This window comes from Leptospira congkakensis (assembly GCF_004770265.1).
Lineage (GTDB): Bacteria > Spirochaetota > Leptospiria > Leptospirales > Leptospiraceae > Leptospira_A > Leptospira_A congkakensis.
The window spans coordinates 862,539-920,209 of the sequence record NZ_RQGQ01000004.1; the positions used below are offsets into that span (position 1 = coordinate 862,539).

The following is a 57,671-nucleotide window of genomic DNA, read 5'->3' on the forward strand; positions in this document are numbered from 1 at the left end:
GAATTTACCATCAATCTTCCCAAAGAAAACACAAGACTCATCCAATCCATGTCCTTCCCTATTTCCTTTGCCTCATTTCGATTGAAAAGTTTGGCTTCACAAAAGAAAGGAGAGTTTCATTTATACTTTGACAATTTAAGTTTTGTCATAGATAAAAGAACTTTCATCTACCCGGGTTCAGAAGTGAACGACACTTGGGGTAACAAACGTTAAATGGTATATTTTTTTTACAACATTCTAGTATTTTTCATCAGCTCAGTTTTAAAAATCTTATCCTTATTGGTAAAAAAAATAAGAGAAGAATTAGAAAAAAGAAAAAGATCCCTAAATCAAATTTTTTCAAAATCTGCTGAAGGCAAATTGGTAGTTTGGCTTCACGCCGCAAGTGTGGGGGAACTGGACCAAGCGCGTGCCCTAACAGAAACCATTCGAAAAAAAAATAAAAATGTTTTTATCATCCAATCTGTTTTTTCTTCTTCTGTAAAAGAATCTTCATTTGCCGATCCACTAGCAGATGTATATTTTTATCTCCCTTTGGATACTGCTAATGCTTACGACAAAATTTTTTCCCATTTCAAACCCCAAGTTTTATTCATCATGGCCTGGGATACTTGGCCCAATCTTTTAAAAGTTGCAAATCGTAACGGAACCAAAACTTATCTGGCCTGCGCTAGTTTGTCATCCCAGTCTTCCCGAAAAAATTCACTTGTAAGGTCTTTAACCAAAGCTTCCTTTCGTTACCTGACAGGAATATACCCAAGCCATGAACTCATGGCAAAAGAATTTACGGATTTGGTATCACAAAAAACCGACTTCGCTGTGTTAGGAGATACTCGATTTGAATCGGTTCTTGGAAAATTAGAAACCAAATCTCCAAACCCAGCCTTCGTTCGTTTTGTTTCTGAACAAAAAAGTTTTTTAACCCAAAACAAACCAGTCATCCTTGGTTCCACATACGGAATCTGCGAAGAACGATTTACCAAGTATTTAAAAGAAAATTCGGATGATGTCTATTATTGGATTTTTCCTCATAAATGGGAAGAAAACCGAATGCAAGATTGGATTCCTAGTTTAGAAAAATACGGCAGCGTTGGAGTGTTTTCAAAGTTAAAGCCAGGGGAACCATTACCCAAATTCCTACTTTTTGATCTTATGGGAATCCTAGCATTTGCCTACCAATACGGAAGTTTTGCTTATGTGGGTGGGGCCTGGTTGCACCGTGTGCACAATACCATTGAACCGGCAGCTCTCGGACTTCCTGTCATTACAGGGCCCAAAATTTCCAATGCTCCCGAAGCCATCGTTATGCAAGAATTAGGTGGTCTTTTCAAAACAGAATCCGAATCTGAATTTGTAGAAAAATTTGCCTTACTCGTGAAAGACAAATCTTTAAGAGAAAAGATGGGAAATGGAAATCGAAACTTTGTTGTAGAAAATAGAGGTGCATCGGATAAGATTTATAACCGAGTTTTCTCCAATGCCCAAAATTAAAATTGCCGCAGTTACACTCAATACAACTCCCCTAGATTTTTTGGGGAATTATGAATCCATCCTCCAGGCAATCAAAAGTCCAGAAACAAACGAAGCGGATTGTATTCTTTTTCCTGAACTTTGTATTTCGGGATACGGATGTGAGGACGCATTTTACAAACCTTATGTTTGGACTCGTTCCGAAGAAATCATCAAAGAACTAAAAACGGTTTCCAAAAATCAAATTTTGATTCTGGGCCTTCCCGTATTCGTTGGATCTTTCTTATACAACTGTATGGCTGTGCTCTATGGCGGAAAGGTGATAGCCCTTGTTCCTAAATTAAATTTAGCAAACACTGGCGTACACTATGAACGCCGATGGTTCCATTCTGAATCCGATTTTTTAAACAGAACCATTTCCTTTGCGGGGGACACGGTTCCCTTTGGGCATTTTATCTTCCAAACAGATACTTGGAACTTTGGAGTGGAGATTTGTGAAGACAGTTGGTCTGTACAAAAACCAGCCTCCTTCTATTCCCTACAAGGAACTGATGTTTTGTTTTCCCCTGGTGCCTCTCATTTTGCCATGGGCAAACAAAAGATACGAAGACAAATTTTTACAGAGTCTAGCAGAAACCAGTGTAACCTCCAAGTGTTCACCAATCTTGTCGGAAACGAATCCGGACGAATCATCTTTGAAGGCGGAGCCCTATTTGCTTCCACAGGCAATTTAGTTAAAGAAGGACCAAGATTATCTTTTTCTCCCTTCCAAGTGACTTCCCATATTTTTGATCCATTGGAAATTCGTGCGGCCAAAGCCAGATCTTTCCGTGATTCCAAACCCAATTCCTATAGGACAGAGATTCCAAAAATCCAACTAGAACTTTTAAATGACAAAAAAGAGGAACACAGTTTGGGATTTTCTGTTTTAGACAAAAGAAGAGATTCCGAACCGGAAACAAGTTCCAGTTCCGTTAGTTTCAGCGTTTATGAAGAATTCACAAAGGCCGTTTCTCTTGGCCTTTATGATTATTTAAGAAAATCCAAAACCAAAGGATATACACTTTCTCTTTCTGGGGGGGCCGACAGTGCCACCTGCGCCCTACTTGTGAATACCATGAAAGAAGTCACAAAAAGGGAGAATGGTGATTTGATCTTTTCTTCTCTCGGAATCCAAGAAAAAGAACTTTTAGTCACCATTTATCAAAAAACAGAAAACAATTCCTCTCTCACAGAGGAAATTGCAAAAACATTAAGCGAAGAACTAGGTTACCCTTTTTATTCCATACCCATAGATGGGGCAGTAGATACTTCTGTAAAACTCATCGAGTCTGTCCTTGGAAAAACTTTGAACTGGAAAGAACATGATTTACCTTTACAAAATATCCAAGCCAGGGTTCGTTCCCCTCTTGTTTGGTTACTTGCCAATCTAAACGGACATTTACTTTTATCTACGGGAAACCGTAGCGAAGCTGCTGTTGGTTACACAACGATGGATGGAGATTCCTCGGGGTCACTCGCACCACTAGCAGGTGTTAGCAAGGAGTTTTTACTCGATTGGTTGGATGATATCCAAAAAGAAAACAATCGTTTTATTTCTCCCAAAGAATCCATTCGTATTTTACGAAATACAAAACCAACTGCCGAACTAAAACCTCTTTCCGAACACCAAGAAGATGAAAAAGATTTGATGCCTTATCCTATCTTACAATCGATCGAAAGGAAACTTGTGTATTTAGCAGTGAGGGACGAGGATTGTTTGGAAACTCTAAAACAAGAATTCCCTTGGGAAACTTTAGAAATACTTTCCGGCTATATCAAAAAGTTTAAAAAACTATTTATGATTTCACAATGGAAAAGAGAGAGGCTTCCTCCCTCCTTCCATCTGGATGAGTACGGCCTGGATCCAAAATCCAGTTACCGTTATCCCATCCTATCAGGTGAAACTTAAATTAAGGAGAAGAAATCCCTGCCTTTTGGAAGGCATTGGTTGCTTCTTTTTCCACCTGTTCATTTTGGTATTGGATATTTTTTAAAATCTCTTGGAACTTCTTATCCATCTCAGGATCATCACCGCCTTGGGATTCAATCAAATAGTTGATGATTTCCAAACGATCTTTTCCTTGTTTACGGACATGGTTATAATACAAAGTAATGTCCGTCGCATTCGCAGATCCACCAAACACTGAGTTTGTGGCTCTTGATAACTTTTGATTGAGCTCTGACTGCTTTTGTTTGTCTTCGGGAGTCAATCGTTTTGGGATCAAATCGTTATCCGGAAATTGTTCCCGAAGTTCTTCGAAGGCTTGCATGGCTTCTGGAGGATAAGGTTTTCCAGTTTGTGGATTGATGGGGACTTCACCCGCTTCCGATCCTGCAAGGTTTCCATCTTCTTCGTATCGCATCCCACCAGCATTGTAATAGTCGGAATCAAAGATGGAACCTGCATCTTCCCCACGCACCCCTAGACGGTTGGTTCCCTTAGGGTTGGCAGATCCTCCCCCAAATAGGGCTAGGGCTTGTGAACCTTTTTCTTTTTTACGGCGAGCCTCTTCTTCATCCTCACCACCCATAACGAGTAGGATGAGAAAAAAAAGCCCAATTAGAGAAATGGAGACAAAGAGTAATTTTTTTTGGATTCCCATAGATTGAATTCCTGAAAACTTGGAAGGGAAACTAGAAATAGAATGCGTTTTCCCTCGTTACATCCACTTTACTTTATCTGCATTTCTTTTCTCTCTTTTTTTGGGTGCGGAGTCAATACGGACACACCTGTCGCTCCCTTCGTTTTTTTGGTTCCACCCAATGTGCCGCAGATCCTATCTGTAGTTGCCGTCAATAGCAACATTACCAATGACTACCAAACGGATTTTTTCAATTTTACCGCAGACCCAAGACCAGAATTCATCCTTCGTTATTACGTGACCAATAGAGAACCCCAATTTTTGGGTTACAATCTCTATGTGACCACAGCTTTTCCAGGGATCATCCAAACCATTCAGGGAGAATGGTTGGAAGATGGGGTACAACCAAGTTTCCCCCACCTTCCTTATGAAGCTTCTACAGAATCCTCTAAAATTGTTACCAAACGGATTCGTTTTGCCGTTCCTCCTCCGGGAGCCGAGTTTTTCCAAAAATGCCAAATCTATAACTTTACCTTACGTTCCATGTTAACTGGTGGACTCATCTCCAATCCTTCCACTACGTCAAGTACCTGTGCGATTCCCAATCGGGTGAACGATATCCAAACCCTTTGTGCTGTGGGCACTGGTTGTAATACCTCCATTTGCGCCAATGCCGCTTGTGGCACTCCCTCAGCTTGTGCATTAGGAACCGCATGTAACCCCTGTACGAAGGGGAATAATGACGTTGGTTGCGCTTGTCCTGCTGGACAGTCTCCTCCAGGATGCCAATTCGTTGGCCCATAAACGCGAGAAAGGTTCTCTTTATGTAGTGGCAACCCCAATTGGAAATTTGGGAGACATTACCTTACGGGCCTTAGAAATTTTTAAAGAGGTAGATCTTGTCCTCTGTGAGTCAGCAAAGGAAACTCGTTCCCTTTTTTCAAAGTTGGAAATTGTGACTCCCGTTCTTGCCCTTTATAAAGATAGCTCTGAAACCCCTTATGCCAATGTCCTCGAACAATTGATGAGTGGAAAATCGATGGCTTTGGTATCCGATGCAGGAACCCCAGGTGTTTCCGATCCAGGGAGCCAAATGGTTCGCACGGCTCGCGAAAAAGGAATTCGAATTGTTCCTGTGCCCGGTGCTTCTGCCCTAACCGCATTACTTTCTGTTTCTGGATTTCAGGTCAATCCCACTTATTTTTTGGGATTCCTCTCTGAAAAACCGAGTAAAAAACGCCGAGAATTAGAAAGAGCATCGGAGATTGATGGACTCGTTGTTTTTTATGAATCTGTCCACAAACTTCCAAGGCTCTATCCCATGCTCGAAGAACTCTTTCCGGAGACGGAAGTTCTTGTGGGAAGGGAGTTGACAAAGACCTTTGAAGAGGTACTTTACTATGCAAATCCTAGGGAATTGGTGAAAAATCCACCAAACGCCAAGGGAGAGTTTGTTTTTCTCTTAAATCATCGAAAAAAAACACTTAAGGGAATTTCGGATTCCTCCGATATGTGATGTAGGAAGAGGACTAAATATATGAACGTCGACAAAGTAGGACGAGTTGGTGGTTACGGGTACGAACCAAAAAAACCACAAGGCCCAAGAGAAACGGAAGCACAAGCTCCGGTAGATACTATTTCTATCTCTGATGCTGCCAAAAAAATTGCATCGGAAGCAAAGCTTCAAGCTGAAGTAAAACAAATCGCTAAACAAATCGTACAAGCTCCTCCAGAAGAGGATCGTACGGAAAAAATCAAAGCGATCAAAGAACGATTGAAAAACGGCGACTACGACAACCTCTCTACTGAGATGTTGGATAAAATCTCCGACCAAATCGCGTCAACTTTCCTCGGACAACAGTAAAAAGGACGGGTGGTGAGGGATCCTTTTTTATTGTCCTCTCCGAGGATTTCTCTAACTCCGCCGAATCATAATTAGGGGATCGTATGCCAGTACTCCCCGAATGGATCAATTTTCAATTCCCACCAAAAATTCACTTCGAAATCGATTGTGGATACAAACTTGGATCATTTGTTAAAAACATTGGATCTCGTGTTGTTCTCATCACTACACAAAAAGAATTAGAAAACGCCGAAGAACTTTCTATTATCAAAACCAGTCTCGAAAAACACGCAGAAGGTGTGATCATTTATGATGACATTGTTGACCGAGTTCATTTTAAAGATTTAGATTCCTGTGCTCACTTCCTTAGAATTTCCAATGCAGATTGTGTGGTGGCTTATGGTTCTTTTGAATCAGTAAATGCAGGTAAGGCAGCATCATTACTAGCAACCAATGATTTATTTGCAGAAGAACTACTCATCGGTAAAAAACAACCTAAGAAAAAAGGCCTTCCTTTAATCGTTGTTCCCACAAAACCCCTACTCGGAAATGAATGTTCTCCTTTCTTTTCGATTGTGGATGATAAAGATAAAAATAGAAAATACTTTGCTCACGAATGGGCCTTCCCGGAACTGATTGTGTCTGATCCCAAAATCGGTGCTGGTATGTCCAGTTCTGAAACTGCTAAAACTGGAATCTCCATTTTATCAGCGGCAGTCGATAGTATCCTTTCTAAGTATGCCAATGAGATTACTTCCTCCACTGCACTTCGTTCCATAGAACTTATCTCCAAAAATATTGTACCGGCCATTCGTGAACCAAGAAACTTGGGACCAAAAAACTCCATTTATGCAGCAAGTCTACTTGCAGGAATTGCTCAGTCCACAAGTAGTCTTGGGCTCTGTTATGCACTGTCACTTGCGGTAACAACTGTTACGAACTTAGATATTTTTCAAAGTATGTCGATCCTTCTCCCACATGTTATGGAATACAACCTGACATCTTCCGCGGGTAAGTATGTAATGATTGCGAGAGCCTTGGATGAAGATGTTACCAATATCTCCGTGATTGAAGCTGCCATCAAAGCGGTAGAAGGGATTCGTAAAATTTATTTGGAACTTCGCATTCCCCAAAGGTTGTCCGAATACGAAGTGAAAAAAATCGATCTACCAGGAATTGCTACCCTTGCGGCAACTTACTCGTTTCTTGATTGTCTTCCTAGAGAACTTCCCAAAAATGAAATCGAAACCATCCTTGTGGCTGCGTTTTAGGTTCTCTTGATCCAACTTACGGAATTCGAAAAAAAACTTTTAGAAACCTTTTCCCTCAGTGATCGCGATGCGAGACGACTACTTCGAGTCATCCAAGACCTATCGATTGTAGTGGGAATGGACCACGAAGAGATTTATGACTTCATGCGTTATGGAGTCGAAAATGAGTTGGAAATTTTAAAAACAGATTATAATTGGGAGCACTTTAGAATCAGAATTCAGAAAAAACTGAAAAAATCACCTCCCCTTTGATTTACCGACAAGGAAACAATTACCATTTCTTTTTAGCCACAGCGGACTCTATTGCAAGGTTCCAAACTTCCGTTCATCCCTTCTATCCGGTTCCCAAGAAAAAAATTCCAGAATTACCTTCTGTCACTCCAGACCCAATTCTTTTTCCTCAGTTTTTATACGAGTTACAATACAACAGACAATCCTTTGTATCCAAACCTGTTTTTACACCCACTTACATGGGTACAACGAAGATCCAAAAGGATCAGGAAACCAAACCAATCCCTGGATTTTTTCCCTTAACCACCACAATCGGTGGGATACGAAATGCACCATCCTTTCTTTACCGAGGAAAACGCGACAAGTTCCAATCGGCAAAGTATTTGTCGCTCCGAGATATCATCCATCCAGAATTATCGGAAGTTTTGGTGCGGGAAAAAATTGAGTCTTTGTATTTTGATATAAGAAGTAAAACCTATCTTTTTCGTTTGGTATCCATTCTTTTTTCAGGAACCCCAAAGGAAGAAGAAACAATTGTTTCTAATTTATTTCGCTATGAACCAGAATTTGCCAAATTCTTAAACAAACAGATGTTTACTGTAGAGATGATTCCCATGATCCATGGAAATTTTTTACAAGAAATTCTCCGTGACCACGATGAAAGGTATATCAAATACATTCTTCCTAGTCTTTCCAAACCGGCAATGGAAGTTGTTCGAACTTCTATCTCTAAAAACAAAATGAAACAAATTTTAGATGGGCCCGCAAAAAAACCGCAAGAAGGAGAGGATTTGGTTTCTATTATTGAAACAGAACTTTTCAAACGATTTGCTAGAAATATTTATTACGAAGAAGGATCCATCTTTACCTACCGGGAAAACGGCGAAGAGGAACGAAAAGAAGAAGTTCCCTTTGTGAATGCTGAGAAGTTTAATTTTTTTATTTTTGGTAACTCTCTCCAATTTTATGGAAGAACCACTACCAAACTATTTTTTAAAACCAATGATTGGATTGATGTCCTCCGATTTGATTTCTTTCTGTCTCGGAAAGAAATTGAAACCACAGAATTTCATAGATTACCTCCCGACTTACTAATCGAGATTCCCTATTACCAGACGGGAATTTTTCTTGTTGGTGGTGGAATTACGAAGGAAAGAAAACCCTTTGAATTTTCCCTCCTTTGGTTTGATTACTAATGAGGAAAACTTTTACCTTGGAATTTTAAGGTTTGGCTTGTTGCATTTTTTTCTATTTTTATATAATTATAAACATGATCATCAATGGCGACAGATTTGTAATAGGTTCTTTTTCCAATCCAATCGGAATCCATTAAAATAGGATCCGTAATTTCCAAAGTAACCATTTCAAATTCGCAACCACCGTTCCAAACCAATTTATTTTTTACATAAAATTGATCGATCACTCGATGAAAATTTATCAATTCTTCTGTGATTTCTACATGAATGACAAGGGAATTTTCACCAAAATGAATGGTTTCCGTATAATACCCTGGTTTAAATTTACAATTGAGATTTGGTTTCACCTTTGGGAAGTTAATCGAATCAAGTGAATTAATTGTAAAAAAAAGTAACAATGTGATTAGGTGTATCTTTATTTTCATTTGACTTATCATTTTGTTAATATTTAAGAACTACACCTAACAACCATTCTTACTCACACAAAGATAACAAACTAGTTTCCGGTTTTAACGCGAGAAATCGCCCAGTTCCATTTATTAATTTCTTCCTTTCTTTCACTTTCCTTCATCTTAGGTTGGAACTCAGAAGTTTTTGCATCTTTTCTAAGACTTGCCACTGATTTAAAAAACCCTCGTTCGAGACCTGCAAGATAAGCAGCACCAAGTACCGTTGTATCTACGTTCTGAGGTCTGATGACTTTGGTTCCAAGAATATCTGCTTGGAATTGCATAAGCCAGGCATTGGAAGTGGCTCCCCCATCAACACGTAAAAACTTCAAAGGTTTTCCTGTTTCTTTTTCCATCGCATTGGCGAGTTCATAGGATTGTAAAGCAATGGCTTTGAGGGCGGCTCTTGTGATCTGTGCAGGACTTGTGTCGCGAGAGAGTCCAAAGATCGCACCACGTGCTTCTTGGTCCCAATGAGGTGCACCAAGACCTGCAAAGGCAGGAACAAAAACTAAATCATCTTTTGTTTTGATGGCCTTCACTAATTTTTCAGAATCCTTAGAGTATTTAAAAAATTCTAAATTGTCACGGAGAAACTGCACTACCGCTCCACCAATAAATACAGAACCTTCCAAACAATAGACCGTTTTTCCTTCTGGACCGAGTGCAAGGGTTGTGATGAGACCTTGGTTGGAGATTCTAAATTCATCCCCTACATTGAAGAGTAAAAAACATCCCGTGCCATAAGTGTTTTTGGCTTCTCCAGGTTCCGTACAAAGTTGTCCAAAAAGAGCACCTTGTTGGTCACCTACAAGAGAAGAAATGGGAATGCCATCAGGAAGAGATTTTACATTTGAAGTGAATCCAAATAGATTTTTTGAATTGAATGCTTTTGGTAACATGGACATAGGAACTCTTAAAATTTCACAGAGTTCCTCATCCCATTCTTTGGTTTGGATATTAAAAAGAAGGGTTCTGGATGCATTTGTATGATCGGTTTTGTGTTCTTTGTGTCCGGTCAGTTTGTACAAAAGCCAAGTGTCGATGGTTCCAAATAACAAATCACCTTTTTCTGCTTTGGCGCGAGCACCCTTTACGTTATCAAGGATCCACTGAATTTTGGTTCCCGAAAAATATGCATCTAAAACAAGTCCTGTTTTGTTTCGGAAGTTGGAATCTAGACTTTGTTTTTTTAATTCCTTACAAATATCAGAAGTTCTTCTGCATTGCCATACAATGGCGTTGTACACTGGTTTGCCGGTCTTTTTATCCCAAACTACAGAAGTTTCTCTTTGGTTAGTGATCCCAATGGCAACTGCATCTTTTGGGTTTAGCTTTCCATTCCTGATAGCAGTACCAATGAGTTTTTGCGTTTTGACCCAGATCTCTTCTGGATCATGTTCCACCCAACCTGGTTTGGGATAGTATTGTTTGAATTCTTGGTAAGCAGATGAGATTACTTTTCCTTTATCGTCAAAACAAAATGTTCGAATTCCCGTAGTCCCTGCATCAATCCCAATGATATAATTCTTTTTTGCCATCTTAAACCTCTATTTCCAAACCTTCGTGCGCCATTATGATTTCTAATTTTCCATGCGGATCAAACATCTCTTTGTATTTGAGAGCTCGCAAATATACTAAGTCTAATTTTTCGTCATCATAAGAAGGATCATGATGAAACATTACCAATTTTTTTACCTTAGCTCGCAGGGCAATGTCTGTTGCAATGGATGCAGAACTATGACCCCAGTCAATTTTTTGTAAGGATTCTTCAAATGTATATTGTGTATCAAAAACCAAAACATCGGCATCCCTGAAATAATCGATATAGGTATCAATGTTTTCCATCTCTTCCAAATTGAATTCTGCATCGGATGCAAAAATAATTGCCTTTCCATCTTCCATAAACCGGTAAGAAAAACTTCCTCCTGGATGACGAACCGCTTTGCTAAAGGCCTGAATGTTTGGGCCGAGAGAAATGGTTTCCCCTTCTTCTAAATACTGAAAGGTTTTGTTGGCAGCATAATGATCAAAGGAAACAGGAAAATGTGTGAATACAAATTGATGTTCTAATCTTTTTTCGGCATCATTCATACATGAAATAAATTCAAAGTGATTCCCTGGCAAAAAGAGAGGTACAAAAAAAGGAATTCCTTGGATATGATCCCAATGTGTATGGGTTAAAATCCAATAGGCATGTCCTGCTCCCTTTCCAAACTCGGAATTCATAATTTGATTCCCAAGTTCCCGAAGCCCGGTGCCCCCATCAATAATGATCAGGTTATTTTCCTTGTCGCGGATTTCCACACAAGTCGTATTACCACCGTAAGTTGATGAAGAAGAATAACTTAATGAATTCAGAAAACTACGAATACTTTGTTCGTTTTGAATGTCCGTAGGACTTGCCAAAGTGAGAATTTTTTCGATTTTATGTTTTACGTTTTCAGGACGAATGGGTGAACCAATGGAACCGCGGACACCCCAAAACTTAATTTTCATTGCTCTTTTTCTAGAGTCCTTTTTTGAAAAATCAAACGTTTTTTGATTGTATTTGGTTCTTTCAGATGTTGTCTTAACTGAAGTTATGTTTCAGTATGAAATCAAACGAGAAAATGAAAAGGCCAATGTCCTTCTGGAAGGATCCTTATCCCTCCGAGACACACCTAAACTAAAAGCAGATATCAAAATCTTAATTGATACACCGGAAATAAAGGAACTCGTTTTCGATTTTAAAAATTTGAGTTACCTGGATTCTTCAGGGATTGGAATCCTTCTTCATACCTATAGTTGGACCAAAGAAAAAAACAAATTGGTTCGAATCATCCATCTTTCCGACGAAGTCCGAACCATATTTACCGTTGCCAACCTACTGGATATTTTCCAACTGAAAGAAGAAACTTAAACTCGATAGTCCTGGATGGTCTGGATGAGAAAGGAAACAATTCCAGAAAATACATAAAATCCCACAGCACCATACATCACATAAGGCCATCTGTAAAATCCAATGGCGAGTAACAAAAGTCCAAGCCCGATGATACTGATCCCTAATTTTTTCCAAGAGAAGAGTCCTCGGATTGCCACTTGTGGTTTGCTATAACGAAGAGTCGAAACCATAAGAAGAGCAGTGATCACAAAAAATAAAACCGCTGTCCAAACAGGAACTTGTGATACAGAAAACACCAAAGGAAAAATTCCAATCACAACCCCAGCCACAGGAGATGGAAGTCCGTTAAAAGATTTTGGATCATGTGCTACATTGAAACGAGCCAACCTGTAAGCTGCACAAATTGGGTAAAGAGCTGCAATGAACATCCCTAAAGGAAAATAATCAGGTTTGTCAAAGATATCTAGTTTGATATCATAAAAGAACATTTTGTATGATAAAAAACCTGGGGCAATTCCAAAGGTCGTAAGGTCAGCAAGACTGTCCAAGTCCGCACCAAGTTCACTTGTACAGTTGAGAGCACGCGCCGCCATTCCATCAAAACCATCGAATAACGCGGCTAAGATGATAAATACTCCCGCTAACGAGTAAAGTTCATGGGAGTTGGTTTGTGTTGGATTGGTTTCTGCTACAAGAAGCATCGAAACAAACCCTAAAGTTAAATTTCCAAGAGTGAGAGTATTCGGAATCCAGGTCAGTTTTAGTTTCATATTATTTGTTCAAAGTTTCGTTTGGGACTTACCTTAAAGTCGAGCCCCACAAAAAATTTTTGTTTCCAAAGATGGTATCCAAGACATGCCACCATCGCTCCGTTATCTGTGCAGTAAATTTTTTTGCCAGGATAAAATAGATCGAACCCTGACCTTTCCTTTTCTTTTTCCAAACTCTCCCGAAGAGTCCCATTGGCAAGGACTCCCCCCGCAGCCACAACCGTTCGAATTCCGGTTTTCTTTATCGCCTTCACAAGATTGCGGGTCACGAGTTCAAAGGCTGTCTTTTGAAAAAAATAAGAAATCTTTTCCACTGGCGGGTTTTCCGAATTTGCTTTCAGGTAATAGAGAACTGCCGTTTTTAACCCACTATAGGAAAACCGGATCAAATCCTCGCCATCTTCTTTGAGAAGTTTCGGAAAGGGATTTCCTTCTCCCTTGGTGGGAAGATAAGAATTTGCTTTTGCTTCTAAATAAGGCCCCCCCGGATAGGGAAGGTTTAAAACCGCACTGACCTTATCAAAGGCTTCCCCTAAGGAATCGTCCCTTGTGTCGGCAAGGATCTCTAAATCACCAAAATCTTTGTAAAGGTAAATGGACGAATTTCCTCCACTCAAAAGAACCCCAAGCCAAGGAAAAGGAGGTAGATCCAGTTCCAGACCAATCACAGCCAAATGTGCCTCTAAATGATTGACAGCCACAATCGGAATTCCATAGACCAGGGAAATACAACGAGCAAGCTGCGCTCCTATCATTAGAGAACCAACTAACCCTGGATAACTGGTAACTGCTACGTACTCCAAATCAGAATATTCGATCCCAGACTCTTCCATCGCAACGGCGAGTAGAGAATTGATTTTTTCTAAATGAGCTCTGGAAGCAATTTCAGGAACCACTCCCCGGTAAGGAGAATGGGAATCGATTTGGCTATAAATTTTTAAGGAAAGAAGATCCTTACCATCACGAACGATGGCAATGGAGGTTTCATCACAACTGGATTCAATTCCTAACCCGTAGGTCATTATTTCAAAATACGAATGGCTTCCGCAAGTTGGGTATCTAAATCCAACCGAGGTTTGGAATTGGAAGAGCCGGCTCTCATTTCATTGAATAAAAAAATGCGAGTCACTGAATCGGAAATGGTTAGATTTTCTTTTTTGAGGATAGCCGCAAAATCATTCAGAGCCGCTTCGTTGTATTCTGGATGTGTTTCTAAAAATGGTCGGATCAAATTCTTTTTAAAAAGTTTTTCCAAAGCATATTTCTCATCTTCGCTCGCAGCAATGGGATTTATAATATGATCAGGAGTGATTCCTTTTCCATGAATGGAAACTCCAGATGGAGTGTAGTATTTTTGGATGGTGATGGCAACACCTGTCCCACCAGATAAAGGGAAAATGGACTGAACACTTCCCTTTCCAAAACTTTGGGTTCCCACAACAATCGCACGTTTGTTGTCTTTTAACGCACCAGCTAAAATTTCAGAAGCACTAGCAGATCCTCCGTTTACCAAAATCGCAATCGGAATCTCTAAAAACTTTTTATCTTTTTTACCAGCTTTATAACTTTTTACAAGAACACCACCACGTCCTTTGACGGACACAATGTCCGCCTCTGGTGGTAAAAACAAATCGGCAAGATCAATGGCTAAATCCAAAAGTCCACCGGGATTCATTCGCAAATCGATGATTAGTTTTTTTGCCCCTGCTTCTTTCATGGCAGATACAGCCGAAGCAAATTCTTTTGCGGTGGTTTCTTTCCCCATAAACTGAACCAGTTTGATATAACCGGTTTCTGTTTCAGGAAGGTAATGCGATCTTACATATCGAATTTGGATGAGTTCCCTAACCAAATTCACAACAAAAGGATCTTTGATTCCTTTCCTTTCTATTTTCATAGAAATAGAGGAACCCACTTCTCCACGCATCATTCCAATTGATTCTGAGAGAGAAACAGACTTTGTACTTCTGCCATTGATTTCGATGATTTTGTCTTGGGGTTGGAGACCAGCCTTCCAAGCTGGTGTTCCTTCAATAGGAGCCACAATGATAAATGCATTTTCTTGGAAACTAATCTCTACGCCGATCCCACCAAAACTTCCTTTGGTTTCATTTTGTAATTCACCAAATTCGTCTGTGTCTAAAAACCTTGTGTGTGGATCACCTAGACTTTGTAAGGCGCCAAGAATGGCACCAGTATAGATTTTTTTCTCTTCTTGTGGATCCACATAATCATTTTCAATATAGGAAACCACTTCATGTAAAATCTGTAAGTATTTTTCCCCATCGGCGGAGATTGCTTTTACTTTCTCTGAACTAACAAAAAAAATAACGGTCGCCAAACAAACGGTAATACTACCCCAAACTAGACGTTCGGATACTTTAATTTTATTCATTTCCATAAATTGACTCGTATAGGGCTTTGTTTTCTTTTTTTAACATTTCTTTTGCTTCAGGAATTGAAAGTCGGTAGACCTCGCAAGCTTCTTCAAAGAGAGCACTGTCTGTGGGTGTCGGTCTTTTGGTATCTGCCATAAGACCTGTTTGGATTCGATTTTGTGCAAATCTCTCCAAGACACGTTTGAGATCATAAGCGTCGATTTCTTGTTTTTTGGGAGCGCAAGAGAGGAGAAGTGAAAGTAATAAAAATGTTGGGAGAAAGAAGAGATGTTTCGACATCCCTTCTAAACTCACTCTGAACGGGGCTTTGGTCAATCAGTAAATGCGGTAGAGACCGATTAGTTTCCCGATTATGGTAGCCTTTTTGGTACGGATGGGTTTTAATTTTGCATTTCTTGGTTCCAAACGGATCATATCTGCTTCCTTGTAAAAAACCTTGAGAGTGGCTTCGTTTTCAATCATCGCCACGACAATTTCCCCATTCCTTGCTGTATCCTTTTTTTGGATGATGGCAATGTCTCCATCGCTAATTCCCGCTTCCACCATCGAGTCCCCTTTGATTCGGAGAGCAAAGGTTCCTGGTTTGGCGGCCATTCCATCAGGAACAGCAATGTATTCTTCTATGTTTTCTTCTGCTAAAATAGGAGAACCGGCAGCCACTTGGCCAAGCAAAGGAATTCCCGAAGCCCGAACCAGGAGCGCTTCTTCGGCATTTCCTTTTAAAAGTTCTATGGCTCGGCTTTGGTTTTTCGAAGTACGAATATAACCTTTTTTTTCAATGGCCTTTAGATGGTCGTAAGCACCTTTGGCTGTGATTCCAAACTGGTCTCCCATTTCACGGATGGTGGGTGGAAACCCCTTCTCGCGCACTGTGTCCGTTATGTATTGCAGGACAGATTCTTGTTTCTCCGTGAGGTCTTTCATACTAAACAGATAACTAGGAAATAGGCGTTATGTCAACAAAAAACTAGGAGTTATAATTTTAAATACTCACTTTTTAAAACAAAACTTCCTTCTTCGACAATGGCTTCCCCAGATTCTACACCAGTGGTAACCTCAACCCAGTGGTCGTAAGTTTTTCCTACACCCACTTTTTTAGCAGAAAAAGATCCATCAGTGTTACGAACAAAGATAAAATTTTCACCTTCTATTTTATGGATACAATCAGCAGGTATCACCTTTGCTTTGTTTACTGATGATTCCACCATCGCACCAACAACGGTTGCTGTTACACTTTGACCGGGACGAAGCCTACCTTTTGAGTTTCTAACTTCTAAACGAATCTCTGCTGTTTTTTTAATCGGATCTATCACATCACCCACATGAGAGACCACTGCCTTTAATGAATCATCTTTTGATCCAATTGGGATTACCTTCGCTTCGTTCCCCACTCGAATGGATGCTAAATCTTTTTCATAAACTTCTAAATTAATCCACAATACACTCAAATCAGCTACGGTAAAAAGATTATCACGTGCATTCACGGCTTGACCAATGATGGCTTCTCTTTCAGTTACGGTTCCAGAAATTGGTGTTCGGATGTATAGGTTTTTAGAATTGTATTTACCCGCTTCTAAGTTTGCAATTTCCGATTCGTTTAATCCAAGATTTTCCAATGCGTTACGAGATGTTTCCATTTCTGCTTTTACAGATTTATAATCCATTAGAGACATTTCATATTCTTTAGCAGAGGTTACTTTTCTTTCATAAAGATCTTTTGCTCTGTCGGCTTGGACTTTTAATGCTTCGAGTCTTGCCCTAGCTTTTAGATAATTGGCTTCTGTGGTTCCGAGTTCTACCGATTGGATGGATGCAAGTGCTGTACTTTTTTTGACATGTTCCCCTTCCTTTACATACACCTGTACAATTCGTCCGCTCACACGAGAACCAACCTTTGCCACACTGTTCATGTCATAAGATACAGTTCCAGGAAGTTGGAGTTCTTCCTCTAAAGCTTTTTCCTCCAAATACACCAGAGAAAATGGATGGTTCTTTTGGATTTCTTGAGAAATAATAAATTTGGATTTATCATCCGTCAAAGCTTCCGTTTTTTTACCAGCCCCAAAAAATTTGGAATAACCAAAATAAGCTAAACTTCCCACGAGCACGAGAATACTGAGAGATCTAATATTCTTAAAATTGAAATTTGTTTTCATATAAATTTAAAACTCCGAGCTATCCATCTTTCCGATAGAAGCTTTGTATCCTTCCAAAGCATTATAATAGAGATAAATGATTTCATAATAACTACGAAGAACACTGAGATAGTTTTTCTCCGCCTCTAAAAAAGTTACTAAGTTAGAAGCCCCACGAATGTATGCAAGCCTCGACTTCTCTTGGACTTCTTTGTTTTTTTCCAAAAGACCCATCTTTTGGTAATCAAGTAACTGAGATTCTCTCGCTTGCAATTCCTTAATAGCCGCTGAAATTTCAGAAATGATTTCGTTCCGTTTGGCATCTACATCAAATCCTAATTTTTTATAAGATTCTTCTGATTTTAAAATCTCCCCTTGTTTACGATCAAACAAAGGAAGTGGTGTCGCGGCATAGATACCCGTTACGTTTTCATTTCCTTTATTTAAAAATTCGACACCCAAGGTTAAAGGAGGAATGATTTCTCGTTTCTTTAATTCAATATTCATTCTTTCTCTTTGTTGGCGAATTTTTAGCGCTACTAAGTCAGGTCGATCTTCAATATCAAAATCGTTGATTTCAATTCCAAACTCACGAGTGGAAAAAAATTCCAACCTTCCTTTGATCGTCAAAGGAGAATTGATATCGGAGATTCCAATCAAAACTCGTAAGTTTTTTACCACTTGCGCGCGCAGGATCCTTGCATTCCGATACTCACGTTCAATTTGAACCCGCTCCAAAGCCAAACGATCATATTCCAAAAAGGAAATATCACCTTTTTCTGCTCTGAGTTTGGTCAAATCCAAAAGGTCTTGGTAGTTTTCCAAAAATTCTTTTTGGTAATTGATCTGTTCCGTAACGTAAAGATAAGTCCAAAAATTTTGACGAAGACGAAGACGAAACAACCTGTCAAAGTCTCGAAAACTAGCAATTGTTCCGAGAAACTCTTGTTTTGCGACCTTTTCTCTTTGTGGAATGACTCCACTCATATCAAACGGTTGGTTGTAGATAAGTGAAGTTTCAGGTTTCCCAGTTGCGGCATTGGCAGAAGCACCCATAAACTGCTGTTGCATATTCACGATTGGATTATAATACAAACTTGCGGTAATAACGTCGCCTCTTGCCATACCAATGTTTTGTTTTTCACGAAGATACAGAGGGTTACTTGTTACAGCAAAATCTTCCAACTCATCCAAGTTCCATTTTTCTTTCGAATCTTGGGCACGAGAATCTTCACCGAGAAAAAACAATTCATCTTTCGAATGGAGTTCATACACTGCTTTTTCTTTTGGAAAAACAGAGAATGAATGGATTCCCAAAAGGGAAAAAAGTAAAAACTTCCGATTCAGCTTCATACAGTTACAAATTTCTTTATATAATCTTCGATCCCAAACTGAATCACTTTGATGGCTTCTTTACGATCATACACTTCTGTGATTTCAACTGTCCCGGTAGAAGGGGAGTTAGGATCTAACTTATAAGTTAAAAAATAATGGTGTAGTTTATTGATAAGTGCTTTCGGCACTTCGGAGATATCTTTGATTTCCCCGAACACTTCGTCCCCTTTTAGAACTGCCACAATTTTATCATCCGCTTCGCCTTTATCGATCATTCGCAGGCCACCAATAGGAATCACCGTTAATATCATATTCCCATGAGTGATTGGATTTACACTGAGAACACAAATGTCGATAGGATCCCCATCACCAATGATGTCTGGTCTTCCCACTACTTCCGAACAATGTTTTCCAGAAGCTTCTCCAGAAAATGTTCTAGGAATAAACCCATAGAGAGTCGGCGAACGGTTGCTATACTTTTGAGGTCTGTCCACTCGGATGAAACCAGAAGCTTTATCGATTTCATATTTTACTGTGTCTTGTGGTGTGAGTTCAATGAATACATCTAATTCATCGGGAGCCTTTGGTCCAAGCTCGAGTCCATGCCAAGGGTGTGCTACGTAATAATTCGGTTTCATTTAAGTCCTCTTTCTTTTAGATTTCTGATTTTGTTTATTTGTTTTGGAATCATCTTCATTTTGCAAATCTGGATGGTCCGTAGTTTCATGATGCGAATGGCCATGAGAATCGTGGATTTCAGATGCTTTGTATTTTCTCATTTCTTCTACAAAGTATTCATTCATCTTACGTTCCCTTTCCATTTGCCGGATTTCTTGTCTTTGTGCTAGTTTGACTAAAAACTCGAAAGCAATGGGAAGCAGAAAACGAGATAAGATGGTCGCAACGAGTACCCCTCCCATAACCACCGTTGCCAGTGGTCTTTGCACTTCTGCCCCAGCACTGGAAGCAATGGCCATAGGTAAAAATCCAATGATAGCTACAAGTTCTGTTGTAGCAACCGCCCTAAGTGTATATACCGCAGCTTCCACTACAGCTTTAGACGGATCACGAGTGACTTTCAATTGGTCTTTCAGCGCCGAAGCATAAACGACCCCATTTAACACGGATATACCGGCAGCGGCGATAAATCCAACTCCTGCCGGAATGGAAAAAGGAAGGCCACGAATCACGAGAGAAAGAATCCCTCCTGAAAGTGATAATGGAACTAAGATAAAAACTCCCAAAGCATAATAAACACTTCCAAACGCAATAAAAAGCATCGCAAAAATAATGGCACCAGCTATGGGGATGACAATGGCCAATCTATTTTTCGCACGAGTGAAGTTTTCAAATTGTCCACCCCAATCTACATAATAACCCTGGGGAAGGTCGGATTCAATGGACTGAGTCGCTGCTTGCACGTCATTCACAAACCCAATCATATCTCGACCACGAACGTTTACCTCTACAAGAATCCTACGTTTGAGACCTTCATGATAAAGAGCAGCAGGACCTTCTGTCATCATAATGTCTGTTACTTGTCCAAGAGGAACCGTTCCGCCAAGCTCAGTCATTACTGGAACGTTTTCAATCACTCCAATGTCCGTTACGTCGGCATCCAAACGAACAATGAGATCAAACCGTTTATATCCTTCATAAACCTTTCCTGCATTGGCTCCCACGCGAAGAGTTTCAATGGTAGTGAGAACTTCTTCTGCCCGAACCCCATAACGAGCCATATTCCCTCGATTCATTTTGATTTCGAGTAAAGGAAGGCCAAGTAGTTTCTGAACTCGTAAGTCAGCAGCTCCCTGGATTTTTTTGATTTTGGAGGCATAGTTATCAGCGATGGCTTTTAATGATTTTAAATCATCACCATAGATTTTAATTACAATATCCGCTTTGGAACCAGATAACAATGCATTGACGCGGTTTTCAATGGGTTGTGACAAACTAATGTAAGAAGAAGGAACATTCTGGTTCACAGAATTTTTCATAACCTCCATCAGTTCTTCGCGGTCGCTTGCCGAAACCCATTCTTTACGGGGTTTGAGTTTGACCATCATCTCCCCTTCTTCCGAACCAATGGGTTCTGCTGCAGACTCTCCTCGACCTTGCCTTGAGACAACACTCACTGCTTCTGGAAATTTCAAAATTACCTTTTCCATTTCCAAATTTAAATCTCTAGAATGGTTGATGGCAGTGGAGGGTAATCTTTTGATATCAATCGCAATTTCTCCTTCGTCAATCCTCGGTAAAAATTCGGAACCAAGAGTGGATGCGAGAACAAAAGAGAGTAATACCACACCAATTCCCGCATAAGTAAATTGGCGTTTAAACTTCATCCCATAAGTTAAAACTTCCGCATACTTAGTTTGGAATTTATCCCAAAAAGCCGACTCATGTAAGATTGGTTTTTTGTAAATATAAGACATTAAGGCTGGAAATGTTGTAATCGAATACAAAAGAGCAGCACCTAACGCAAAAGCTACGGTAATGGCCATTGGACGGAACATTCGGCCTTCCACTCCTTCCAGTGTCATCAGAGGTAAATAAACGAGTAAAATAATCCCCACACTAAAAGCAGAAGCCCGCACCACTTTGATACAGGACTCCATAATGACTTCTTCCATCCCATCTTCCATATCCTGGGCAGTGGTCTTCGAAAGAAGGAAACTCTTACGAAGTAAAAATCCATGGAGTGTGGACTCTAACATTACAATAGAACCATCCACCAGAAGTCCGAAGTCGAGAGCTCCCAGTGACATGAGGTTTCCCACAATCCCAAAGGCATTCATAAGAATGGTGGCCACCATCATAGAAACAGGAATCGCAAGAGCCACAGCAAAGGCTCCCTTTACAGTTCCTAAAGTAAGAATGAGACAAACAAGAACGATGATGGCGGCTTCCACCAAATTGGTAAATACTGTCGAAAGGGTTCGGCCAATGAATTCAGAACGGTCATAGTAGACTTGAATTTTCATCCCATTCGGAAGGCGGGATTCAATTTCTTTCATCTTTTCTTTGACTCGACTCACCACCTGAAGTGAGTTACTACCCAGCAACATCATAGCCGTCCCACCCACAACTTCACGTTTCCCGTTCATGGTGCTAAGACCAAAACGTAGTGCTGGTCCTGTTTCTACTTTTGCAATTTGCCCAAGTGTGAGTGGAATTCCATCTCTTGATGTTCTAACAGATAATCTTGTAATGTCATCAATGGATTGAAATTGACTTTCTCCCCGGATCACAAACTGCTCTTCCCCTTTTTGGATGTATCCACCACCCAGGTTTACGTTGGCACCTTCCAACGCCTCTGTGATATGAGAGAGTGTTAAATTGTGAGATAACAAACGTTTGGGATCAATTTTGATTTGAAACTGTTTGGCATCTCCCCCCACAACGTTTACATCAATGATTCCCTTAACGGAACGAAGTTGTCTTGCAACTTCCCATTCCATAACAGTTCGGAGTTCTTCTGGAGTATGACTTTCGGATACAAGGGCAAATTCATAAATATCACCAAGACCTGTGGCAATCGGCGAAAGTTCCGGTTTCCCGTATGATTTTGGAATAAAATTTTCTGCTTGTTTCAACCTTTCATTCACAAGTTGCCTTGCAAAATAGATATCTGTTCCGTCTTCAAAGATAACAGTCACAGAACTGACACCAGTTCTTGAGATCGAACGAATCTCTGTCACCTTTGGCATCCCGTTAAACTCAAGTTCGATGGGATAAGTAATAAATTGTTCCACCTCAAGTGGAGAAAGACCAGGAACAGAAGTCACAGCCGATACCTGGACATTGGTGACATCGGGAATGGCATCAATGGATAGATGAAGCGCATTGTAAAAACCAATAATAGTTAATGCTGCTGTCAAAACGAGGACTGTGGCTCGTTTGTGAATGGAAAACTGAATGATTTTTTCTAACATAATTCCTATTTCAAATTCTAGTACACCCCAAATCCTAAAATTAGGTTGGAATTTAAGACTAATCTACATGCAACGATTAAGCCAAAAACGGTGGTGGAAGGTATAGAAAGTGAAATAAGATGAGAATTTCAGGAAAAAATAGAGTTTCGGTCGAGAGTGTGGACCAACGAAGGACAGAAATCTTCACGGGAGGTTGGATCCGACGAGAAGGAACTAGTTTTAAAACTTGGTTGGATTCTTTAGATGAGGAAAGAACACGAGTCGTTTCTTCTAACTCGTAGGATTGGTATTGGAAATCCAAATCTTCGAGAGGAGAAACAAACCGGTCATCGACCAGATTCAGATTGATGAAAACCGCTAAAAGCAGGATGAACCCTGACTTCCAGAAGCGCCTAATTTTCACTATTTTTTCCTATCTGACACCCAGGTTCAAGAATCGACCCAGAGACTCAAGAGAAAACCCTTGAAATATGAACTTTTTTCCATTTCCTTTTGGTTACAAATACTTGTGTAGTTGCCAAAACTCGAGAGTCAAACAAGACTATCCCTACCGATGAAAGACGAATCTATAGACACAATCATTAGCGACGACATCACGTTTCGCGGAACCCTTTCCTTCAACCAAACATTAAAAATCAAAGGTCAATTCAAAGGCACCATCACTTCACAAGGCAAACTCATCATTGATGAAACTGGTGATGTAGAAGCCGATGTAGAAGTGGGAAGCCTTGTGGTTCATGGAAACCTCAAAGGTAATGTAGACGCAAAAGAAAAAGTAGAACTTAAAAAAAATGGAAAGGTCATTGGTGATATCAAAACACCTGGACTCGAAGTAGAATTCGGTTCCAAAATTATTGGCAATTGCATCATGTAACCAAGGTTCACTTCGGACCACTACTCGCCGAAGTACGAACCAAAGTTGATTCGAAACGTCCCCTCTTACGTTACTTAGTTGATAAAAGAGAGGGGCTTCGTAACATCCATCCGAAAGAACTTCTTAATTCTGATTTTTCTTGTCTTCATTCACCCTACTCTCTTCCCGATCTTTTAGATGCTGTAGAGCTTATACTCGAGTTTGCGAAAGCAGGAAAGAAAATTCTACTCTATGGCGATAGAGACTCAGATGGAGTGAGTTCCACCTGTTTGCTTGCCTTCTTTTTAAAATCCCACCAGGAGTTTTCCAATATCAATTTAGAAGTAATGGTTTCTTCCGAAAGTGATCCTTATGGTCTTTGTAAAGAAGCACTCGTTAAAATCAAAAAAGTGAAACCGGATCTTCTTGTGACACTCGACTTTGGTTCCAGTCAGGCCGATGAAATCGAAGAACTCACAAATACAGGAATCCAAGTCATTGTTCTTGACCACCATGAAGTTCCTGTCCGAATTCCAACAAACTGTGCTTTGGTGAATCCAAGAAGAACAGATTCAATCTATCCAGAAAAAAAAATCTGCACAGCTGTTTTATCTTTTAAATTAGTATCCGCGATTCTTTTTCGTTTGAGCGATGAATTTGGTAGGATCTATGTTAAATCAGAAGTGGAAGAAGGATCTGGAAAAACAAGATTGGTTTACTTCCAAAATGGAATCCGGATTCAGGAAGAAAATCTTTCCAACTTAGCAATCGATGAAAAGTCCGTTTCATCCTATCCCGAGGATTTTGTAACTCCGATTCCAGTAGATACAGAACGAAAATTATTCTTTTACCAATGTTCCAAAATCCCTGATTTTTTCTCTAGTTTAGAAGAAGAAACAGACCTAGCTGGGATTGGAACCATAACCGATATGATGCCACTCATTGGGGAAAATCGTCATTTTGTAAAATTAGCTTTAAACTCTCTCACCAAACTTTATGCAGGTGATAAAAAAAGAAAAGGACTTTCGGAACTTTTAAAAGAACTGAAACTAAGCCCCCAAGGTGTCACCACAAAAGATCTTGGTTGGTCGATTGGACCAGTTCTCAATTCCGCAGGCCGGATGGGGAAAACAGAAGAAGCTGTTTCCTTACTTTTATCGGAAACAGTAACGGATGCCAAAACAAAAGCAAAACAACTTCTTTCCATCAATGAAGAACGAAAAGAAAGAACCAAACGTAATATGGATAGGGTGGAACGTTATTTCGCCCGCAAACCAGAAAGAACAACCAAAGAAATTGTATTTTGTTATGAACCAGATATGGAACCGGGTGTCAGTGGAATTGTTGCCACAAGAATGGTGGATACTTATAAAAAACCTGCAATCTTTCTAGCACCTGATAATGGTGATGCGAGAGGAAGTATCCGTTCTTATGACAAAGAAAATGTTCTCGAACTATTAGAATCACTATCTCACCATTTTTTGCACTTCGGAGGCCATCCAGAAGCCGGAGGATTTTCCATCCAAATCGATAAAATCCCTGCTTTCGAAGCCGAATTGTACAATGCCGCCAAAGAATGGTTGACCCAAGACAAAGAAAGAGAAAACACCCATTCGATTGAAACTGACTTTACCGTCCTTACCGAAGAAATGGGAGACCGATTGCTCAAAGAATGGAAAGACTTGGAACCTTTTGGGCAAGGGAATCCAGATATCAAACTTGCCATTCGAAATGCCAAAGCCATTCACCTAACACCACTCAGTGGAGGGAAACATGTTCGGTTTCACTTAATTGGAAGTGGGTCTTTAAAGTATATGATCTGGAATAAAGGTGAAGAATTCCAGAAGTTCATGTCGGAACATGGAAGTTTTGATTTGGTAGGGAGTTTAGAAGAAAATTTTTACCAGGGAAGAACCACTCTACAGTTCATTGTGGAGTGGTTTGGGATCGCGGCGGAAAATCCCGCCCAATCAAACTAAAGTTTTTTACTTTCTAAATTCTTTCGATGTTTCGGAAATTCTTTCAGATCCGAAAGAATTTCCAATCTATCAAACGTTAACAAGAACCTTGGACTCATCCACATAAACAGGAGTCCATCCAGAATTGTCTTTAAAGTAACGAACCGCTTTGATTCTTAAATTTTGATCTAGAGTAAACCAGTGGTTGGTGTTGGCCGGGATTGAAATGAAATCTCCCTTCCCTACATGAACTTCAAATTTTTCGCCATCGATGATAAATCCGAAAACTCCACTTCCATCGATAATATAACGCACTTCTTCATCAGTATGGATATGTAATTTGTCAAATTTGGCTAACATGTCTTGGATTCCGGGAACTTCATCATGAAGCACGACTAGATCATTCGCCTTATAGCCATGATCTTTTTTCAATTGGTCAAATCGGTATTCCAATCCAGAAAGAACTTCTGCTTTTTCCGCATCATTTAATCCCTTTTGGCCAAGGACAATGTCCAAAGCTTCCGGTGTTTTATAGGATTCATACACAAGTCCCTTGGAGACAAGGAAGGCACGAATCGCATCACCTTCTGTAAGGGTTTCTGTTTTTCTAATAATTGTTGCCATATACTTTACCTACCTTTGAACCAGTCTTTCGATCCCAAGATTTGGATCAATCCGTTTTTCGTTATCCTGGAACTATTTCCACTATAACAGATTTAAGGATTTATAACAAAGCACCTGGTTGGAAGAAAAGCCAACCTGCCGCAAAAAACACACTGAGTAAAAATACCAAAAACCCAAGGGTTGGCATACTGGGCAGGTCTCGAACTCCTGCCACTGCTCCCGTTTCCTGTTTCATATAGGACTGGATGGTGATCTTCATATAATAGTAGAAGGCCACACAAGAGTTTGCCACGGCACCGAAAAGAAGGATCCGGTTGAATAATAAATCCGACTCAGCAATTTTCTGCAAAAGGAAAAGTTTGGACCAAAATCCAATGAAGGGAGGAAACCCAGCAAAGGATAAAAAAACAATCGAAAGGGAAAGTGCTGTTAACGGGTGTTCGCCGCTCAAATGAGAAATCCCTTCTACAGTGACTTCATGTTTCCCTTGTTCTAAATAAGAAATGATAGCAAAGGCAACCAAATTCAAAAGGGAATAGGAAAAAAGATAATACAAGGCTTCTAGGCTTGCCCCAGAAACAATCCCTGCGACAATATAACCAGCATGGGAAATAGAAGAATAAGCTAACATTCGTTTGAGGTTTTCTTGCCTCAGAGCAACAATATTTCCCCAAGTCATGGAAACAAGGGCAATCACTCCCATTAGGATTTTCCAAGACTCACCAATAACGCCAATGGGAACATGATTGAAAAGAACAATGATCAAACCAAGAGCAGATGCTTTTCCCGCACTGGCCATAAAACCAGTGATCGGTGTTTGGGCGCCTTCATACACATCAGGTGTCCAAGAATGAAAAGGAACGAGCGCTGCCTTAAAGGATACACCTACCAAAAACAATCCAAAACCTAGTTTAGAAAAATTGGATTCATAACCTTTTAGAAAAAGTCCACGAAGGGCACCGTCAAGATTTGTAGTTCCCGATCCACCATACAAAAATGCAATTCCCAGTAACATAAACCCAGAACTAAAAGATCCGAGTAAAAAGTATTTCATGGCACTTTCTAAGGAAGACACAGAAGAACGAGCCATTCCAATCATTACATACAATGCTAATGAAAGGATTTCTAAACCGACAAAGATAACAATAAAATCATAACCAGAAGTGAGAAACATCATCCCCGACAAACAGAAAAGAAGAAGAGGAAAGAACTCAGGAAATAATGTTTTATGTTGTGCGAGAAATGGCGGAGCAATGAGAAGTGTGATCAGACCAGCAATCAAGTAAATGGCACTTAACCAAACCGTGAGGGGACTGAGTGAAATTTGAGATCCGAAAAATTTACCATACCCTGGAGAACCAGTTGTATGGTATAAGGCATACATAGCACCAAGAATTCCAAGAATGGAAAGAACCCATAAAGGTTTGGAATCCTCTTCATTCGGAACAAAAAATTGAACCACAAGGGAAAGTAAAGCAACCCCACAAAGAATGAGCATGGGAGATATTGCGATTAGGTCATTGGCAGAAGGAGTATATGACATTTGTTAGTTTCCTATCGTCTCTTTCGGTATTGGTTCCAATGGGAAATCAGACTCTATGGATTTTTCCAAATTGTCTAAATTTTCATTCAGATTTGGTGTTTCTAATTTGGCAGAAACAAAACTCGGAAGTGCATACTTCGATCGAAAAGAACCCAGTCTTTCTTCAAAAGAAAGTGGTTCCACTCCCATAGTAGAATAATCAGAAAACTTTCGAGTTACGTTTCCACCAAGGAAGTCTTTCCTACTTTCTTTTCTTTCTGAAATGGACTGAACCGAAGCTGCATTTAAATACACATTAGCAGAAGACTGCAAGATCTCTAAAAATGGTTTTGGATAAATTCCAATCCAAAAAATAAAAATGACAAGCGGTGTCAAAATCCCCACTTCTCTAAAAGTTAAATCTTTGTAAGGTTTTGCTTGGATGGTTTTACTCACCCCAAACAGGAATCGTTTCACAAACCATAACAGATACAATGCACCAAGCACAACACCGGTCGCAGCAATTCCGCCAAGCCAAACATTCGATTTGATGGCTCCCATTAAGATCAAAAATTCACCCACAAACCCATTGGTTCCAGGGAGACCAACAGAAGATAAAACGGCAATCAGAAAGAAGGTAGAGAAAACTGGCATTTGTTTGGCGAGTCCACCAAACTCACTTATGTTTCGAGTATGCGCTCTCTCATAAATCATACCGATCATAAGAAAGATCATCCCAGTCGAAACACCATGGGAAATCATCTGCAACATTCCACCCACAACACCTTCACTTGTGAAAGAAAAAAGACCCAAAATACAAAAACCTAAATGGGATAAGGAACTATAAGCAATGATCCGTTTGATATCGGTTTGAACAAGAGCTGCCATAGATCCATATACAATTCCAATCACTGCAAGGATTTGGATTCCATCTTGTGAGAAAAGACTAGGTTCAGGGAAAAAAGGAATACAAAACCGAATGAAACCATAAGCTCCAATCTTTAACAATACACCTGCCAAATCCACCGAACCAACTGTAGGCGCTTGGGTATGAACATCCGGCATCCAAGTATGAAAAGGGAAAAGTGGAATTTTAACAGCAAAAGCCAGGAAAAAGCTAAAAAACAAAAACCATTGCAGAGATTCTGAATACACTCCTAAATCCGCAGTTGCTAAAGATTCAATGGATGTTTTTCCTGTTTTGAAGTAAAGGGTAAGTATACCACCTAACATAAACAAGGAGCCAGCCATTGAAAACAAAAAGTATTTTAAAGCGGCTTTGGTTCTGTCTTCCCCACCCCAAATTCCAATCATGAGAACCATTGGTAAAACCATCAGTTCCCAAAATACATAGTAAAGAACCAAGTTCCCTGCGGCAAACACCCCGAGTACGGCTGTTTCTAAAACGAGTAAACAAATATGAAATTCTTTGATTTTTTTGGGAATGTTTGACCAAGAAGCAAGGCTCGAAAGAAAAAACATAAACGCCGTGAGGCCAAACAACAAAAGTGAAACTCCGTCCAAACCCACATGGTAATCTACACTGAGTTTTCCAGATAAAATCCAATCTGGAATCCAATGGACAAACTGAAGACCCGACTTAGTGGGATCATACAAAAAAAACAATCCTACTGATAGGATAGTTGTAAATGCAGAAGATAAAGCAGAAATAACAACAACTGTTCCCATCCGTTTTTGGAAAACGATAACGGCTGCAGAAAGAATTGGTAAAAAGATAATGAAGGAAAGAATTTGTTCCGGCACTTTACACCCCCCTCGTTAATAGATACACTAAGATACAAAATGTACCAATGACTACATACAATGCATAATCTCCAATGAATCCCGATTGGAGGCGACGAAGTCCACCTGCGATCACACCAAAACTAAGACCAATATTTAAGAAAAATCGATCGAGGATTTTGGTATCAAAGAAAAAAGCAATTCCTTTTGATAGAAAGAGAAAAGGACGAACCAAAACAAAATCATAAATTTCATCGATATAGTATTTGTGGAAAAGAATCTTTCGAAAACCAGTATGTTCCTCAAGAATAGGATTTTGTTTTCTTTGGTATAAGAAATAAGCTAAGATGAGGCCGATCGTGGCAATGGCTACAGAAAAGGCAGCTAGAGAAAGTTCCACGTCATGAACGAGTGACTTATGTTCGGCGAGACTTCCTTTAAGAGAAGCCAATTCATAACCCTTACTCAAAACAGGTGCAAAGTATCTTTCTAAAGTATCAATGTGTAAAAAGAAATGTGGTGTTTGTAAAAATCCAACCACAACAGCACCGATGGCAAGAACCACAAGAGGAAAGGTCATAGTCCAAGGTGATTCATGTATTTTGTGGTGAGAGTCTGTATTGTCCTTACCAAAGAAGACAACGAAAACAAGACGGAACATATAAAACGAAGTGAAAAACGCAGCCACGATCCCCATGGTCCAGAGGATAGAACCATACGCTCCATAGGTATAAGCTTTTTCTAAAATTAAATCCTTAGAGAAAAATCCAGAGAAAGGAAAAAATCCTGAAATGGCAAGGGTTCCCAGTAAAAATGTAAAGGAAGTGATTTTGATTTTGCTAAAAAGACCTCCCATATTTTTGATATTTTGTTCGTGGTGGAGAGCATGAATCACGGAACCTGCCCCGAGGAAAAGTAAGGCTTTAAAAAAGGCGTGAGTCATTAAATGGAAAAGTCCTGCCACATAACTCATACTTCCCATAGCAAGAAACATAAAACCTAGTTGGGAAACTGTTGAGTAAGCTAAGATTTTTTTAATATCGTTTTGTAAGGTTCCAATTGTTGCAGCAAAAAGTGCTGTTGTGGCACCAATACAAGCAATAAACAAAGAAGTTTCTGGTGCGAGTAAAAATACAAAGTTTAAGCGAACAATGAGAAATACTCCAGCAGTTACCATAGTCGCCGCATGGATGAGGGCCGAAACAGGAGTTGGGCCAGCCATCGCATCTGGAAGCCAAACAAAAAGAGGGATCTGTGCCGATTTACCCATAGCCGCAACGAAGAAAAAGAGAGCCACTATATTGGCATAGTTAGCAAATTCACCTAACCCATTTAAGTTAGTCTGAAGTTCTAAATATTGCAAACTACCGCCAAACCAAAAAAGAAAACCGGTTCCTAAAATAAAACCAACATCCCCAATTCGGTTTAAGATGAATGCTTTCATCCCCGCTTCTGCAGCAGTATTTTTATCATAGTCAAAACCAATTAAGAGATAAGAAGAAAGTCCTACTCCTTCCCAACCTAGGAAAGTTAATACTAAGTTGTCACTGAGTACAAGATTCAACATACAAAAGATGAATAAATTCAAATAGGCAAAAAATCGGTTATAACTTGTGTTCCCTTTCATGTATCCCATAGAATACAAGTGGATGAGTGACCCAATTCCCGTAATGATCAGAGTCATATACAAGGAGAGTTGATCGATTTGGAATCCAAATGAAGATTTAAAATTTCCAATCACAATCCAATCAAAAACAGAAACCAAATGTGGTGCTGTTCTTTCCATAGGACGGAACTCGTTAAACGCGCCTAAGGTGATGAGAAAAGGAATAAAAACTGCTAAAGTTCCAATGGCACCAGCCATCCGATGAGGGATTCTTCCTTTCAAAAAACCATTAAAAAGAAATCCAAGGAGAGGAAGAAAAACAACTAAAGGAAATATCTCTAACATAGGATTACCATTTCATCGATTGGAGTTCATCCACATTGGTGGATTTTTTATGCCGGAAAATGGCAATCACAAGGGCAAGGCCCACAGCTGCTTCTGCTGCAGCAATTGCCATCACAAAGAAAACAACAGTTTCACCAGAGATATGGGAAAGGGCTTTTGAAAAAGTAACAAAAACTAGGTTCACCGAATTCAAAATTAGTTCCACCGACATAAAGATGATCACAATATTCCTTCGAATGAGAACACCCAAAACTCCAATGGAAAATAAAATTCCAGCAAGGCCAAGGATATAGGAAACGGGAATGTCATTAATGATTGGGTTCATAGGACGTTATCCTTTGTTTGTTCTACTTCCGTAGGTTTCTTTTTGGCTAGGATCACTGCACCAAGAACAGCTACGAGAAGTAAGATAGAAATCATTTCAAAAGGGAGAAGATAATCTAAATATGTGGATGCACCCACAACACCAACGTTTCCTTTTGCATTCACCGTAGCCGTTCCTTGGATGGGAAAGGAATACTCACTTTGTTCATATCCTTTTCCCATTTGGTCTGAATGAGGAACACCAGTGGTAAGTGCCGAATACAACAAAAAGAAAAACCCAAAAATAAAAACAGAAAGTATAACCAAACGAATTGGATGTTTTCTGTAACGCGACAAGGTTTCTGCCCTTTGAGAAAGTAACATCAGAACAAAAACCACAAGAACCATAATGGCCCCCGCATACACTAACACCTGCATGGTTGCAATAAACAAAGCTCCCAAAATTCCGTAGATCCCTGCCAAAGCAAAAAAAGTAAAAACTAAGGAAACAGCAGAAACCACTGGATTTTTTTGGAATACGACACTAAGAGCCGTAATCACAGTCACTGTTCCAAAAAAGATAAATAACAAAAAGGAAGGAGAAGATTCTAGGTTCATATAAATAATTTCATCCATCCTTCTTTCCAATATACTGTGTAAATGGCCGCGAACATAACGGCAAAAAGTCCCCAAGGGATCATTTTTTTCCAACCCAGTTTCATCAATTGGTCATAACGAAAACGAGGAAGGGTCCACCTTACCCAAATGAATAGAAAGGCAAAGAATAGAACTTTTAGAATAAAAAATCCAAGTCCATAAAACGCCTGGAATTCTGAACCGGCTCCTAATTGGAAAGGAACATTGTATCCGCCAAAAAAGAGTAAGGTGGTGAGACAAGACATGGTAATCATATTCATGTATTCAGCCAAAAAGAAAAGTGCGAACTTAAAAGCACCGTATTCTGTATGGAAACCCACAACCAGTTCCGATTCGGCTTCTGCAAGGTCAAAAGGAAGGCGATTGGTTTCAGCAAACATCGCAGTCACATAAATAAAAAAAGCAACAAACCCAGGAGGAGATAAAATATTCCACATATCTTTTTGAGAATCACTGATGTCTGTTAGCTTGAGTGATCCAGTCATAATCACAATCACAACAATCGAAAGACCCATAGGAAGTTCGTAACTGATCATCTGAGCCGTAGAACGAACACCACCGAGTAACGAATATTTGTTGTTACTCGACCAACCCGCAATCATAATCCCGTAAACAGAGAGAGAAGAAATGGCAAGCATGTACAAAACCCCTGAATCGGGATTGGCAATTTGTAAATCTATAGTCGTGACACCAGTAAGTGCCGCGAGCCATTCCGGTGCCGGAAGACTTCCCCCAAAAGGAATCACAGCCCAAGCCATAATGGCACAGGTCATGGAGATTGTGGGAGCCAAAAGATACATCCCTTTGGATACGTTTTTTGGGAAAATTTCTTCTTTGGCAATGAATTTGATTCCATCAGCAAGTGGTTGGAAAAGTCCAAAAATTCCGGCTCTATTGGGGCCAGGACGATCTTGGATAAAACCAGCAAACTTACGTTCGGCGAGCGTATAATAAGCAACACCCGTTAGAATGATAAAAAATAATGAGAGGATTTTGATCCCCCAAGCAAGTATTAGAGCCCAGTCCATAATGTTTCGGTGACCTTTAGTGAGAGATACTCACTTCCTTTTTCAATCGAGCCGAGAACTCTCCTTTAAACTTTGTCATCGTTGGGCGAACTGCCATTACGCAAGCATCCGCTAACGGACAGATGGTGGTTCCACCTTCCATATTTCTAGACAAAGAAAAAATGAGTTCTACATCTTTTTCTGTTCCTTCCCCGGTTTTGATTTTATGGAGAAGATCTTTTACCCAATGTGTTCCTTCACGACAAGGTGTACATTGGCCACAAGATTCATGAGAATAAAATTCTGCCAATCGGTATGTCGTTTCCACAAGGTCAGCATCTTCTGATAAAATGATGACAGCTCCAGAACCTAACATTGATTTGAGTGATGCAATCGACTCATAATCCATAGTTGCGGTCATCGCTTCTTCTGAATTCAGGATAGGAGAAGAACTTCCTCCTGGAATCACCGCTTTTAAAGTTTTATCGTTTTTGATTCCACCACAAATATCGTAAATGAGTTCCTTCATCGGAGTTCCCATTTCCACTTCATAAATCCCTGGTTTTTTCACATGTCCGCTGACCGCAAATAGTCTTGTCCCTGGTGATTTTTCTGTTCCGATTTTTTTGTATTCATCACCCGTCATACGAATGATATGCGGGACATTACAAAATGTTTCCACATTATTCACAACCGTTGGGCAAGCATACAATCCAGACACGGCAGGGAATGGGGGTTTGAGTCGTGGGTGGCCCCTCCTTCCCTCAAGGGAATTGATAAGTGCAGATTCTTCTCCACAAATATAAGCGCCAGCACCAGAATACACTGCTAAATCAAAATCGTATCCGAGTCCTAAGATATTTTTTCCAAGAAGGCCTGCTTTGTAAGCTTCTTCCACTGCCTCTTCCACGATACGAATTCCTTTATGGAATTCTCCTCGAATGTAAATATAACCTTGATGAGAATCAATAGCTTTTGCTGCAATGACCATCCCTTCGATGAGCATATGCGGGAATTTTTCAATGAGAAGTCGGTCTTTGAAAGTTCCGGGTTCTCCTTCATCTCCATTACAAATCAAATATTTGGGTTTGTCCGTTTTGGGAATGAATCCCCATTTGTTTCCAGTAGGAAACCCAGCACCACCGCGACCACGAAGGCCAGAGTTTTTTACATCGTTTACAATTTGTTCGGCGGTCATTTCGGTAAGGGCTTTTTTTTGGCTTTCATACCCTCCTACCGAACGATAATGATTTAAAGTATGAGAATCAGCAGCACCAACATGAGTTGTGAGAAGAGTTTTTAATCCCATTTTATACCTGCTTTTCCAATTCAGAAATGATGGCTTCGATTTTTTCCGGTGTTAGATTTTCATAATATTTGTCATTGATTTGAGCCACTGGGCCAAACCCACAAGCACCTAAACACTGCACTTCATCCACCGTAAACTTTTTGTCACCAGTGGTTTCTCCTGCTTCTATTCCTAACTTAGAACAAACATGTTCAGTGATGGAATCAGACCCAGAAAGATAACAAGAAATATTTCCACAAATTTGGATATGGAACTTACCGACCGGTTTTTTGTTGTACATGGTGTAAAAGGTGGCAACCCCATGAACATGTGCGAGTGAAACCGGATCACCAATACGACTGGCAATGTATTCCATCCCTTCCTGATCCACAAAACCTTTGTCAGCTTGTAATAAAAAAAGACAGGGTAAAATTAACGAACGTTTGCTCGGGAACTGCGGAATCAATCTTTGGAATCTTTTTTCCGAATCTTGTGAAAATTGATAAGCCATTAACAATCTAACTCCCCTGCAATGACATTGAGTGAAGACATAGTAGCAATGGTATCAGCAAGGAGTCCTCCTTTAACAAGTTCTGGGAATGCTTGGTAATACCAAAAACAAGGACGTCTCACATGCACTCTCCAAGGAGTTTTTTCTCCTTCCGAAACTACATAAAACCCGAGTTCTCCATTGGCTGCCTCGGTAGACATATAGTATTCTCCAGGAGGAACCTTCACTCCGTGCATGATAATTTTAAAATGATAAATGAGTTCTTCCATATTGTTGTACACACGGTCTTTTGGTGGAAGGAAAGTGTGAGGAACATCTGCGTGGTATGGACCTTCAGGAATTCCATCAATCAGTTGTTCGATGATTCGCATGGACTGACGCATCTCTTCCATACGAACTAGAGTTCGATCAAGAGCGGATCCATCTTCCCCAACAGCAATATCAAAATCGACCTTATCATACAACATATAAGGATCGTCCTTTCTTACATCCCAAGGAACACCAGCCGCACGAAGGTTCGGTCCAGAAAATCCATAAGCTATGGCACGTTCTGCAGAAAGACCACCAATTCCGGCAGTCCTTTCATTGAAAATTTTATTACGAATGAGTAATTCCTGGAATTCATCCAAAGCAGGTTTTAACCCTTTGATGACCATTTTGATTTCGGATTGGAATTCAGGGTAAATATCTCTTTCCATTCCGCCCACGCGACAGAAAGTTGTAGTCAATCTAGCGCCCGTTAGTTTCTCAAGGATTTGATAAATATTTTCTCTATGATGGAACAAATGCAGTAGGCCAGAAAAAGCACCAAGATCCACACCCATAATTCCATTACAAATGATATGATCCATCATTCGAGAGAGCTCAGAAATGATCATACGGACGTATGTGACTCGTTCCGGAACTTCGATCTGCATCATTTTTTCTACGGTGAGAATCCAACCAATATTATTGAGTGGAGTGGATACATAGTTCATACGATCCGTACAAACTAAGAACTGATTGTAATCGTAACGTTCGCCTAGTTTTTCAAAACATCGATGTACATAACCAATCACTGATTCTGTATCGACAACTCGTTCTCCATCAATTTGGATTACGTTTTGTAAAATTCCATGTGTGGCAGGATGGCTTGGACCAAGGTTGACTAGTAAATGGCCTTCCGGTAGGTCTTTGAATTTTTTGCCAAAATGTTCGGCTGTTTTTTCATACATTACCATAATGATTTCCTACCGCCTAACCGGTAATATCCTCGTTCACGTGAATGGTGAGTAAATCTTCGATGAGATAATCTTGCCCCGGGCCTTCCAATGGATAATCCTTACGAAGTGGATGTCCAACAAAGTTATCAGGCATAATGAGCCTTTCCATTTGAGGATGGTTTGAAAAAGAAATCCCCATAAGGTCGAACACTTCTCTTTCAGGCCAATTGGCCGCAGGAAAAATGGAAACTAAACTCGGAACTTCTTCCCCCTCTCCCACTGGAACTCGCAGCTGCAAACGGAAGTGTTTGTTTTTAGGAGAACGAAGTAAATAAACAACCTCAAACCTTGGATCTCTTTTCCCAAGCCAATCCACAGAAGTAAGGTCATTCAGATAAATGAAAGCAAAATCAGGATGATCCTTTAGCGCTTGTACAACGGTAGGGAGGGACTCCTTTTTGATACTAAAATAAAGTAAATTGGTGTTTATGTCCCTTTGCGGGAGTAACACATCGGAAAACCTGGAGTTTAAATATTCTGTAATTGTTTCTTTCATGCCACTACAAGAGGTTTGTTGCGTTCGTTGATTTCTTCGATTTTTCTCATGACTTCTTGGCGTCTAGCTTCCAAACCTTGGCCTTGGACTTTCTTTTGCAGTTTCACAAGAGCATCTAAAAGTGCTTCCGGTCTTGGTGGACAACCAGGAACATAAACATCAACAGGAAGAATTCGATCAACACCTTGTAACACACCGTAGGTGTGAAACATCCCACCAGACGAGGCACAGGCACCCACAGAAATCACAAACTTTGGCTCGGCTAATTGGTCGTATATTTGGCGTAATACGGGAGCCATCTTATATGTGATGGTTCCGAGTACCAAAATCATATCGGCTTGGCGCGGAGAAAAAGAAGGACGTTCTGCACCAAAACGAGCGATGTCATAATCAGCACAAGATGTACTCATGTATTCGATTCCACAACAAGCAGTGGCAAACGGATAAGGCCATAAAGAAAAACTTTGTCCCCATTGTACCACATTGTCCAGTGTAGCGACTTGGAACATATCGCCAAACATCTCACCCGGTTTGGATAGTGTTTCTGTTAATCCCATTCCAGTGCTCCCTTCTTCCATATATAGTATAGACCCACAACAAGTATGAGTAAAAAGAAAAACATCTCTAGTAAAAAGAAAGTTCCAAGACCTGCTTCTTTGAAACCGATTAAGTTTACAGCCCAAGGGTATAAAAAGACGGCTTCAATGTCGAAGAGGATGAAGAGAACCGCAACAAGATAAAACTTAATGTTGAAAAGTCCTCTGGCATCACCGTAATACGTAACCCCACATTCAAATGTGTCTTGAGGTTTCGATTTTTTCTTCGGATTGATGAGGAAGGCAAGGGTCAAGATCAGAGCGGAGAAACCGACTCCGAGCAAAAGTTGTAGAAGGATTGGAGCAAAACTATCTGGAGCAGAACCCATTCCTTGAATGATCTCATCCTTATTTTGAAATGTCAAGGCGAGATTCTTTTCTGACCATTTTTCTCATCATTGTTGTCCCAAACCGTTCATTTGAGAATGGCTCTCAAAAATCAGGCAATTTTGATTACCAGCGAGTGTAAAAAGATAGGCCCTGGAAAAGGAAAGTCGGTTTCAAAAGAAAGTCACTGCAGAAGGAAAGCTGGTTTCAAAAGAAACTCGCTGTAGAAAGATAACCGGTTTCAAAAGGAACTCACTAGAATGGGAAAGCGAGTGAAATAGATTCCCGAATGAAATAAGTAAGCCAATGCTCCTGGCATTTAGGTGAAAAGGTAACTGACTGTAAAAAGTAAGTCAGTGAAGAAATCGCATACCTTACTTTTGTCACAAGTGAGATGATTCCATTCCCCTAAGATAGAACCAGACTTAACAAATTGTAATTATTAATTAGCAATCCCTGAGAGGTGAAAGAAAGATGTTTTTTACAAAAGGGTGAGCTGAATGCAAACTGCCACACCCCAAATGGCCTAGAATCTTTTACATTCAGATAAACGCATGTGCGTTATAGCGGAATATTTATCTGCAATAGCGAATTACTCCTTGTTTAGTGAGAAATCCTCCTTTTTCCTAAAACAAAAGGAGTCCGGAATGTTTACAGAAACAAGACCCAGTTACAACCCTTACGAAATTTCCAGAGAATCTCATGAAATTTTGGAATCATTTTCTTCTGTGATTTTATCTCCCCCATCAGGTGATTTTTTTCAGACAAGAGTTTTGAGACTCTCACAAATATTTCACCTATCAGCCGTTTGGATCTCTGAATGGAAAAAAGAATCCTCACAATTTCAAACTTTATCCTTGGTTCATTTAGGAGAACTTTCAGCAGCCAAAACCTACAATGGTAACATTGCTCCATGTTCAGAAGTGATCGAAACTAAATCCTATTACCATACTTTGAATTTAGAAGATAGGTATCCCGGTTTTGAATCGGTATTATCAATCAAAGGAAGCCATTACCTCGGTTTTCCTCTTAAATCAAGATCGGGAGAGATCATAGGTGTCATAGCGGTTCTCAACAGGAAACACATCCCTCACCTAAATAGACTGATTCGAATTTTAGAACTACTTTCTGTGAGAACAGCCCAGGAACTGGAAAGACGTAAATCAGATACTTATATTTCTCATGCCATCGAATCAGTGTATGCACTCAGCCATTCTTTAAAAGAAATTCACAGACTCACCACTTCTCATTTCGAATCCATTGAAGATCTATTTTCAGGATATCTTAAAACTGGATTACAACTATTTCATTTTCCGGTTGGGATCATCAGTAAAGTGAGCCAAGATAAATATAAAATTTTACAAATTGAAGGAGAATCAGGCGACCTTAAACAAGGTGAGACCTTTCGGATTGTAGATAGTTTTTTTGCAAAGGCAAATGAATCAAAAAAAACAATCTTCTCTGAAGATATATTATCTTCAGAGGATAACCTTCAAAAAACCTCTTTTTTTAAAGAGTTTGGATTTCTGAAGTACATAGAATCGCCGATAGTCATTGACGGGAAAATGGAAGGATCCATTGGTTTTTTCTCCACTGAGATAGGCGGAACTCCGATCGAAAACCATTTCATAGAAGTCATTGAGATGATGAGTCGAAGTATCGCTTATGAAATTGAAAAAAGAAAAGCCGCCGAAGAAATCAAAAAGATCAAACTCCACCAAGATGGAGATTATTATTTAACTTCCTTACTTGTGAAACCTTTGGGAGGAACTGAAATCGAAAGTTCCAATGTAAAAATAGAATTTTTAACAAAACAAAAGAAGGAATTTTCCTTCCAAGGAAAACAAGGAGAAATTGGAGGTGATTTATCTGTTGCACACACTGTCTACTTACGTGGGAAAAAACATATTGTTTTCATCAATGCAGATGCAATGGGAAAATCTTTACAAGGTGCTGCCGGTGCTTTGGTTCTCGGAGCGGTATTTCGATCCATCATAGAAAGAACCAAAAATAGAGAGGAATACCAAAATCGTTATCCAGAACAGTGGTTACGTGAAGTGTTTGATGAACTAAACAAAACCTTTGAGAGTTTTGACTACACTATGCTTGTATCACTCATTCTTGGATTAGTCGAAGACGAGTCAGGTCTATTATATTTTGTAAATGCAGAACATCCCCATTTAATTTTATACAGAGATGGAGTTCCAAGTTTTATCAAAACAAAATACAGTTATCTAAAAATTGGCGCTACCCTTCCGCAAGACCGGTTTGCTATTAACATTTTCCAATTACAAATCGGAGATGTACTTTTTGGTGGATCCGATGGAAAAGATGATATTTTGGTTCATGGTGCTTGTAGCGGTGAACATTTTCTAAATACAGATGAAAAACTTTTTTTGGAACATGTGAGAAGAAGAGAAGGTGATCTTTCTGGAATCGTTCGATCCATCCAACAAACGGGAGAGCTTACCGATGACTTGTCTCTATTCCGATTAGAATTTAGTCCAGATCGACAAGAAGAAACTATCTTGATCAAAGATGGATTCGAGCAAGTATCTAGGTTCAAACAAGAAATTCGAAAGGGAAATTTTGTCGCAGCCCGAACCCTTTTAGAAAATGCTTACGAACTCAACCGACACAATCTAGAAGTATTACAAAATTTGATGAAATTTAGAATCGCAAACAATGAATACGAACAAGCCATTAAGTATGGCGAGGAATATTTATCCTTAAAGGCAGACAGCAACCACATACTACTATCCTTATCTTTTGCTTATCAAAAGTTAGGAAAGATCAATAAGGCAATCGAATATTCGGAAAGACTCATCCTTAGAGAACCACAACATTTAAAAAACACAACCCACCTAGCAGTTCTATATGGAAAAAAAGGAGATTTTGAAAAAGCAAAGGAGTTTTTACAATTCGCGATAGAATCAACAAATGACAAGGATCAATTGGAAAAACTAGAGAAGTATTGGACCCGAATCGAACATGTTCATGCCAAACAAAAAAGGAAAGTATTCCTGGAATGAGTTAAAAAGAAAAAAGTCGAGAACACAGATTACCGAAAACATAGTAAGGTCGATAGATAATTGTTTTCAAATTTGAATGATACCTGTTTCTAGAATGATCGAACTTACTTCCCAGGTTCCCAAAGTTTTTTGAGTTGGTCTTTTAAATTTTTCTCCATCCCTTGGTTTGTTGGTTCATAGAACTTCGGTGGATTCGGATAAAAGGATTCAGGAAAATATTTTTCTCTTACAAAGTGATCGGGAAAATCATGAGGGTATTGGTAATCTTTCCCTGCCCCTTCCTTCTTATGTGTGGCTGTGGGAGCATTGCGAAGATGATTTGGAATTTGGAACTCACGTTTTCTTTCCCGAACTAATTGAAGTGCCCGATCAATCGCCAGATAACTAGCATTAGACTTTGGAGCAGATGCTAAAAAAGTAGTACACTGCCCCAAAGGAATCCTTCCTTCTGGCATTCCGACACGTTCGACGGCATGCCAAGTGGAGATGGCAAGTGGAAGGGCATGGACACTAGCATTCCCGACATCTTCGCTTGCAAAAATCACAAGCCTTCTTGCAATAAAAAGTGGGTCTTCTCCGCCTTCGATCATAAGTGCTAAATAAAAAAGTGCAGCATCTGGGTCACTGCCACGAAGGGATTTGATAAAAGCAGAGATGATATCATAATGACTTTCACTATTTTTATCATAAAAAATTACGTTTTCACCTAGAATTTCAGCTAATTTGGATTCGTTGATACTTCCCGTATCTTCTGTAAAACTTAAAATTCGTTCGAGATACCCAAGGAGTTTCCTGGCATCACCCGAACTTCTGCGAAAGAGCTCCTTTTTTAAATCCTCTGGAAATGTACTCTTATGATTTAATTTTGTAAGGCAAGTTTCAAAAATAGAATTTTCTTCTTCTTCTGAAAGAGTGGTCAGTCGATACACAAGCATCCGAGAAAGAAGTGCTTTATTCACTCGAAAGCTGGGATTTTCAGTGGTAGCAGCAATCAATATGATTTCGCCTTCTTCCACTGCTGAAAGAAGTGCATCCTGTTGTGAGGAAGAAAAACGATGGATTTCGTCTAAAAATAAAACAATCGTTCCCTGTCTTTTGGCTTCATCTAAAACTTCTCTTACCTCTTTCAAACCACTGGTCACACAACTGAGATAACGGTTTTGCAGATTCCATCCTTGGCTGAGAAGATGAGCCAATGTGGTTTTTCCCGAACCGGGTGGCCCGTATAACAAAATGGAGGTGGGTTTAGAAATGGCTCTAAGTGACTGAACCACTTGAGTTTGCCCTACAAACTCAGACCAAGTTTTAGGCCTGACCGCATGAGCGAGAGGGGTCTGTTTGTTCTGCGAAAAAAGAGAATCCAATTTAAGATTTTTCCAATTCTTTTTTTACTGCCATATAACAGTTGTATATGGTTTCATTACAAACATCACAACCGGAGTTACAACAAATGAGAGACCTTTCAGATACTTTTCCATCCACCAAATTTTTAACGAAGGCAGCTGTTCGATCTGGTAAAAAGAAAAATCTTACCTTCTCCAAAATAACTTCGTCCACAGATTTTGGGAACAACCGGTCTTCCGACATTTATCCTCCTGTAATCCATCCCAGATACATGGCATAAAAATATACAGTCACACGAACAAAACGAAAAAGAGAACCGAGTAAAAACAACGAATAACGCATCTTAAAGGTTCCAACAGTATAAGCCATCCAAGAATAAGGAATGGGAGTGAGGGCGCTGAGAACCACAGCCCCAAATCCATATTTACGTAAGTAAGGAAGTAATTTATCTTCATAATGCAAAACCATTTGTCTTCCCAAATGAAATCGCGGAATCACATACAATCCAATCAAATAAGCCAAAGACCCACCAAGGATACTCCCAAAGGACATTGATAGAATTGTTTTTAAAGGATCCATTTCGCCGGTGATGGCAAGCATGAGGAAAGCATCGGGCGGAACGAAGGCAGGAAGGCTATCCGAAAAAATCATTCCAACAAATAGTCCCCAGTATCCAAAAATACGGACAAAGTGTTCGCTAAACCCCAAAAGTTCCTTTCGAAAGAAAAAAGCCAATCCAAAAACAATTACTAAAACAATAACAATTGATAAGACGGTTTGAAAGAGGAGATTACGAAGATTGATAGCTGTCTCTTTTTCATTTGACATGGACAATGATGTTAACCTTATATTCTACTTTTATTAAGCGATAACCTTAAGTTACGCATTTGTTTCTTTTTTGATCAGATTCCGATTTGTTTTGATCCAATCTTCTATTTTGTTAATAGATTCTTTAATTAGACTATCCAAGGTATTTCGTTCTTCCGAATTAAAATTTTGCAAAACAAAGTCTGCCACTTCCATTCCGCCTTTTTCAGGTTTACCTACCCCAAACCGCAACCTATGGAAGTCTTGCGTACCGAGTTTTGCAACGATATCTTTTAGTCCGTTGTGGCCAGCGGTTCCGCCCCCAATTTTATTTTTTATCTTACCAAAAGGTAAATCCACTTCGTCTTGGACGACTAGGATTTGCGCTGCGGGAATTTTATATAGATTGGCAAGGGTTTGAGTTGCCTTTCCGGAAAGGTTCATAAATTCCAAAGGTTTCAAAAGGTGGATTTTATCTCCTTCCCAAGTATGAGAGGAATCTGCATATTTTTTGGAATCTTTAAAAGAAACACCAAAACTAGATGCCAATGCATCAAGAACCATAAAACCAATGTTATGGCGGGTGTTTTTATATTTATCCCCTGGATTACCGAGGCCTACGATTAAAAAATGAATCATACGTTTCCGAGTAAAATATGTAACAATCGTTCTGTGGCCTTAACAGCTGCCACTTGTTGGTCAGAGTCAATTCCGATGGTTCGGATGGGATTGGTTTCGCCATCACCTTTCCAAGTAATCACCGTTTCCACAAGGGCATTGGTATTTCCACCGGGTGGAATCCTTACTTCATAATCAGAAAGTTTTGGGATTTTGATATTTAAATCTTTTAGAATTTTACCGAGGGCATTCATAAAAGCGTCATAACCACCATCCCCTTCTCCCTTAGCCGCGTAATCCTTTCCTAAGTAATTGACCTTTACTTCGGCCTTAGGTTTGACACCAATTCCACTAGTCACCGTACAAGATTCGATACGAAAACTGGCTTCTAAATTTTCACCAGTGATGTCAGAGATAATGTACGGTAGGTCTTCTTTTGTGACCGTTTTGTTTTGGTCTCCCAGTTCGATCACTCGTTCTAAAACTTTTTTTTCAATTTCGGGAGAAAGAACCATTCCCAACTGTTTTAAATTTTCAGTAATACTCGCCTTACCAGCTAACTTCCCTAATGCGTATACACGGCTTCTACCAAATCGTTCTGGTAAAATGGGATTGGCATATAAATTTCCTTTTTTGTCCCCATCTGCATGAACACCTGCCGTTTGTGTGAATACATCTTCCCCGACAATCGGACGGTTATCCGAAATACGTTTCCCAGAAAAAACTTGGACAAGTCTAGATGCACTAGTGATTTCTTTTTCTATGACAGAAGTTCGATACTTTGTTTTGTCATGTAAAGCAGTGACAACTGCCTCTAAAGGTGAATTACCCGCTCTTTCCCCAAGACCATTCACAGCCACATGTAGGCCACGAGCTCCGGCAGAGACTGCTTCTAAACAATTGGCAACAGCCAAGTCATAATCATTATGGCCATGAAACTCAAACCAAAGTTTAGGGAATTCTTTTACTAAATCAGTGATTGCATTTCGGACTTCTGCAGGCGACAAAACACCAAGTGTATCTGCTAAATAAAATTTGCTGACAGGATACTTGGATACAACACTTAAATATTCTAAAACATAATCACGAGAATGAGTGTATCCATTGGACCAATCTTCCAAATAAACATTCACAGTGATCCCAGATTTCGCAGCAAACTCTACTGTTTTTTGAATGTCTGCAAAATGTTCTGCTGGAGTTTTTCGAAGTTGGTTTGTTAGGTGGTTGAGTGATCCTTTTGTGAGGAGATTGAGAACTCGAACTCCTGTTCCGTTCATCCACTCTACTGTTTTATCATAATCCACAAACCCTAAAATTTCGATTCGATTTTGAAGGCCTTCTGATTTTGCCCACTCTACAATTTTTTTAACGGCTTCAAACTCACCAGGAGAAACGCGAGCGCTAGCAATTTCGACACGATCTGTTTTTAGATCTTTTAATAGATGTTTGGTGATGTTTAGCTTTTGTTGCCAGGAAAAAGAAACACCATTGGTTTGTTCCCCGTCTCTTAAAGTGACGTCCAGGATTTCGATGCGAGAATTAGATTCGGTCATGATTTCAATCGGTTGATGTATTCTTTGGACGGAGCGAGAATTTCTACCATCGTTGCGCCCGGATTGGACCGAAACATCGGATCGGTCTCCACTAGTTTCAGAAAATCGCAAGTCTCCACGTAGTCAATCGCCATTCGGCGGAGGATTCCTTCCCCAATACCATGCAAAATTTCGACGTAGGATTCCCCGTCCATAAAGGCTTCATGGAGCTCTCGTTCTAATTTGATACGAGCCTCTTCAAATCGGAGTTTGCGAATGTATATGGTACGCACCTTAAGTCCAGAAAATGGGACTTAGGTCAAATTGCAACAGAAACGAACTGCATCGAGTAATTCTCGGGTGTTCCAAGGTTTGGAAAAAATGGCGTAGGTTTTTGCCTCTTCTTTGACGCGGTTGATGGCGTCACGGTCGGCATGGCCCGAGATCATGATGGATTTGATTTGAGGGTATTTTTGGTGAACTTGGATGAGAAATTCATCTCCCCGCATTCCCGGCATCAGCCAATCAGACAAAATGAGAATCACTTCCACACCAGAACTACAGAGGTCATCGATCACTTCCATGGCTTCTTCGGGATTTTGCGCAGTTTCGTAGGTATAACTCCCACCAATCTCGCGTTTTAGTTCTTGTACGAGGGACAAAAGCAGGATGGGTTCATCATCAACGCAAAGAATTGCGTTTTTCTCATGTTGCAACTGCGTAAAATTCAATCTCGTTCCCCTTTTTCTGCCTTTGGCAAGTAAACCCTAAACTCTGTTCCATTTTCGTCTGACGAAAATTCAATCGAACCCCTCATCTTTTCTACGATTTGTTTACAAATGTCAAGCCCAAGCCCAATTCCTTCGCCATGTTTTTTTGTAGTGAAAAAAGGTAGGAAAATTTTGTCTCGAATTTCTACTGCAATTCCTTTTCCCGTATCATGGATGCTAGTAATGACTGTATCTTCATTTGAGGAAACAGAGATTCGTAATTTTCCTCGATAGTCCATTGCTTGTAACGCGTTGTTAATGATATTGATCCAAACTTGGTTGAGTTTATCCCTTTCCGCCAAACAATAATCAGTCGTAGTATAAAGTTTGGTGATTTCGACATCATTTTTAATTTTTGTTTGGTATAAAGTGAGAATCGAATCAAGTTCTGTAGGAATATGAACTTTTTGAAAGTTTGTTTCTGTTTCCAGTCGATCTGTATAAAGATAATGTTTCAGGGCATTCACAACATGAGCTGCTTTTTCTGTAGCCGTTTGTACAACATAAACCAAACGATATAAACTGCCTAAAATCAGAACATTTTGTAGAATGATTCCAGTTCTTGGTTTCTTTAAAATTTTTAAAAGTGGCTCATCCAATTGGAGGATTCCAAGAGAAGCCAAATCATCCATCATCTCTTCTGGATTTTCAATTTGGTGCGAATTTAGAATTCCCAATCTTTCTTTTTTTTCCATACGATTGAGAAGTCCTGAATTACGAGATCCAAAGGAAACACTCATATGGAGTAGATGTCGAAAGTCATCTCTTTCAGAAACATTTAAAGATTCTAAAAATTCAGGCAAACTGGTAACATCATTTTTTAAGATCTCAGACATGGTATGTACACTGGAAGTGATGGCACCAAGCGGAGTGTTCAGTTCATGAGTGATCCCTGCAGCAAATTGACCAAGTGCTGCTAACTTTTCACTCTGTAGAAGTTGGGTTTGAGTTTTGTGTAAATCGATGAGAATTTTTTCCTTTGTCTCTATCATCTCCACAAGACTCCGATTACTTTCGATCAGCGCTTCTGTTCTTTGACCAATTTTATCTTCTAAATTGGAATTGGTTTCCATCACCAAACGTTGGCTTTCTTCCACTCGTTCAAAACTTTGTTTGAGTTCCGAAGACATAAAACGAAATGCTTCCGACAAATCTTTGAGTTCAGCAATCATACTTTCTCCAACAGGAATGTCCCAATCCCCTTTGGCCAATGATTTGGATGCTTTTGCAAAGGATAATACTGGCCTTGTCACAAATTCAGCAATTACAACTGCCAGAAGCAAACTGAGTAAAATCGCCCAAGCAAAAACCATAGCAGATTCACTATTTCCGGAGATGACTCCGCTTAAATAAAATGAATTAGGAAAAAGAGTAATCAGATATGTTTTTTCTTTTAAGTTGGGATGAGTATAAATGGTTACCATTGCATTCCAATTTTCTCGTGAGAGTGGTTTTTTAGTAACAATGGCAAAACTAAATCTTTTTTCAGAGGTATAAATTTCATTCCCTAGTTTTTTTAACTCAACTCTAACAGTTTCTTGTAACCGGGTTTTCCCAAGACCCATTGATAAAGAAGCAAGAGGATTCAAATGTTCATCTAACAAAAAAACATGGCCATGATTATTCACTTTGGATTCATCCAAAACTTGAACCAAATCAATGGGATCAAAATTCTGAATGGATGATTTAGGAAGTTCGGATAAATAACGATCAAAACTCAAGTTGATATTTTTTGACCATTGCCTATGTAACACTTCTACCATTTGGTAGGCAGAGTTTTCTGCATTTTTGAGAGTTACATAAGCAGTCACTCCCACAAGAAACAAAACCAAAAGAACAAAAGGAGTCACAATGAATAACTGCAAAGAGATTCCTGTTCGGGTATCCGATTCTGGTTGGAGGATATCCCATTCTTTGGGACCGGACTTCCAAATGGTTTGAGGGTCAGATAAAGTAACTTCTTTGACTTGGCCAGGAACTTCTGCCCAAAAAAATCCTATCTTTCGAATAATTGGAAAAGTTACAAACATCACAAATGGTGCGAGAATCCAAGTGATGCCTGTTGTGAAAAGTAAAGCAGAACTAACTGTACGATAAGATATCTCCGCTCCAAATTGTTCCGAACATAAAAATCCCCATAAAAACGGCTCGAGGATTAAAAATAATAAAACGAAAAGAAAGTAATAAACCCAAATCCTAAATTTCCGAAAGTCAGGAGACTTACCAATCATCTGGTAAGACAACCAAAACATAGTTGGGTTGATAAAATACCCGGGCAACCAGTCCCATAAAAATTCTGGCGGAACCCCTTCGATAAGATCAGACAACCCGTAAGCAAAAGGAACCGCAAGGAGCGCCGGATAACCAAAAAAATTCAAACAGAGAAATACGGATAAATCTTTTAGGCTTTCTAAGGTTTGGGCTCCTGGAATGAGAACAATAGAACTTCCCAAATACCCAGTTACAAAGATCGAAACAAAAGTGATGAGAAACCAATAAAAACTAGTTAGGTTCCAATTCCAAACTTCTCGTGAAATGCGAAAGGATTTCCCATTCCGAAAGGTAAATCCGGTAAATGCGAAAATAGAAATGATGGATCCTAGTAAAAATGCGAACCGGCCCCAAACCTCTAAAATAGGCAATGGGATGTTTGAAACGATTTGTTCAATCCAAACAATGATTGGAGCCATAGCCCGTGAATCGTAAGCGAACTAAGATTACAAGTAAAGCAAAAACTTTTTTACCTTGGATGCGAGAGAAGATGGAAACTCCGTTTCCAAATCAGAAAGACTCACCCACTTACTTTCGACACCGAATTTCTTTGCCAATCCTTCTAGAGAATCTTTCTCTTCCAAGTTACGGGAATACACCGAAAAAACCATTTTATGGTGAGTGATGGTATGTTTGAACTGGCCAATTGGTTGATAGGTTTTGGTTGGAATTGTTTTTTTTAAGGATATAAAAAGCAGAGAGGGTTCGTACGTTTCCTCGGGAACCTCACCAATAAATCCATAAGGCAAGTGAAACATCCCTTTCAGAAAACGCATCCTAGGCTCCCGAAGGAGGAGAATGGATTTTTGATAAACGAATACAAGAATCTCACCAGTCAGTAAGGTCTGTTTTTTGTTTTTTTCACGGAGAGGAATCTCTGCGGTTTGTTGGTGGATTCTCGCAAAACAGGATTCTGTGAGAGGGCATAACAGACATTTAGGTGACTCAGGCAAACAAACGGTAGCGCCGAGTTCCATCATGGCTTGGTTGTGATCGCCGGGATGATCCTTGTTTAAAAACTCATCCGCTTTCTTTTGTAATTCACTATCCGCTTTGGGACCTAAAATATTATCCGTATAACCATAGTAACGAGATAAAACCCGTTTTACGTTTCCATCTAAAACTGCCAGAGGAAGGTCATAAGCAATAGAAAGGATTGCCCTTGCCGTATAGTTTCCAATTCCAGGAAGTTTCAAAACAGAATTTAGGTCTTTCGGAAAGGATCCATTATAATTTTGAACTAAAAAGATGGCCGCCTTTCTTATGTTTCTCGCACGGCTGTAGTATCCAAGCCCCTTCCAATTTGCTAGGACTTCCGCTTCTTCTGCTTGGGCTAAGGTTTCCGGATTTGGAAAACGTTTCATAAAGGATTCGTACAATGGCAACATTGCATTAACGCGAGTTTGCTGGAGCATCACTTCTGAAATCCAAATAGGATAGGCTTGCTTTTTCTTTCGAAACGGGAGATCCCGCTTATGGATTAAATACCATTCGTGGAGTTTTTTCTGAGGATTCAAATTTCCGAGTCTTGGATGCTATAACGAAGGAAGGTATTACAACTTCCTTCTTCGGTATACCGAACTAAATCGTAGTCCAAACGAGTCGAACGGAAGAATTTTGAATGTGCCAATCTTTCGCGAATTTCCTGACGGATATGGTCCCGGGCTTCTTGGCGTTTGTCATAATAGGCAGGCGATAGGATTTCACTTTTGTAGGACAAACTTCCCTCGCGGTAGATTGCGACCGTGACTTGCACCCGGTATTTTCTCTGTAGGCCTTGTTTTACTTCAGTATTCATCGTATCCAAAACTAAGGGGTATTCTTCCTAAATAGATTTTCGGTCTTCAAAGGATGGAAATTGAAACCCACAGATTTTTTTCATACTGCTTGCCCAAAATTTCGAATTTAATTTCCTAGATAATGAGAACATAAGATTCAAATGAGCACGAAATATAACGAATCGCCATTTTTCTATAAAAGACGTCCCACCCGAGAAGTGATGGTGGGAGGTGTTGGAATTGGTGGGAAAAACCCAATTCGTATCCAATCCATGATTACATCTAACACAAGAGATACGGAAGCCAGTATCAAACAAATTTCCGATTTAGAAAAAGCTGGATCCGAAATCGTTCGCCTAACAGTCCCTAGTCAAGCGGACGCGGACAACCTACCCAATATCCGTCAAAGGATGAAAGAATTGGGACTAAAAGTGCCTTTGGTGGCAGACATACATTTTACTCCACAAGTTGCTCTCAAATGTGTGGAATGGGTTGAGAAGGTGCGAATCAATCCAGGTAACTTTGCTGACAAAAAAAAATTTGAAATCATCGGATACACAGACAAAGACTACAACGAAGAGTTAGAAAGAATAGAAGAAGTATTTACTCCCCTGGTCCTTCGCGCCAAAGAACTAGGTGTGGCCATGCGGATTGGAACCAATCACGGAAGCCTATCCGACCGGATCATGAATCGGTTTGGCGACACTCCCCTCGGGATGGTAGAATCGGCATTGGAGTTTATCCGCATCGCGGAAAGAAACTCCTACCAAGATATCGTTGTTTCGATGAAGGCTTCCAATCCACAAGTGATGATCCAAGCCTATCGAATGTTAGTTTCTCGATTTTATGATTTAGGAATGGATTATCCCTTACACTTAGGTGTGACTGAGGCTGGGGATGGAAAAGATGGAAGGATCAAATCAGCAATCGGAATTGGAAGTTTGTTGGAAGATGGACTTGGAGATACCATACGTGTATCTCTTACCGAAGATGCCATTTATGAAATCCCGGTTGCGAAAGAATTAGTTAAGAAGTACAATGAAAGTTTTCTAAATGAACTAAATCATGGATCTACTTCCACAAATGTTACGTCCGCATCAGATGCCTCGGTTTCACAAAACAGAGAAACCATTTATACTGAATTTCGTGATCCTTTCCAATACTCTAGATTCTATTCCAAAGAATTAAGTTTGGGAGATACAAAACTTGGGGATGCGTCTCCTGTGCGGATCGAAATTAGTTTTCCATTTTTTGGTTCAGAGTCAGCAGAAGAAGTTCTAAACCTCATCCAAAGAGAAACCAAATCAGGCAGAATCCCCGAGTTGATCCATTTTGAAATCCAATCGGAAATGGATTTGTTATCGCTGGGAACGATGGTTCGAAGAGGATCTTTCCCTCTTCCTGTTTCCGTGGAATTATCGAAAGAACTTACCTATCAATACGATAGTTTAGCAGAAGACCTCTACCGGATCCATAAATGGGTGATCAACCCAAGTATTTTTTTCCAAGAATCAGAAGAGTCATGGGATGACCTTTTGGATTTTGTCACACGTTTCGCAAAAGACAAAAGATGTATCGAATGGAGTATTGATGCGAAAGACATTCACTTAGTGGAAAAAATTGTAAGGGAATCCCAAAAAAGAAAAATTCAAAATTTAATTTTTTCGGTTAAAAACGGAGATTTACTCACCATACGAAAGTTAGCTTTTCATTTAAGTGAATCAGATTATCCCATCACCCTTGTCACAAAATCCGAAAATAAAGAACAACTTTTATATGAATCTTCGATCCAAGTCGGAGGGAGTTTACTCGATGGAATTGGAGATGTGGTGCGCCTTTCCTATGGTGATGGGGAACCAGAAGAATCCCTTGTTTTAAGTTTTGATATTTTACAAGCCACGAGACTTCGCCTAACAAAGACAGAGTATATTTCCTGCCCCTCTTGTGGCCGCACCATGTTTGATTTACAATCCACAACGGCGATGATCAAAAAAATGACAGGCCACCTAAAAGGTGTGAAAATCGCCGTTATGGGTTGTATCGTAAATGGTCCTGGGGAGATGGCGGATGCCGATTTTGGATACGTCGGAGCCGGAATTGGTAAGGTTCATCTCTACAAAGGGAAAGAAATTGTCAAAAAAGGAGTGTCTGAGGTGGAAGCTGCCGACCAACTCATCGAACTCATTCGCGAAAATGGAATGTGGAGCGATCCAGAATAAAAAGTAGTTCCCCTCTTTCCACGGATGTGAACCATTTCCTCCGTGGAAGAAAAAGAAACCCAAGAGATCCTCACAAGGATCCAGTCTATGGAGAGGGAACTTTCTTTTTTAAAAGAAAGAGTTTTATCCCAATCGAGTCCTAAAGTCACTCAGAAACAAGTTACCCCACCTGTTCCAAAACCAATTCCTGTCGAAACTCACCAAACAGAAGTTCCGTTAAAAGAAGGCCCCAATTGGTTTGTGGAATGGATTGGAGAAAACTTATTTGTTAAGTTAGGAGTCTTTTCCTTACTACTTGCCTCCATTTGGTTTTTCTATTTAGCCATCGAAGAATATTGGATCAATGAATCGGTTCGTATTTGGATCGGACTCGTATCTGCGATTCCTATTTTACTCTATGGATACCGAGTACGAAAAACAAGACCCTATCTCTCACCAAGTCTTTTGGGACTGGGGATTGCCGTTTTGTTTTCTGCCTATTATTCAGGATATTTATGGTACGATTTGTACTCTACGGAAACATGTTTTGTTGGACTCCTTATCATTAGTTTAACTACGGTAGCCATCGCACATGCACAAAAAAGCGAAGTGTTGTTTGGGTTTGCATCTTTTGGTGCCTTCCTTGTTCCCCTCCTTCTTTCTACTGGCCAAAACTCCTATCCTTTTTTATTCACCTATTTACTCCTTTGGAATGTATTATTCTTTTGGGTGAGAAAAGATACAGGTTGGAAAGTAATACCACTCATTTTACTTGCAGCAAACCACCTAATTTTTGTTGGATGGGCGAATGACAATTTAGTGGATGCAAAACCATTTTTCCCAATTGTTTTTCAATTAGGTGTTTTTGTTTTATTTTTACTCAGAGAATTCCAAACATTAGAAACGACAAAATCCAAAGAACCAATCCTCACCTTAGTCACAATCGGCTTTACCGTTGGACTTGGATTTGTTCAGTCTTTCTGGGTTTTTTCTGTTTTTTATCCAGTGGCCAAACCATTTTTACTTACCTTAATCCTAATCGTATTCTACGGATTGTATGAACGTTCCATTCGGAAAACAGAGCTTAGTATTGAGAAGAAAAAAATCTACGACTTGATTGGCCTCTTTGGTCTTCCCTTTATCGTAAGCCTAATTGTCATTGGAACCACAGGAAAACTATTAGCGTTTAGCCTAATCAGTTTTGCCTTTCTTGTGACTGTTGCCTCAACCTATTCCAAACAAATGTATATGTACTTTGCTGCATTTCCCGTTTGGTTCTTTGCCCTGTTTTATGTTTTTGCATTCACCTATCGCTCTTTTAACGAAATCCCTTTTCTCAATGGAAGATTTTTAATTTTTGCAACGGGATCAGCGTATCTAGTCGTTTCTTATTTTTACAGCAGAAAGTTTTCTGAGTTATCCAAACTCTTTTTGTATGCCGCCTATCCTTACTTTTTACTCGGAACCTTTGTGGAAATTTATCTTGGATTTCCTGAGGAGAAACAATTATTTCTCTACACACTTAGTTTGATTGTGTATGGACTGATTGCGTTATCGGTAGGATTTGCAAAAAGAATCCAACCACTTAAATATGTCGGTTTTGGCTCCTTAACCTTAGTCATCTTAAAATTCTATCTTTATGATTTCTGGAATTTGAGTTTGGGTTATCGAATTCTCGCAGGTTTATTCTTAGGAGTTACGCTCATCGTAACAGGAACATTATACAATCATTTCAAAAAGGAAACAAAATGAAGACCAAGTATTTACTCCCTATTTTATTTATTAGTGTTATTACTTCTGAATTGATGAGCCGTCCACTTGCGGTTCAAAACTTTAAATACAAAAAAGATTTAAAAATCGCAGGAAACCTTTCTCCTAACGGAGTTGTAAAACTCACCTTAGATGAAGATGTTTATAAACATTCTTTTTATGGAGACCTTCGTGTTACTTACAACGGAGAAATTGTTCCTTACCATATCCAAAATGCCGAAGAAGTAGCAAAAAATACGGAAAAAGTAAAACCAGAACTATTATTTTCCAAAAAAGATGAAATGGAAATTTATGTTTTGGAACTTCCTAAATTACCAGAGGGAATGAATTATACAAAACTTTCTGTTACGAACTCCTATGACTACGAAACATCAGTCACACTCAAGTTAGGTGATAACCCAGACCAATTTTTGGAATCAAAATCTGTTTTCCTATATAAATACGGGAACCAATCCACAAGCGAAATTGATTTAAGTGGAACAAAACATAGATTCATTCGTTTGGAAGCAGAACCGGGCTCCGACTTAAAATTCCCATCTGCTTTCCGAGCCAAACAAAATAAAAATCTTTATTGGGAGAAATCACATTCTGTAACCAATCCAGAACTTGCTGAAAACCTTTGTAAGTTTTCCTTCGCCAATGAATCGCAGTCAGCATTTCAAATTTTAAAATTAGAATTTGAAGAAGGAAACTGGGAACGCCAGGTGACTGTTCGCGGAAAAGTCGACAAAAAGGAATGGGAAACTATATTCGAAGGAACCGTCAGTCATAACAAAGCTGATGGCACTTATGCAGAAATCCCACTTTCCAAAACCATCAGCCGAGAATTTGAAATTCAAATCTATGATGGTGAAAATCAAACCTTACATTTAAAAAATGTAATCACAGTTCAACCCTTAGAAGAAATTTATTTTTTTGCAAACCAAGACAGCAGCAAAGACGGATATGCACTCTATTACGGAAACCCATACCAGTGGTTACCAAGTTTTGATCCATACACTTACCCTACGGGTGATGAAATCAAAAACAACGACCCAAAAACGGCCACTTTGTTACAAGAAGTGGAAAACCCAGACTTTAGTTTTAGTTTGCTCTATCCACCTATTTCCGGTTATATTGCCACTGGATTCTTTTATTTAGGGGTCGCGGCTTTACTGTATCTATTGTTTTCGATTCTAAAAACAAAACGATCTGTTCTCGCCGAATCGGAATCTAAATAAAAACAAATTTCCGTTTATCTCACAATGAATTTTATTTTTTGTGAGATAAACTTGTTTCTCAGATAAAATTCCTCAACAATTGTTTCGAATTCATACCTTAAGATATTGTGTTTTGTTTTTTTTCCCAAGATTCCAGGATCGGGTTCATCATGGAAAACCAGAGTGGGGGTACGAGAGCAATTAGAATCATCAATTCATAACCAAAAGGCAACTGGGGAGCTTCTTCATAATGCCGAAGCGCTTGGTATCTTCGGCCGGCATTAGCATGATGATCAGAATGCCTTTGTAATTGGAACAAAAGAGCATTCGAAACAAAATAATTTTGATTCCAAGAATGAACTGGTAAAACTTTCTCAAATTTACCATCAGACACTTCTTTTCGTTTCAAACCATAATGTTCAATATAATTTGTCATTTCCAAAAGAGAAAATGCAACAAATGATTGTAACAATAAAAAACCAAGAACTTCAAAAGGGACTTCTCCATCACGAAGTATGGTTCCGAAGATTACCATACAAACTAAAAAAATAATTGTGATGACTGAATACCAAATCATCTCATTTCGATAATGAAAAACACTCAAACCTAATTTACTTAAACGTTTTTTCTCAAGACCCCACGCAGATTTATAGGCACCTAACACAGTTTGAGGATAAAACCTATAAAAGGATTGGTTCTTTTTAGAAGAAGCGGGATCGTTAGGAGTCGATACATTGGTATGGTGTCCTCGATTGTGTTCTATATAAAAATGCATATAACAAACAGTCATATAAATCATCTTAGCAAGGAATTGTTCGTATCTAGTATTTTTATGACCAAGTTCATGGCCAACTGTGATTCCAATTCCGCCAGTGACAATTCCAACAGCGGTTGCAAATAACAGGAATTCCATAATTGAATGTGGAAATAATACAATTCGATAAATTGACCAAACCACAAAGATGAGTTGTAGATAAGCCCAACCTTGCGTTAAATAACGGAAAAAAGAATCGTTTTGTAAGTTTAAAAAATTGGATTCGGCTGGATTGGAATTATCTTTTCCTATAACTAAATCTAAAATTGGTAATAGAAAAAAAACTGTGATCGGAACGATAGTATAGGTAACTCCCCCAAACCATTCTGCCACAACCACTAACAAAGGTAAAATGTAACAAAGTAAAAAACTAAATCGTTTGGTAAGAGCCATACCTATCTCCTTATTTTTTGCTTTGGAATAATGCCATCAAGTTCCTTAAACCTTCAAATAGTTCCGGCCAGTCTGTTACTTCAGTGGCTTTATTTTTCAAAAACAATGCACCGATAAAAAAAGACAAAAAAGCCTTCCCCGCTTTTACATTAGTATCGGAAGGAAAAAATTGATCCAAAGCTGTTCGATAAGCAGTAAAAGAATCCTCGACTAACACAGCCAAGTCATTGGATTCGTTCAGTTGTCTCTTTACATCCACTGCCAGCAAAATCAAGTTCATAAAATGATCTTCCCGTTTTGCAACGAAATTCATAATATCTTCCAGACTAAACTGAGTTTCCGATAACTCTCGAATCTCTTTTTCATCAATGGCAACGAGTTGTTTGACCATAGACTCAAAGAGAATCTCCTTTGTTGGAAAGTAATGATAAAGAGTTCCCGTAGAAACACCCAACTCCTTCGATAACTCGCGCATCGAAACCGAAGAAACTCCCTTCGCAACAAAGATAGGCATACACTTTGTCAAAAGCTCCACTCGGTAAAGATCGTGATCGACTATCTTAGGCACAAAAGAATCCTTTTATTTATATCGAACGTTAGAAATAAACAATTACTTATTCCACAATTTGTCCATTCTTTTTTCTTAATCATACCATATTTCCCGATTTCTTCGCCAATTTCCATAAAGACTTAGTTCTTTCCCTATCCTCTTTTCGTTCCGATCTGTCAATTGCGGAAATAGGCCAGAATAGGATAGGAAAGTAAGAAATTTCAGGTGCGAAATAGGGATTAAATTTCATCCTGAGACTGGAATTGGTGGAGGGGAAAAAGGAAAGTCGGTTACTTTGGAAACTGAGTTTCTAATTTCAGTGGCTTTCTTTTGGGAGCGGGTTTCTAATTCTACTGGATTGCCATGGGAAGTAAGCTGCTAATGATAAGGGGTTACTTTAGAAAGCGAGATTCTATTTACAGTGGCTTTCTTTTGAAGGCAAGTTTCGCATTTACTGGCCTACCTAGGAAAATGGGTTAAAAGTTGCAGGATTGACTCCAAAGACTGGCTTTCGAATGAAACTGACTTACTTTAGAAAGCGAGTTTCATATTCCACCGATTTGATAAAGAAAGTGACTTTCCAAATACACCGAATCACAATCTTTCCCGACTGTAAAAAGTAAGTGACTTACCTTTTCCTTTGTTTCACTTTTTCCCTATCACAAAAACTATAAGTCTAGGAATAGAGTCTTAGCAGAGGAATCAAATCCAATGAACTATAAAATTGCAGCAATATCCGCCATCACAGTCCTCTACTTCCTAAGCGGTTGCACGGGCACAAGGCCTGATTATCTCGGAATCAAATCCGAAAAATTAGCAAATTGTCCGACTACACCCAACTGTGTTAGTAGTTTTGCCGATCCTACTGATAAAGAACACTACCGAAGTTCGGTTCCCTATAAAAAATCTTTAACGGATGCACAGGCGATCTTGAAAGGAAAGTTAGAGCAATCAC

Annotated in this window: 56 protein-coding genes (2 of these 56 cut by a window edge); 17 read left to right on the forward strand and 39 right to left on the reverse strand. The window is 39.5% G+C overall.

The genetic code is table 11. The features are described 5' to 3' along the window. The 3 genes in view from EHQ70_RS05165 to nadE are tightly spaced (each overlapping or abutting the next) and all read left to right on the forward strand, a layout consistent with a single transcriptional unit that may run on beyond the window. Positions 1 to 213 carry the end of a flagellar filament outer layer protein FlaA gene (locus EHQ70_RS05165; protein ID WP_135584096.1) on the forward strand. 537 nt of this gene lie to the left of the window's left edge, so only the last 213 of its 750 coding nucleotides appear in the window; its start codon lies off the left edge, out of view; the stop codon is at positions 211 to 213. Continuing rightward, entirely contained in the window at positions 214 to 1,491 is a 1,278-nt protein-coding gene (locus EHQ70_RS05170; RefSeq protein ID WP_135584098.1) for a 3-deoxy-D-manno-octulosonic acid transferase, read from the forward strand. It begins immediately after the preceding gene. Beyond that, positions 1,478 to 3,421 carry an NAD(+) synthase gene (nadE, locus tag EHQ70_RS05175; RefSeq protein WP_135584100.1) on the forward strand — a complete coding sequence of 648 codons (1,944 nt, stop codon included), beginning with the start codon at positions 1,478 to 1,480 and terminating at the stop codon, positions 3,419 to 3,421. Before EHQ70_RS05170 ends, nadE begins: the two co-directional genes overlap by 14 nt. A gap of 1 nt (position 3,422) precedes the next feature. Here the strand turns inward: nadE and EHQ70_RS05180 are convergent, their stop codons facing one another. Beyond that, positions 3,423 to 4,115 (reverse strand): LIC_20245 family lipoprotein, encoded by a 693-nt coding sequence (locus EHQ70_RS05180; protein WP_135584102.1) that lies wholly within the window; start codon positions 4,113 to 4,115, stop codon positions 3,423 to 3,425. A 42-nt stretch (positions 4,116 to 4,157) separates the two neighbouring features. Here EHQ70_RS05180 and EHQ70_RS05185 point away from each other — a divergent pair, with 42 nt between their 5' ends. The 6 genes from EHQ70_RS05185 (at position 4,158) to EHQ70_RS05210 (ending at position 8,635) form a co-directional block, all read left to right on the forward strand. Continuing rightward, positions 4,158 to 4,898: an LIC11073 family putative lipoprotein gene (locus tag EHQ70_RS05185; protein ID WP_135584104.1), complete on the forward strand. Its 741-nt coding sequence runs from the start codon at positions 4,158 to 4,160 to the stop codon at positions 4,896 to 4,898. Then, the gene (gene rsmI, locus EHQ70_RS05190) at positions 4,888 to 5,610 is read left to right on the forward strand and encodes a 16S rRNA (cytidine(1402)-2'-O)-methyltransferase (protein ID WP_135584106.1); all 723 of its coding nucleotides are present in this window, start codon (positions 4,888 to 4,890) and stop codon (positions 5,608 to 5,610) included. Before EHQ70_RS05185 ends, rsmI begins: the two co-directional genes overlap by 11 nt. A 21-nt stretch (positions 5,611 to 5,631) precedes the next feature. Further along, positions 5,632 to 5,958, forward strand: a complete 327-nt coding sequence (locus tag EHQ70_RS05195) for a flagellar biosynthesis anti-sigma factor FlgM (protein WP_002973649.1) — start codon at positions 5,632 to 5,634, stop codon at positions 5,956 to 5,958. Between the two features lie 83 nt (positions 5,959 to 6,041). Continuing rightward, positions 6,042 to 7,208: an iron-containing alcohol dehydrogenase gene (locus EHQ70_RS05200; protein WP_004789281.1), complete on the forward strand. Its 1,167-nt coding sequence runs from the start codon at positions 6,042 to 6,044 to the stop codon at positions 7,206 to 7,208. Positions 7,209 to 7,214: 6 nt separating this feature from the next. After that, positions 7,215 to 7,460, forward strand: a complete 246-nt coding sequence (locus tag EHQ70_RS05205) for a hypothetical protein (RefSeq protein WP_135584108.1) — start codon at positions 7,215 to 7,217, stop codon at positions 7,458 to 7,460. After that, positions 7,457 to 8,635 (forward strand): flagellar motor switch protein FliG, encoded by a 1,179-nt coding sequence (locus tag EHQ70_RS05210; RefSeq protein ID WP_208729493.1) that lies wholly within the window; start codon positions 7,457 to 7,459, stop codon positions 8,633 to 8,635. Before EHQ70_RS05205 ends, EHQ70_RS05210 begins: the two co-directional genes overlap by 4 nt. On the opposite strand, the gene EHQ70_RS05215 is transcribed toward EHQ70_RS05210, so the two are convergent. The 3 genes from EHQ70_RS05215 to EHQ70_RS05225 form a co-directional block, all read right to left on the reverse strand. Next, positions 8,632 to 9,060 carry a hypothetical protein gene (locus EHQ70_RS05215; RefSeq protein ID WP_135584110.1) on the reverse strand — a complete coding sequence of 143 codons (429 nt, stop codon included), beginning with the start codon at positions 9,058 to 9,060 and terminating at the stop codon, positions 8,632 to 8,634. The two genes, EHQ70_RS05210 and EHQ70_RS05215, sit on opposite strands and share 4 nt — an antisense overlap. Positions 9,061 to 9,131: 71 nt before the next feature. After that, complete coding sequence (glpK, locus tag EHQ70_RS05220; protein ID WP_135584112.1) at positions 9,132 to 10,625, reverse strand: glycerol kinase GlpK; 1,494 nt, start codon at positions 10,623 to 10,625, stop codon at positions 9,132 to 9,134. Between the two features lies 1 nt (position 10,626). Further along, positions 10,627 to 11,583: an MBL fold metallo-hydrolase gene (locus EHQ70_RS05225; protein ID WP_135584114.1), complete on the reverse strand. Its 957-nt coding sequence runs from the start codon at positions 11,581 to 11,583 to the stop codon at positions 10,627 to 10,629. Between the two features lie 85 nt (positions 11,584 to 11,668). On the opposite strand from EHQ70_RS05225, the gene EHQ70_RS05230 reads away from it, so the two are divergent. After that, complete coding sequence (locus tag EHQ70_RS05230; RefSeq protein ID WP_135584116.1) at positions 11,669 to 11,986, forward strand: STAS domain-containing protein; 318 nt, start codon at positions 11,669 to 11,671, stop codon at positions 11,984 to 11,986. On the opposite strand, the gene EHQ70_RS05235 is transcribed toward EHQ70_RS05230, so the two are convergent. The 10 genes from EHQ70_RS05235 to EHQ70_RS05280 form a co-directional block, all read right to left on the reverse strand. Continuing rightward, the gene (locus tag EHQ70_RS05235) at positions 11,983 to 12,738 is read right to left on the reverse strand and encodes a CDP-alcohol phosphatidyltransferase family protein (RefSeq protein ID WP_135584118.1); all 756 of its coding nucleotides are present in this window, start codon (positions 12,736 to 12,738) and stop codon (positions 11,983 to 11,985) included. The two genes, EHQ70_RS05230 and EHQ70_RS05235, sit on opposite strands and share 4 nt — an antisense overlap. Next, positions 12,735 to 13,760: a tRNA (adenosine(37)-N6)-threonylcarbamoyltransferase complex transferase subunit TsaD gene (tsaD, locus tag EHQ70_RS05240; protein ID WP_135584120.1), complete on the reverse strand. Its 1,026-nt coding sequence runs from the start codon at positions 13,758 to 13,760 to the stop codon at positions 12,735 to 12,737. The genes EHQ70_RS05235 and tsaD overlap by 4 nt, the downstream gene beginning before the upstream one ends. Then, the gene (locus EHQ70_RS05245; RefSeq protein ID WP_425270018.1) at positions 13,760 to 15,124 is read right to left on the reverse strand and encodes a S41 family peptidase; all 1,365 of its coding nucleotides are present in this window, start codon (positions 15,122 to 15,124) and stop codon (positions 13,760 to 13,762) included. The genes tsaD and EHQ70_RS05245 overlap by 1 nt, the downstream gene beginning before the upstream one ends. 1 nt (position 15,125) lies before the next feature. Then, positions 15,126 to 15,416 carry an LA_1448 family UV-C exposure upregulated protein gene (locus EHQ70_RS05250; RefSeq protein ID WP_135584375.1) on the reverse strand — a complete coding sequence of 97 codons (291 nt, stop codon included), beginning with the start codon at positions 15,414 to 15,416 and terminating at the stop codon, positions 15,126 to 15,128. Positions 15,417 to 15,452: 36 nt separating this feature from the next. Next, positions 15,453 to 16,061, reverse strand: a complete 609-nt coding sequence (gene lexA, locus EHQ70_RS05255) for a transcriptional repressor LexA (protein ID WP_135584124.1) — start codon at positions 16,059 to 16,061, stop codon at positions 15,453 to 15,455. 50 nt (positions 16,062 to 16,111) lie between these two features. Next, a complete protein-coding gene (locus EHQ70_RS05260) occupies positions 16,112 to 17,293 on the reverse strand; it encodes an efflux RND transporter periplasmic adaptor subunit (protein ID WP_135584126.1) in 1,182 nt (393 codons plus the stop codon). A 6-nt stretch (positions 17,294 to 17,299) separates the two neighbouring features. Beyond that, on the reverse strand, positions 17,300 to 18,625 hold the full coding sequence (locus tag EHQ70_RS05265) for a TolC family protein (protein ID WP_135584128.1): 1,326 nt from the start codon (positions 18,623 to 18,625) through the stop codon (positions 17,300 to 17,302). Further along, on the reverse strand, positions 18,622 to 19,245 hold the full coding sequence (locus tag EHQ70_RS05270) for an inorganic pyrophosphatase (RefSeq protein WP_135584130.1): 624 nt from the start codon (positions 19,243 to 19,245) through the stop codon (positions 18,622 to 18,624). Before EHQ70_RS05270 ends, EHQ70_RS05265 begins: the two co-directional genes overlap by 4 nt. After that, positions 19,246 to 22,542: an efflux RND transporter permease subunit gene (locus EHQ70_RS05275; protein ID WP_135584132.1), complete on the reverse strand. Its 3,297-nt coding sequence runs from the start codon at positions 22,540 to 22,542 to the stop codon at positions 19,246 to 19,248. It lies immediately after the preceding gene. A 76-nt stretch (positions 22,543 to 22,618) separates the two neighbouring features. Next, positions 22,619 to 22,945, reverse strand: coding sequence for a hypothetical protein (locus tag EHQ70_RS05280; protein ID WP_135584134.1), 327 nt, complete (start codon positions 22,943 to 22,945; stop codon positions 22,619 to 22,621). Between the two features lie 150 nt (positions 22,946 to 23,095). Here EHQ70_RS05280 and EHQ70_RS05285 point away from each other — a divergent pair, with 150 nt between their 5' ends. Together EHQ70_RS05285 and recJ are read left to right on the forward strand one after the other, a co-directional pair. Then, complete coding sequence (locus tag EHQ70_RS05285) at positions 23,096 to 23,416, forward strand: bactofilin family protein (RefSeq protein ID WP_135584377.1); 321 nt, start codon at positions 23,096 to 23,098, stop codon at positions 23,414 to 23,416. Continuing rightward, the gene (gene recJ / locus EHQ70_RS05290; protein ID WP_135584136.1) at positions 23,404 to 25,374 is read left to right on the forward strand and encodes a single-stranded-DNA-specific exonuclease RecJ; all 1,971 of its coding nucleotides are present in this window, start codon (positions 23,404 to 23,406) and stop codon (positions 25,372 to 25,374) included. The genes EHQ70_RS05285 and recJ overlap by 13 nt, the downstream gene beginning before the upstream one ends. A gap of 69 nt (positions 25,375 to 25,443) precedes the next feature. On the opposite strand, the gene EHQ70_RS05295 is transcribed toward recJ, so the two are convergent. From EHQ70_RS05295 to EHQ70_RS05355, 13 genes are all read right to left on the reverse strand, one after another. Then, positions 25,444 to 25,977 (reverse strand): cupin domain-containing protein, encoded by a 534-nt coding sequence (locus tag EHQ70_RS05295; RefSeq protein WP_135584138.1) that lies wholly within the window; start codon positions 25,975 to 25,977, stop codon positions 25,444 to 25,446. A gap of 100 nt (positions 25,978 to 26,077) precedes the next feature. Continuing rightward, positions 26,078 to 27,520, reverse strand: a complete 1,443-nt coding sequence (locus EHQ70_RS05300) for an NADH-quinone oxidoreductase subunit N (RefSeq protein WP_135584140.1) — start codon at positions 27,518 to 27,520, stop codon at positions 26,078 to 26,080. Positions 27,521 to 27,523: 3 nt separating this feature from the next. Continuing rightward, the gene (locus EHQ70_RS05305) at positions 27,524 to 29,263 is read right to left on the reverse strand and encodes a complex I subunit 4 family protein (protein ID WP_135584142.1); all 1,740 of its coding nucleotides are present in this window, start codon (positions 29,261 to 29,263) and stop codon (positions 27,524 to 27,526) included. Position 29,264: 1 nt separating this feature from the next. Continuing rightward, positions 29,265 to 31,193, reverse strand: a complete 1,929-nt coding sequence (nuoL, locus tag EHQ70_RS05310) for an NADH-quinone oxidoreductase subunit L (protein ID WP_135584144.1) — start codon at positions 31,191 to 31,193, stop codon at positions 29,265 to 29,267. 4 nt (positions 31,194 to 31,197) lie between these two features. After that, positions 31,198 to 31,518, reverse strand: coding sequence for an NADH-quinone oxidoreductase subunit NuoK (gene nuoK / locus EHQ70_RS05315; RefSeq protein ID WP_135584146.1), 321 nt, complete (start codon positions 31,516 to 31,518; stop codon positions 31,198 to 31,200). Continuing rightward, positions 31,515 to 32,132: an NADH-quinone oxidoreductase subunit J family protein gene (locus tag EHQ70_RS05320; RefSeq protein ID WP_135584148.1), complete on the reverse strand. Its 618-nt coding sequence runs from the start codon at positions 32,130 to 32,132 to the stop codon at positions 31,515 to 31,517. The genes nuoK and EHQ70_RS05320 overlap by 4 nt, the downstream gene beginning before the upstream one ends. Continuing rightward, entirely contained in the window at positions 32,111 to 33,181 is a 1,071-nt protein-coding gene (gene nuoH, locus EHQ70_RS05325; RefSeq protein ID WP_135584150.1) for an NADH-quinone oxidoreductase subunit NuoH, read from the reverse strand. The genes EHQ70_RS05320 and nuoH overlap by 22 nt, the downstream gene beginning before the upstream one ends. Positions 33,182 to 33,197: 16 nt before the next feature. Continuing rightward, positions 33,198 to 34,469 (reverse strand): NADH-quinone oxidoreductase subunit NuoF, encoded by a 1,272-nt coding sequence (gene nuoF / locus EHQ70_RS05330; protein ID WP_135584152.1) that lies wholly within the window; start codon positions 34,467 to 34,469, stop codon positions 33,198 to 33,200. A gap of 1 nt (position 34,470) precedes the next feature. Further along, complete coding sequence (locus EHQ70_RS05335) at positions 34,471 to 34,959, reverse strand: NADH-quinone oxidoreductase subunit NuoE family protein (RefSeq protein WP_135584154.1); 489 nt, start codon at positions 34,957 to 34,959, stop codon at positions 34,471 to 34,473. Continuing rightward, positions 34,959 to 36,179 carry an NADH-quinone oxidoreductase subunit D gene (locus EHQ70_RS05340; protein WP_208729494.1) on the reverse strand — a complete coding sequence of 407 codons (1,221 nt, stop codon included), beginning with the start codon at positions 36,177 to 36,179 and terminating at the stop codon, positions 34,959 to 34,961. Before EHQ70_RS05340 ends, EHQ70_RS05335 begins: the two co-directional genes overlap by 1 nt. A gap of 16 nt (positions 36,180 to 36,195) precedes the next feature. Beyond that, complete coding sequence (locus EHQ70_RS05345; protein WP_135584156.1) at positions 36,196 to 36,717, reverse strand: NADH-quinone oxidoreductase subunit C; 522 nt, start codon at positions 36,715 to 36,717, stop codon at positions 36,196 to 36,198. Further along, complete coding sequence (locus EHQ70_RS05350) at positions 36,714 to 37,274, reverse strand: NADH-quinone oxidoreductase subunit B (protein WP_100742528.1); 561 nt, start codon at positions 37,272 to 37,274, stop codon at positions 36,714 to 36,716. The genes EHQ70_RS05345 and EHQ70_RS05350 overlap by 4 nt, the downstream gene beginning before the upstream one ends. Further along, entirely contained in the window at positions 37,265 to 37,642 is a 378-nt protein-coding gene (locus tag EHQ70_RS05355) for an NADH-quinone oxidoreductase subunit A (RefSeq protein WP_004788658.1), read from the reverse strand. The genes EHQ70_RS05350 and EHQ70_RS05355 overlap by 10 nt, the downstream gene beginning before the upstream one ends. Positions 37,643 to 38,287: 645 nt before the next feature. Here EHQ70_RS05355 and EHQ70_RS05360 point away from each other — a divergent pair. After that, a complete protein-coding gene (locus EHQ70_RS05360) occupies positions 38,288 to 40,672 on the forward strand; it encodes a SpoIIE family protein phosphatase (RefSeq protein ID WP_135584158.1) in 2,385 nt (794 codons plus the stop codon). Between the two features lie 104 nt (positions 40,673 to 40,776). Here EHQ70_RS05360 and EHQ70_RS05365 read toward each other — a convergent pair whose 3' ends face one another. From EHQ70_RS05365 to EHQ70_RS05410, 10 genes are read right to left on the reverse strand one after another with little or no spacing between them, the layout of a single operon-like run. Continuing rightward, positions 40,777 to 42,036, reverse strand: a complete 1,260-nt coding sequence (locus tag EHQ70_RS05365; RefSeq protein WP_135584160.1) for a replication-associated recombination protein A — start codon at positions 42,034 to 42,036, stop codon at positions 40,777 to 40,779. 1 nt (position 42,037) lies between these two features. Then, positions 42,038 to 42,259 carry a hypothetical protein gene (locus EHQ70_RS05370; protein ID WP_135584161.1) on the reverse strand — a complete coding sequence of 74 codons (222 nt, stop codon included), beginning with the start codon at positions 42,257 to 42,259 and terminating at the stop codon, positions 42,038 to 42,040. Then, positions 42,260 to 42,844 carry a YqaA family protein gene (locus EHQ70_RS05375; protein WP_135584163.1) on the reverse strand — a complete coding sequence of 195 codons (585 nt, stop codon included), beginning with the start codon at positions 42,842 to 42,844 and terminating at the stop codon, positions 42,260 to 42,262. A gap of 51 nt (positions 42,845 to 42,895) precedes the next feature. Continuing rightward, a complete protein-coding gene (gene pth, locus EHQ70_RS05380; protein WP_135584165.1) occupies positions 42,896 to 43,462 on the reverse strand; it encodes an aminoacyl-tRNA hydrolase in 567 nt (188 codons plus the stop codon). After that, a complete protein-coding gene (cimA, locus tag EHQ70_RS05385) occupies positions 43,459 to 44,994 on the reverse strand; it encodes a (R)-citramalate synthase CimA (protein ID WP_135584167.1) in 1,536 nt (511 codons plus the stop codon). The genes pth and cimA overlap by 4 nt, the downstream gene beginning before the upstream one ends. Next, on the reverse strand, positions 44,991 to 45,266 hold the full coding sequence (locus EHQ70_RS05390) for a Smr/MutS family protein (RefSeq protein ID WP_135584169.1): 276 nt from the start codon (positions 45,264 to 45,266) through the stop codon (positions 44,991 to 44,993). Before EHQ70_RS05390 ends, cimA begins: the two co-directional genes overlap by 4 nt. Positions 45,267 to 45,287: 21 nt before the next feature. Continuing rightward, complete coding sequence (locus EHQ70_RS05395) at positions 45,288 to 45,704, reverse strand: response regulator (protein WP_135584171.1); 417 nt, start codon at positions 45,702 to 45,704, stop codon at positions 45,288 to 45,290. After that, positions 45,701 to 48,433: a sensor histidine kinase gene (locus EHQ70_RS05400; RefSeq protein ID WP_135584173.1), complete on the reverse strand. Its 2,733-nt coding sequence runs from the start codon at positions 48,431 to 48,433 to the stop codon at positions 45,701 to 45,703. The genes EHQ70_RS05395 and EHQ70_RS05400 overlap by 4 nt, the downstream gene beginning before the upstream one ends. Positions 48,434 to 48,460: 27 nt before the next feature. Then, the gene (gene mutY / locus EHQ70_RS05405; RefSeq protein WP_135584175.1) at positions 48,461 to 49,531 is read right to left on the reverse strand and encodes an A/G-specific adenine glycosylase; all 1,071 of its coding nucleotides are present in this window, start codon (positions 49,529 to 49,531) and stop codon (positions 48,461 to 48,463) included. Then, a complete protein-coding gene (locus EHQ70_RS05410; RefSeq protein WP_004788885.1) occupies positions 49,528 to 49,812 on the reverse strand; it encodes a hypothetical protein in 285 nt (94 codons plus the stop codon). The genes mutY and EHQ70_RS05410 overlap by 4 nt, the downstream gene beginning before the upstream one ends. A 141-nt stretch (positions 49,813 to 49,953) precedes the next feature. Between EHQ70_RS05410 and ispG the strand changes: the two genes are divergently transcribed. From ispG to EHQ70_RS05425, 3 genes are read left to right on the forward strand one after another with little or no spacing between them, the layout of a single operon-like run. Beyond that, positions 49,954 to 52,011, forward strand: coding sequence for a (E)-4-hydroxy-3-methylbut-2-enyl-diphosphate synthase (gene ispG, locus EHQ70_RS05415; protein ID WP_135584177.1), 2,058 nt, complete (start codon positions 49,954 to 49,956; stop codon positions 52,009 to 52,011). 42 nt (positions 52,012 to 52,053) lie between these two features. Beyond that, on the forward strand, positions 52,054 to 53,742 hold the full coding sequence (locus EHQ70_RS05420) for a DUF2339 domain-containing protein (RefSeq protein ID WP_135584180.1): 1,689 nt from the start codon (positions 52,054 to 52,056) through the stop codon (positions 53,740 to 53,742). Beyond that, a complete protein-coding gene (locus EHQ70_RS05425) occupies positions 53,739 to 54,980 on the forward strand; it encodes a hypothetical protein (RefSeq protein ID WP_135584182.1) in 1,242 nt (413 codons plus the stop codon). Before EHQ70_RS05420 ends, EHQ70_RS05425 begins: the two co-directional genes overlap by 4 nt. A gap of 97 nt (positions 54,981 to 55,077) precedes the next feature. Here EHQ70_RS05425 and EHQ70_RS05430 read toward each other — a convergent pair whose 3' ends face one another. Both EHQ70_RS05430 and EHQ70_RS05435 read right to left on the reverse strand, forming a co-directional pair. Further along, complete coding sequence (locus tag EHQ70_RS05430; RefSeq protein ID WP_135584184.1) at positions 55,078 to 56,166, reverse strand: alkane 1-monooxygenase; 1,089 nt, start codon at positions 56,164 to 56,166, stop codon at positions 55,078 to 55,080. 10 nt (positions 56,167 to 56,176) lie between these two features. Continuing rightward, a complete protein-coding gene (locus EHQ70_RS05435; RefSeq protein ID WP_135584381.1) occupies positions 56,177 to 56,680 on the reverse strand; it encodes a TetR/AcrR family transcriptional regulator in 504 nt (167 codons plus the stop codon). 747 nt (positions 56,681 to 57,427) lie between these two features. On the opposite strand from EHQ70_RS05435, the gene EHQ70_RS05440 reads away from it, so the two are divergent. After that, on the forward strand, positions 57,428 to 57,671 hold the 5' portion of the coding sequence (locus EHQ70_RS05440) for a DUF1499 domain-containing protein (RefSeq protein WP_135584186.1). The gene runs 206 nt beyond the window's last position; only the first 244 of its 450 coding nucleotides appear in the window; the start codon lies at positions 57,428 to 57,430; its stop codon lies beyond the right edge, outside the window.

What these genes read in the sequence shown, in the direction of transcription:
- EHQ70_RS05170 (WP_135584098.1), top strand. Translation starts at nt 214, where the DNA reads ATGGTATATTTTTTTTACAACATTCTAGTATTTTTCATCAGCTCAGTT.
- nuoH (WP_135584150.1), bottom strand. Translation starts at nt 33,181, where the DNA reads ATGGACTGGGCTCTAATACTTGCTTGGGGGATCAAAATCCTCTCATTA.
- EHQ70_RS05370 (WP_135584161.1), bottom strand. Translation starts at nt 42,259, where the DNA reads ATGTCGGAAGACCGGTTGTTCCCAAAATCTGTGGACGAAGTTATTTTG.
- EHQ70_RS05230 (WP_135584116.1), top strand. Translation starts at nt 11,669, where the DNA reads ATGTTTCAGTATGAAATCAAACGAGAAAATGAAAAGGCCAATGTCCTT.
- ispG (WP_135584177.1), top strand. Translation starts at nt 49,954, where the DNA reads ATGAGCACGAAATATAACGAATCGCCATTTTTCTATAAAAGACGTCCC.
- EHQ70_RS05375 (WP_135584163.1), bottom strand. Translation starts at nt 42,844, where the DNA reads ATGTCAAATGAAAAAGAGACAGCTATCAATCTTCGTAATCTCCTCTTT.
- EHQ70_RS05185 (WP_135584104.1), top strand. Translation starts at nt 4,158, where the DNA reads ATGCGTTTTCCCTCGTTACATCCACTTTACTTTATCTGCATTTCTTTT.
- EHQ70_RS05235 (WP_135584118.1), bottom strand. Translation starts at nt 12,738, where the DNA reads ATGAAACTAAAACTGACCTGGATTCCGAATACTCTCACTCTTGGAAAT.
- cimA (WP_135584167.1), bottom strand. Translation starts at nt 44,994, where the DNA reads ATGACCGAATCTAATTCTCGCATCGAAATCCTGGACGTCACTTTAAGA.
- EHQ70_RS05425 (WP_135584182.1), top strand. Translation starts at nt 53,739, where the DNA reads ATGAAGACCAAGTATTTACTCCCTATTTTATTTATTAGTGTTATTACT.
- nuoL (WP_135584144.1), bottom strand. Translation starts at nt 31,193, where the DNA reads ATGTTAGAGATATTTCCTTTAGTTGTTTTTCTTCCTCTCCTTGGATTT.
- tsaD (WP_135584120.1), bottom strand. Translation starts at nt 13,760, where the DNA reads ATGACCTACGGGTTAGGAATTGAATCCAGTTGTGATGAAACCTCCATT.
- EHQ70_RS05225 (WP_135584114.1), bottom strand. Translation starts at nt 11,583, where the DNA reads ATGAAAATTAAGTTTTGGGGTGTCCGCGGTTCCATTGGTTCACCCATT.
- EHQ70_RS05300 (WP_135584140.1), bottom strand. Translation starts at nt 27,520, where the DNA reads ATGTCATATACTCCTTCTGCCAATGACCTAATCGCAATATCTCCCATG.
- EHQ70_RS05265 (WP_135584128.1), bottom strand. Translation starts at nt 18,625, where the DNA reads ATGAAGCTGAATCGGAAGTTTTTACTTTTTTCCCTTTTGGGAATCCAT.
- EHQ70_RS05410 (WP_004788885.1), bottom strand. Translation starts at nt 49,812, where the DNA reads ATGAATACTGAAGTAAAACAAGGCCTACAGAGAAAATACCGGGTGCAA.
- glpK (WP_135584112.1), bottom strand. Translation starts at nt 10,625, where the DNA reads ATGGCAAAAAAGAATTATATCATTGGGATTGATGCAGGGACTACGGGA.
- EHQ70_RS05435 (WP_135584381.1), bottom strand. Translation starts at nt 56,680, where the DNA reads ATGCCTATCTTTGTTGCGAAGGGAGTTTCTTCGGTTTCGATGCGCGAG.
- EHQ70_RS05285 (WP_135584377.1), top strand. Translation starts at nt 23,096, where the DNA reads ATGAAAGACGAATCTATAGACACAATCATTAGCGACGACATCACGTTT.
- pth (WP_135584165.1), bottom strand. Translation starts at nt 43,462, where the DNA reads ATGATTCATTTTTTAATCGTAGGCCTCGGTAATCCAGGGGATAAATAT.
- EHQ70_RS05295 (WP_135584138.1), bottom strand. Translation starts at nt 25,977, where the DNA reads ATGGCAACAATTATTAGAAAAACAGAAACCCTTACAGAAGGTGATGCG.
- EHQ70_RS05215 (WP_135584110.1), bottom strand. Translation starts at nt 9,060, where the DNA reads ATGAAAATAAAGATACACCTAATCACATTGTTACTTTTTTTTACAATT.
- EHQ70_RS05270 (WP_135584130.1), bottom strand. Translation starts at nt 19,245, where the DNA reads ATGAAACCGAATTATTACGTAGCACACCCTTGGCATGGACTCGAGCTT.
- EHQ70_RS05275 (WP_135584132.1), bottom strand. Translation starts at nt 22,542, where the DNA reads ATGTTAGAAAAAATCATTCAGTTTTCCATTCACAAACGAGCCACAGTC.
- EHQ70_RS05320 (WP_135584148.1), bottom strand. Translation starts at nt 32,132, where the DNA reads ATGGATGAAATTATTTATATGAACCTAGAATCTTCTCCTTCCTTTTTG.
- EHQ70_RS05430 (WP_135584184.1), bottom strand. Translation starts at nt 56,166, where the DNA reads ATGGCTCTTACCAAACGATTTAGTTTTTTACTTTGTTACATTTTACCT.
- EHQ70_RS05345 (WP_135584156.1), bottom strand. Translation starts at nt 36,717, where the DNA reads ATGAAAGAAACAATTACAGAATATTTAAACTCCAGGTTTTCCGATGTG.
- EHQ70_RS05360 (WP_135584158.1), top strand. Translation starts at nt 38,288, where the DNA reads ATGTTTACAGAAACAAGACCCAGTTACAACCCTTACGAAATTTCCAGA.
- nuoF (WP_135584152.1), bottom strand. Translation starts at nt 34,469, where the DNA reads ATGGGATTAAAAACTCTTCTCACAACTCATGTTGGTGCTGCTGATTCT.
- EHQ70_RS05250 (WP_135584375.1), bottom strand. Translation starts at nt 15,416, where the DNA reads ATGTCGAAACATCTCTTCTTTCTCCCAACATTTTTATTACTTTCACTT.
- EHQ70_RS05400 (WP_135584173.1), bottom strand. Translation starts at nt 48,433, where the DNA reads ATGGCTCCAATCATTGTTTGGATTGAACAAATCGTTTCAAACATCCCA.
- EHQ70_RS05350 (WP_100742528.1), bottom strand. Translation starts at nt 37,274, where the DNA reads ATGGGATTAACAGAAACACTATCCAAACCGGGTGAGATGTTTGGCGAT.
- EHQ70_RS05200 (WP_004789281.1), top strand. Translation starts at nt 6,042, where the DNA reads ATGCCAGTACTCCCCGAATGGATCAATTTTCAATTCCCACCAAAAATT.
- EHQ70_RS05195 (WP_002973649.1), top strand. Translation starts at nt 5,632, where the DNA reads ATGAACGTCGACAAAGTAGGACGAGTTGGTGGTTACGGGTACGAACCA.
- EHQ70_RS05340 (WP_208729494.1), bottom strand. Translation starts at nt 36,179, where the DNA reads ATGGTAATGTATGAAAAAACAGCCGAACATTTTGGCAAAAAATTCAAA.
- nuoK (WP_135584146.1), bottom strand. Translation starts at nt 31,518, where the DNA reads ATGAACCCAATCATTAATGACATTCCCGTTTCCTATATCCTTGGCCTT.
- EHQ70_RS05355 (WP_004788658.1), bottom strand. Translation starts at nt 37,642, where the DNA reads ATGGGTTCTGCTCCAGATAGTTTTGCTCCAATCCTTCTACAACTTTTG.
- EHQ70_RS05180 (WP_135584102.1), bottom strand. Translation starts at nt 4,115, where the DNA reads ATGGGAATCCAAAAAAAATTACTCTTTGTCTCCATTTCTCTAATTGGG.
- EHQ70_RS05335 (WP_135584154.1), bottom strand. Translation starts at nt 34,959, where the DNA reads ATGGCTTATCAATTTTCACAAGATTCGGAAAAAAGATTCCAAAGATTG.
- nadE (WP_135584100.1), top strand. Translation starts at nt 1,478, where the DNA reads ATGCCCAAAATTAAAATTGCCGCAGTTACACTCAATACAACTCCCCTA.
- EHQ70_RS05260 (WP_135584126.1), bottom strand. Translation starts at nt 17,293, where the DNA reads ATGAAAACAAATTTCAATTTTAAGAATATTAGATCTCTCAGTATTCTC.
- lexA (WP_135584124.1), bottom strand. Translation starts at nt 16,061, where the DNA reads ATGAAAGACCTCACGGAGAAACAAGAATCTGTCCTGCAATACATAACG.